At 43.9% G+C, this 56,583-nt stretch carries 53 protein-coding genes, 6 tRNA genes and 1 riboswitch; of the genes, 7 read left to right on the top strand and 52 right to left on the bottom strand.

The features are described from left to right. Nucleotides 1-60: 60 nt before the first annotated feature. The 8 genes from WMO28_RS13735 to WMO28_RS13770 form a co-directional block, all read right to left on the bottom strand. Nucleotides 61-261, bottom strand: a complete 201-nt coding sequence (locus WMO28_RS13735; RefSeq protein ID WP_349057333.1) for an excisionase — start codon at nt 259-261, stop codon at nt 61-63. Between the two features lie 321 nt (nt 262-582). Next, nucleotides 583-1,509: a DUF932 domain-containing protein gene (locus WMO28_RS13740; protein WP_349057334.1), complete on the bottom strand. Its 927-nt coding sequence runs from the start codon at nt 1,507-1,509 to the stop codon at nt 583-585. Between the two features lie 128 nt (nt 1,510-1,637). Beyond that, nucleotides 1,638-1,844 carry a hypothetical protein gene (locus WMO28_RS13745; RefSeq protein WP_349057335.1) on the bottom strand — a complete coding sequence of 69 codons (207 nt, stop codon included), beginning with the start codon at nt 1,842-1,844 and terminating at the stop codon, nt 1,638-1,640. A 245-nt stretch (nt 1,845-2,089) separates the two neighbouring features. Beyond that, nucleotides 2,090-3,127: a hypothetical protein gene (locus tag WMO28_RS13750; protein ID WP_349057336.1), complete on the bottom strand. Its 1,038-nt coding sequence runs from the start codon at nt 3,125-3,127 to the stop codon at nt 2,090-2,092. 140 nt (nt 3,128-3,267) lie between these two features. Continuing rightward, on the bottom strand, nt 3,268-4,581 hold the full coding sequence (locus WMO28_RS13755; protein ID WP_349057337.1) for a hypothetical protein: 1,314 nt from the start codon (nt 4,579-4,581) through the stop codon (nt 3,268-3,270). A 104-nt stretch (nt 4,582-4,685) separates the two neighbouring features. After that, nucleotides 4,686-5,207, bottom strand: a complete 522-nt coding sequence (locus WMO28_RS13760) for a hypothetical protein (protein ID WP_349057338.1) — start codon at nt 5,205-5,207, stop codon at nt 4,686-4,688. 63 nt (nt 5,208-5,270) lie between these two features. After that, nucleotides 5,271-5,483, bottom strand: coding sequence for a hypothetical protein (locus WMO28_RS13765; protein WP_349057339.1), 213 nt, complete (start codon nt 5,481-5,483; stop codon nt 5,271-5,273). A gap of 76 nt (nt 5,484-5,559) precedes the next feature. Beyond that, entirely contained in the window at nt 5,560-6,570 is a 1,011-nt protein-coding gene (locus WMO28_RS13770) for a hypothetical protein (RefSeq protein WP_349057340.1), read from the bottom strand. Nucleotides 6,571-6,768: 198 nt separating this feature from the next. On the opposite strand from WMO28_RS13770, the gene WMO28_RS13775 reads away from it, so the two are divergent. Beyond that, nucleotides 6,769-7,089, top strand: coding sequence for a helix-turn-helix domain-containing protein (locus WMO28_RS13775; RefSeq protein ID WP_349057342.1), 321 nt, complete (start codon nt 6,769-6,771; stop codon nt 7,087-7,089). A 211-nt stretch (nt 7,090-7,300) separates the two neighbouring features. On the opposite strand, the gene lysS is transcribed toward WMO28_RS13775, so the two are convergent. From lysS to WMO28_RS13880, 21 genes are all read right to left on the bottom strand, one after another. Next, on the bottom strand, nt 7,301-9,367 hold the full coding sequence (gene lysS, locus WMO28_RS13780) for a lysine--tRNA ligase (RefSeq protein WP_349057344.1): 2,067 nt from the start codon (nt 9,365-9,367) through the stop codon (nt 7,301-7,303). Between the two features lie 60 nt (nt 9,368-9,427). Further along, the gene (greA, locus tag WMO28_RS13785) at nt 9,428-9,913 is read right to left on the bottom strand and encodes a transcription elongation factor GreA (RefSeq protein WP_178641588.1); all 486 of its coding nucleotides are present in this window, start codon (nt 9,911-9,913) and stop codon (nt 9,428-9,430) included. Between the two features lie 275 nt (nt 9,914-10,188). Further along, nucleotides 10,189-11,157, bottom strand: a complete 969-nt coding sequence (dusB, locus tag WMO28_RS13790; RefSeq protein WP_349057379.1) for a tRNA dihydrouridine synthase DusB — start codon at nt 11,155-11,157, stop codon at nt 10,189-10,191. A gap of 9 nt (nt 11,158-11,166) precedes the next feature. After that, nucleotides 11,167-11,535, bottom strand: a complete 369-nt coding sequence (locus tag WMO28_RS13795) for a DUF6145 family protein (protein ID WP_178641582.1) — start codon at nt 11,533-11,535, stop codon at nt 11,167-11,169. Between the two features lie 22 nt (nt 11,536-11,557). Then, entirely contained in the window at nt 11,558-12,361 is an 804-nt protein-coding gene (locus WMO28_RS13800) for a biotin--[acetyl-CoA-carboxylase] ligase (RefSeq protein ID WP_349057345.1), read from the bottom strand. Continuing rightward, entirely contained in the window at nt 12,361-13,359 is a 999-nt protein-coding gene (argF, locus tag WMO28_RS13805) for an ornithine carbamoyltransferase (RefSeq protein WP_178641576.1), read from the bottom strand. Before argF ends, WMO28_RS13800 begins: the two co-directional genes overlap by 1 nt. A gap of 27 nt (nt 13,360-13,386) precedes the next feature. Then, nucleotides 13,387-14,328: an SPFH domain-containing protein gene (locus tag WMO28_RS13810; RefSeq protein WP_178641573.1), complete on the bottom strand. Its 942-nt coding sequence runs from the start codon at nt 14,326-14,328 to the stop codon at nt 13,387-13,389. 3 nt (nt 14,329-14,331) lie between these two features. Further along, nucleotides 14,332-14,772 carry an NfeD family protein gene (locus tag WMO28_RS13815; protein WP_349057346.1) on the bottom strand — a complete coding sequence of 147 codons (441 nt, stop codon included), beginning with the start codon at nt 14,770-14,772 and terminating at the stop codon, nt 14,332-14,334. Nucleotides 14,773-14,802: 30 nt separating this feature from the next. After that, nucleotides 14,803-15,579 carry an RNA methyltransferase gene (locus WMO28_RS13820; RefSeq protein ID WP_178641567.1) on the bottom strand — a complete coding sequence of 259 codons (777 nt, stop codon included), beginning with the start codon at nt 15,577-15,579 and terminating at the stop codon, nt 14,803-14,805. Between the two features lie 34 nt (nt 15,580-15,613). Beyond that, nucleotides 15,614-16,279 (bottom strand): potassium channel family protein, encoded by a 666-nt coding sequence (locus WMO28_RS13825; protein WP_349057347.1) that lies wholly within the window; start codon nt 16,277-16,279, stop codon nt 15,614-15,616. Nucleotides 16,280-16,292: 13 nt separating this feature from the next. Then, complete coding sequence (locus tag WMO28_RS13830; protein ID WP_349057348.1) at nt 16,293-17,687, bottom strand: TrkH family potassium uptake protein; 1,395 nt, start codon at nt 17,685-17,687, stop codon at nt 16,293-16,295. An 8-nt stretch (nt 17,688-17,695) separates the two neighbouring features. After that, complete coding sequence (gene pfkA / locus WMO28_RS13835) at nt 17,696-18,685, bottom strand: 6-phosphofructokinase (protein WP_059086454.1); 990 nt, start codon at nt 18,683-18,685, stop codon at nt 17,696-17,698. A 68-nt stretch (nt 18,686-18,753) separates the two neighbouring features. Beyond that, nucleotides 18,754-22,221 (bottom strand): DNA polymerase III subunit alpha, encoded by a 3,468-nt coding sequence (locus WMO28_RS13840; RefSeq protein WP_178641561.1) that lies wholly within the window; start codon nt 22,219-22,221, stop codon nt 18,754-18,756. A 103-nt stretch (nt 22,222-22,324) separates the two neighbouring features. Continuing rightward, complete coding sequence (locus tag WMO28_RS13845) at nt 22,325-23,167, bottom strand: CvfB family protein (RefSeq protein WP_349057350.1); 843 nt, start codon at nt 23,165-23,167, stop codon at nt 22,325-22,327. Between the two features lie 163 nt (nt 23,168-23,330). Then, nucleotides 23,331-24,965 (bottom strand): Na+/H+ antiporter NhaC family protein, encoded by a 1,635-nt coding sequence (locus WMO28_RS13850; protein ID WP_349057351.1) that lies wholly within the window; start codon nt 24,963-24,965, stop codon nt 23,331-23,333. Between the two features lie 83 nt (nt 24,966-25,048). Next, nucleotides 25,049-25,221, bottom strand: a riboswitch (Lysine riboswitch). Between the two features lie 121 nt (nt 25,222-25,342). After that, a complete protein-coding gene (locus tag WMO28_RS13855) occupies nt 25,343-25,585 on the bottom strand; it encodes a helix-turn-helix domain-containing protein (protein WP_178641553.1) in 243 nt (80 codons plus the stop codon). A gap of 179 nt (nt 25,586-25,764) precedes the next feature. After that, the gene (locus tag WMO28_RS13860; RefSeq protein ID WP_349057352.1) at nt 25,765-26,466 is read right to left on the bottom strand and encodes an L-ribulose-5-phosphate 4-epimerase; all 702 of its coding nucleotides are present in this window, start codon (nt 26,464-26,466) and stop codon (nt 25,765-25,767) included. 21 nt (nt 26,467-26,487) lie between these two features. Beyond that, entirely contained in the window at nt 26,488-27,195 is a 708-nt protein-coding gene (locus WMO28_RS13865; protein WP_349057353.1) for an acyl-[acyl-carrier-protein] thioesterase, read from the bottom strand. 111 nt (nt 27,196-27,306) lie between these two features. Beyond that, nucleotides 27,307-27,378: transfer RNA gene (locus WMO28_RS13870), tRNA-Gln, on the bottom strand. A gap of 180 nt (nt 27,379-27,558) precedes the next feature. Continuing rightward, a complete protein-coding gene (locus tag WMO28_RS13875; RefSeq protein WP_349057355.1) occupies nt 27,559-28,800 on the bottom strand; it encodes a sensor domain-containing diguanylate cyclase in 1,242 nt (413 codons plus the stop codon). A 57-nt stretch (nt 28,801-28,857) separates the two neighbouring features. Continuing rightward, the gene (locus WMO28_RS13880; protein ID WP_178641535.1) at nt 28,858-29,394 is read right to left on the bottom strand and encodes a V4R domain-containing protein; all 537 of its coding nucleotides are present in this window, start codon (nt 29,392-29,394) and stop codon (nt 28,858-28,860) included. A gap of 253 nt (nt 29,395-29,647) precedes the next feature. Here WMO28_RS13880 and WMO28_RS13885 point away from each other — a divergent pair, with 253 nt between their 5' ends. Next, nucleotides 29,648-31,114 (top strand): nicotinate phosphoribosyltransferase, encoded by a 1,467-nt coding sequence (locus tag WMO28_RS13885; RefSeq protein WP_178645106.1) that lies wholly within the window; start codon nt 29,648-29,650, stop codon nt 31,112-31,114. 67 nt (nt 31,115-31,181) lie between these two features. Beyond that, nucleotides 31,182-31,748 carry a D-alanyl-D-alanine carboxypeptidase family protein gene (locus tag WMO28_RS13890; RefSeq protein ID WP_178645107.1) on the top strand — a complete coding sequence of 189 codons (567 nt, stop codon included), beginning with the start codon at nt 31,182-31,184 and terminating at the stop codon, nt 31,746-31,748. 7 nt (nt 31,749-31,755) lie between these two features. Here WMO28_RS13890 and WMO28_RS13895 read toward each other — a convergent pair whose 3' ends face one another. The 4 genes from WMO28_RS13895 to WMO28_RS13910 all read right to left on the bottom strand — a co-directional run bounded on the left by WMO28_RS13895 (nt 31,756) and on the right by WMO28_RS13910 (nt 37,230). Next, nucleotides 31,756-32,304, bottom strand: a complete 549-nt coding sequence (locus WMO28_RS13895; RefSeq protein WP_178645108.1) for a stage V sporulation T C-terminal domain-containing protein — start codon at nt 32,302-32,304, stop codon at nt 31,756-31,758. Between the two features lie 101 nt (nt 32,305-32,405). After that, nucleotides 32,406-35,405, bottom strand: a complete 3,000-nt coding sequence (locus tag WMO28_RS13900) for an EAL domain-containing protein (protein ID WP_349057356.1) — start codon at nt 35,403-35,405, stop codon at nt 32,406-32,408. A gap of 37 nt (nt 35,406-35,442) precedes the next feature. Beyond that, nucleotides 35,443-36,867 carry an extracellular solute-binding protein gene (locus tag WMO28_RS13905; protein ID WP_349057358.1) on the bottom strand — a complete coding sequence of 475 codons (1,425 nt, stop codon included), beginning with the start codon at nt 36,865-36,867 and terminating at the stop codon, nt 35,443-35,445. A gap of 168 nt (nt 36,868-37,035) precedes the next feature. Further along, the gene (locus WMO28_RS13910; protein ID WP_349057359.1) at nt 37,036-37,230 is read right to left on the bottom strand and encodes a hypothetical protein; all 195 of its coding nucleotides are present in this window, start codon (nt 37,228-37,230) and stop codon (nt 37,036-37,038) included. A 327-nt stretch (nt 37,231-37,557) separates the two neighbouring features. Here WMO28_RS13910 and trhA point away from each other — a divergent pair, with 327 nt between their 5' ends. Continuing rightward, nucleotides 37,558-38,223: a PAQR family membrane homeostasis protein TrhA gene (trhA, locus tag WMO28_RS13915; protein WP_349057360.1), complete on the top strand. Its 666-nt coding sequence runs from the start codon at nt 37,558-37,560 to the stop codon at nt 38,221-38,223. A gap of 109 nt (nt 38,224-38,332) precedes the next feature. Here trhA and WMO28_RS13920 read toward each other — a convergent pair whose 3' ends face one another. Both WMO28_RS13920 and WMO28_RS13925 read right to left on the bottom strand, forming a co-directional pair. Next, on the bottom strand, nt 38,333-39,583 hold the full coding sequence (locus WMO28_RS13920; RefSeq protein ID WP_349057361.1) for a hypothetical protein: 1,251 nt from the start codon (nt 39,581-39,583) through the stop codon (nt 38,333-38,335). A gap of 81 nt (nt 39,584-39,664) precedes the next feature. Next, nucleotides 39,665-39,907 (bottom strand): GIY-YIG nuclease family protein, encoded by a 243-nt coding sequence (locus tag WMO28_RS13925; protein WP_178644483.1) that lies wholly within the window; start codon nt 39,905-39,907, stop codon nt 39,665-39,667. Nucleotides 39,908-40,251: 344 nt separating this feature from the next. On the opposite strand from WMO28_RS13925, the gene WMO28_RS13930 reads away from it, so the two are divergent. Then, the gene (locus WMO28_RS13930) at nt 40,252-40,488 is read left to right on the top strand and encodes a hypothetical protein (protein WP_349057362.1); all 237 of its coding nucleotides are present in this window, start codon (nt 40,252-40,254) and stop codon (nt 40,486-40,488) included. A 179-nt stretch (nt 40,489-40,667) separates the two neighbouring features. Then, nucleotides 40,668-40,949, top strand: coding sequence for a hypothetical protein (locus WMO28_RS17115; RefSeq protein ID WP_494337493.1), 282 nt, complete (start codon nt 40,668-40,670; stop codon nt 40,947-40,949). Here the strand turns inward: WMO28_RS17115 and WMO28_RS13940 are convergent. From WMO28_RS13940 to WMO28_RS13970, 7 genes are all read right to left on the bottom strand, one after another. Then, nucleotides 40,910-41,419 carry a fibronectin type III domain-containing protein gene (locus tag WMO28_RS13940; RefSeq protein ID WP_349057364.1) on the bottom strand — a complete coding sequence of 170 codons (510 nt, stop codon included), beginning with the start codon at nt 41,417-41,419 and terminating at the stop codon, nt 40,910-40,912. The two genes, WMO28_RS17115 and WMO28_RS13940, sit on opposite strands and share 40 nt — an antisense overlap. Before the next feature lie 206 nt (nt 41,420-41,625). Beyond that, nucleotides 41,626-42,552, bottom strand: a complete 927-nt coding sequence (locus tag WMO28_RS13945) for an RpnC/YadD family protein (protein ID WP_349057365.1) — start codon at nt 42,550-42,552, stop codon at nt 41,626-41,628. 222 nt (nt 42,553-42,774) lie between these two features. After that, nucleotides 42,775-44,199, bottom strand: a complete 1,425-nt coding sequence (locus WMO28_RS13950; RefSeq protein ID WP_349057366.1) for a glycoside hydrolase family 32 protein — start codon at nt 44,197-44,199, stop codon at nt 42,775-42,777. Further along, a complete protein-coding gene (locus WMO28_RS13955; RefSeq protein ID WP_349057368.1) occupies nt 44,199-46,052 on the bottom strand; it encodes a PTS sucrose transporter subunit IIABC in 1,854 nt (617 codons plus the stop codon). The genes WMO28_RS13950 and WMO28_RS13955 overlap by 1 nt, the downstream gene beginning before the upstream one ends. Nucleotides 46,053-46,498: 446 nt before the next feature. Next, a complete protein-coding gene (locus WMO28_RS13960) occupies nt 46,499-47,479 on the bottom strand; it encodes a LacI family DNA-binding transcriptional regulator (protein ID WP_349057369.1) in 981 nt (326 codons plus the stop codon). 80 nt (nt 47,480-47,559) lie between these two features. After that, complete coding sequence (locus tag WMO28_RS13965; protein WP_349057370.1) at nt 47,560-48,474, bottom strand: peptidoglycan DD-metalloendopeptidase family protein; 915 nt, start codon at nt 48,472-48,474, stop codon at nt 47,560-47,562. Between the two features lie 113 nt (nt 48,475-48,587). Next, complete coding sequence (locus WMO28_RS13970; RefSeq protein ID WP_349057371.1) at nt 48,588-49,406, bottom strand: SpoIID/LytB domain-containing protein; 819 nt, start codon at nt 49,404-49,406, stop codon at nt 48,588-48,590. Between the two features lie 138 nt (nt 49,407-49,544). On the opposite strand from WMO28_RS13970, the gene WMO28_RS13975 reads away from it, so the two are divergent. Further along, nucleotides 49,545-50,741: a metallophosphoesterase gene (locus WMO28_RS13975; protein ID WP_349057372.1), complete on the top strand. Its 1,197-nt coding sequence runs from the start codon at nt 49,545-49,547 to the stop codon at nt 50,739-50,741. Here WMO28_RS13975 and WMO28_RS13980 read toward each other — a convergent pair. The 10 genes from WMO28_RS13980 to WMO28_RS14025 form a co-directional block, all read right to left on the bottom strand. After that, entirely contained in the window at nt 50,725-51,228 is a 504-nt protein-coding gene (locus tag WMO28_RS13980; protein ID WP_349057373.1) for a hypothetical protein, read from the bottom strand. The two genes, WMO28_RS13975 and WMO28_RS13980, sit on opposite strands and share 17 nt — an antisense overlap. A 116-nt stretch (nt 51,229-51,344) precedes the next feature. After that, nucleotides 51,345-51,881 (bottom strand): DUF2284 domain-containing protein, encoded by a 537-nt coding sequence (locus WMO28_RS13985; RefSeq protein ID WP_349057375.1) that lies wholly within the window; start codon nt 51,879-51,881, stop codon nt 51,345-51,347. A gap of 47 nt (nt 51,882-51,928) precedes the next feature. Further along, the gene (locus tag WMO28_RS13990; RefSeq protein WP_349057376.1) at nt 51,929-53,695 is read right to left on the bottom strand and encodes an ASKHA domain-containing protein; all 1,767 of its coding nucleotides are present in this window, start codon (nt 53,693-53,695) and stop codon (nt 51,929-51,931) included. A gap of 671 nt (nt 53,696-54,366) precedes the next feature. Further along, nucleotides 54,367-54,999 carry a corrinoid protein gene (locus tag WMO28_RS13995; protein WP_349057377.1) on the bottom strand — a complete coding sequence of 211 codons (633 nt, stop codon included), beginning with the start codon at nt 54,997-54,999 and terminating at the stop codon, nt 54,367-54,369. Nucleotides 55,000-55,047: 48 nt separating this feature from the next. Continuing rightward, a complete protein-coding gene (locus WMO28_RS14000; protein ID WP_178641142.1) occupies nt 55,048-55,863 on the bottom strand; it encodes a dihydropteroate synthase in 816 nt (271 codons plus the stop codon). A gap of 246 nt (nt 55,864-56,109) precedes the next feature. Further along, a tRNA-Lys gene (locus WMO28_RS14005) sits at nt 56,110-56,182 on the bottom strand. Nucleotides 56,183-56,259: 77 nt separating this feature from the next. Then, nucleotides 56,260-56,332, bottom strand: a tRNA-Phe gene (locus WMO28_RS14010). A 5-nt stretch (nt 56,333-56,337) separates the two neighbouring features. Beyond that, nucleotides 56,338-56,411: transfer RNA gene (locus tag WMO28_RS14015), tRNA-Met, on the bottom strand. A gap of 15 nt (nt 56,412-56,426) precedes the next feature. Continuing rightward, nucleotides 56,427-56,499, bottom strand: a tRNA-Thr gene (locus WMO28_RS14020). Nucleotides 56,500-56,506: 7 nt separating this feature from the next. Beyond that, nucleotides 56,507-56,582, bottom strand: a tRNA-Tyr gene (locus tag WMO28_RS14025). Nucleotide 56,583 lies beyond the last annotated feature (1 nt).

Genomic DNA, 56,583 nt, shown 5'->3' on the forward strand with positions numbered 1-56,583 from the left:
CATGTTTCTATTGTACCATGCTTATGTGTATTTGGAATTTCTCATTTTGGCTTGTACTATTTATATTCTAGCAACAGCCGTATCCAGATAAGCCTCCAATTTTGATCTCTTAATCATTCTTCGTGTACCATTCCATAACACCCAAGTACAATGTTCATCATTACTGAGAGCTCGCAGTTTATTGATCCCGATTCCCGTATATCCCGCAGCTTCTTCTAAAGTTAATAAACATTTTTTTGAAATATCCACTTCATTCTTCACTTCCTATATTGTCAAGCCCTAAAGTATTGATTTTGTGGGCTTTTTCTTTAAATATTACCTCTCAAAACAGAGCTAAAGGTGTACGACAGTCATCGTACTCTGATTTACAAGATTCATAAGTAACATATCTGAAAATTCATCTGCTGAAGAAATAAGTGTCTCATATATATGTAAACATGTCTTTAGCTTTGAATTCACCTCGACTTCTTTGTTACCATATAACTCTTTATACTGTTGCAACTCAATGTAAATTTTCTTAATAAATTTATCTTTTATTCTCATGCACCATCACAATCCTATTCATAATCTACCTTCATATATTTATGCAGTCAAAAGCTGATAAGCCTTATCAATCATAGGATTACCCTCATATGTTCGCATAAAAAGATTTTCATTATAATTTTTTGACCTTCTTATCGGATTAGCATGAGTTGCAAAATCGGATACTGCATTAATAAATCGATATGCATTATTTCCAAGCTGTGAAAGATCTGGAGCATCATAATACCGCATTCTCATATCTTCTCGAAGCTTTTTTATATTTCTTACAGTAACAGAACTTGCTTTCCGATCTATCGGAAGCAGCATCTCTATATATTCCTCCACCTGCTGATCAGTTATCCTGTGTTCACGCATATTATCAAACTCATTACCAAGAGCTTCCATATACTCATCAGCCATAAACAAAGTGTGTTTTGCCTCATCAATTTTGCCCTTAATGTCTCCGGTATGAACCATACTGAAACATCTATTTGCTGTATTTAGTGCCAAATTCAATGTATTATTGCAGACAACTCTCACTGGCGTTATTGCAACCTTTACAGCTCCTGAACCATCATGAGTATTGCTAAATACAAGATATGGGGTTATTCTTTCTCCAGACATGATATATTCCCTTGGAAGTCTTGCCAAAATCCATACCTTCTTACCACCTTGAAGTGATCCGGCAGTCTCATACTTTACGCCTTCTCCCAACAAATTATCAGTAAACGCAAAAGCCTCTGTATTCTGAACAACTTTATACCTGTCTGTTACCACTCCAAGTACAGAATCATCAGATTCTCTTATATTTGCCTTATACCCTTCAACCAGTCCAGAATCTGTAAACAACGGTTTCTGTACTACCCTCCAATCAAGTCTTGCAAGTCTCAATGCATCCTTTGATGATGGAGCATCCTCTACTATAACCCCAAGGCCATGCCAAGGTTTTTCTCTTACACTAAACATTGTTTCTACATTTGCTGCCATATTATTTTTTTCTCCTTTCGCATTTTTCTTCATCTGTATTCTTTTCGTCTCTCTCACGCAACTCATTCCAAATTACGACTATTGTAGACAAAATTGAAATAATAATCTTCTGCATGTAATTCTTCTCCTTATGATTGTTTTTCGTCCTCATCACTATCCAGTTTTATAGCCTCCTCAACAAGTCTAAGTACCTCACTATATACGCATTCAAATACTGCCAGAGTATCTCCTGTAATCGGTGGTACTCCCGGACATTCTAAAAGCTGGCACATACTCTTCATTCCATTGAGAAGCTGATATGCCTGTTCCAGCAAATCTCTACGCTGCATTTTCACACACTCACCCCCTTCCTTGAAAATGAGCATAGAAAAAGAGAGATGAAAATACAACTTCACCTCTCTTTAAAATAAAATTATGTAATTACCTAAGATTTTCCACTGAGTACTGTTTCCTCTAGAAACACAATCACTCCCTGAAGCACAGCAAGTCCTATAGCTGCTATCGTATGCTTATTTATGTCACATCGACCTCCTTATCATATAGATGATATATAAACAGGAAGTGAGATATTACGGATGAATTACTCCTTTACAGTATCCAAATTCTGTAAAACAAAATCCACATCCCTTGTATTTTGATTTATCTCTTTTTTATTTACCGTATTTATTCCATCCTCTTTGTCAGATTTCAACACAAGTTTTATCTGACACATTTTATATAGCAAGCCAACCAGCATGATAAGATTTTCCGTCAACAGTTGCTCGGATTCATTAAATTCATTCCACTCTGTTTTCCTATCCGCGTTTACTATATCATTAAGAATTTTAAATCTTTTTTTATATTCATCATTAACCTTTTTCAAATTACTTTCAAAAACACTGGCTGATGCACACAAAAAATTAAAATAGGAAATAATTTTATTAGACTCCATTTCTGTCTTTTTTGCCTGTTGATAAGCTTCATCTGCTTTGTCAGATAATTTTGAACCTGTGACATTAAATATAACTCCTCCTACCAAAAGACCTATACCTAATGTTGCACCTCCAAGAACTGCTGTTCCAAGTGCCATACCGCCCCCTCCAGCCGCAATAGCTCCACCGCCAAGTGCTGCAAGAGTCGCATGAGTTGCAGCAACCCCACTAAGGGACGCAATGGCTGTTCCAGTTGAAGCTGTTCCAAGTGCCATTACTGCTGATGTAGTTGCTCCAGCTGCTGCAAAGCCCCCAGCTGTTCCGATCGCTGCTCCACCAAGTCCACCTATCAATATTCCTGCACCAGTAGAAATTTTTTTCAATTCCTCTCCCTGATATTTAGGAAGTTTTATTCCCTCTTTTTGATATGTTTTAAATACAGGTCTGTTTTGAATCTTTTCAATCAAATCAGTAAATTCACCGAAACTCTGTAGTATAGATAGCTCCTGTTCACCAATTCTATCCATCATAGCAGCTGTTTCTCTATTCCTTTTCTCCAAATTTACAATAGCACGCTTTTGCCTTTTTTCCGCCATCTTCATGGTATCATTTGCTTTCTTCATCTTGACTCCACCATGAATGCTCGATCCAATGCCCCCAAGTGCTGCGGCTGCCGCTAAGCCCCCAATAATAAACGGTAATGGCATAACGCTTAATCCCCCCTTCAATAGTTTACATGCACTGTAATTTAAATCATAATATTCTTTTTTTGTATATACCTTCTTAAAATATAATTCTGAACAATTAGGATTTCTGCAACAGCGATCATATATATCACATTAAGACACTATTCAAACACCAAATGATTTGAACGATTTTTCATGAATTCATCAAAATCACCCTTCCATGCCTTTTTTACTCCTAACTGCTTAAAAGACAAATCCAATACCATATTCAGAGTTTCTTCGTCTGATGTCTTATCTAGCAATCGGCAATACTCTGTATAATTTTCGACCTCTCGTCTATAAGCCTCAACATCTATTTTTTCCAGTTCCACAAGATATACAAGAATTGCTTCATTTACACGCTTAAAAGCCTCCAATTCTTTCTGTAATGCATCTTTTATCCCCAACCTGATACATATTTCTTTTAAAACCAATGATACGAACCTGAACCATGCTATTATGTTCAGCCTCGTAAACATGATAAGAAAATTTCCACCAGATCTGATTGCCGCATCCGCACCATCCATTACACACAAAGTTCCATTACCCAAAAGAATCATTACTCTAAGTTCTGCATGATCGGTTGTAGGAATACATTCCCTCAATGGTTTTTCATATTGAAAATATCTTCGTAATGCCCACATCAGCCTAATACTCAACTCTGTGATAATTATTGGAATTATCGTTGTCAAACCAAATCTAAAATCATAGCCTTCCTGAAATGCCCTTATTGCAATAATTGCTAAATCTTGTTTATCTTTTTTAACAGAAAATTTCCCAAATTTACAAAACTGGAAAATTTCGTAAAATGGCAATGCAACACCTGCTCCTCTTCCCGTATTTCCTCTGCTTCCCGAACTGCCAGCTATATCGGACATAATATGTCCAAACCAATTTGCAATTCCACTAAAAATTTTCGCAATAAAATTTTTACCTTGCAGTTCAAATGTGTCTGTAGAAATCGTTATCAACTGTCCATCGGCAATAAATGATGAGGTAGATGTAAACTGATTAAGAATAGAAAAAAATAAACCAACAATATCAGGCGAATGTGAAAGTGACATCAAATGATGGTTTTTAATATTCATATTAAAAAGATTCCCAACATCCGCTGTGTGTCTCTGATCATAATTCACTTTAAATTTTTTTTCCAAAAAACCTATTGCACTAGAAACACTATTTTTTTGTTCATCCTTAGGAGCCCATCCAACAGTCTTTGCAAATCCTTTTACTGTTTTATCAACCTGTTCATCTGACCATTTTTCTAGCGCACTATTTCCAGGAGAACCCACAAGAAATATATCTATGACACCTCCGATTACTCCGCAGCCTACAGCCATAAGATAATCATATTTATCACATTTATCCGCTGTTCTTAATAGTTCAGTCTTTCCTTGACTATCCTGTACGAATACCTTACCTGCTTCATCCTCCATAATGCTTGTCCTCACTGATAAGTTAGCTTTTCTATAAATTTTCTCTTTCTATGATCATAATACCACATTTGAAGGACACATTCTGTCCAATTTCTGATATTTTATTACTCAGACTTGTTCCCGCTATCAAATAATTTGAAAATAGAATTTGCCAAATCCATACCTTTATTAAATGTATCTGAAAGTTGCTGAACTCCATTATTCAAACTGTCGATTGAAGAATTAATATCGTTTATTTTAGTTTCAAAATTCTCACCTTCAATCTGTGAAAGACCGCTTAATAACTCCAACAATGCCTGTCTGTTATATGCACTTCCAAAAACAGCACTTGGAACGGTTCCATTATCCGAAATCTGCCTGTATGTCACACTTCCTTTTTTTTCAAGCATACCATTATCGTAATATAATTTATGTGGAGTAAAAAGCATTCCTTTTTTTCCATTTCCAGATACTGAAATATCAATCAATCCCAAAACATCCTCATACTGCACCGCACCTGCATAGTTGGAACATGCGTTTCTAACCAGCTGTTTAGGTATATTTCCATAAGAATATGCATTCCAATTTCCTGCTGCATTTTTGATATATTTTTTTATAAGTCCTATTTTTCTTTCTCTTTTGCCCATTTCTTTCTCCCACTTTATATTTATTCTGTGTACCGTAATGTAAATTCATTTTTTAGAAAACATCTAAAATATCATTTTTATTATTCCTAATAAGATCAGGAATAAAACGATTCCTACAATTACTCCAACCACTCGTGGAACTCCGATTATTATAATACCAGTTGCCACTAATCCACTTACTATAACTGCCCCGATAATGGCTACAACAATAAGTCCTATAAAAATAACTCTAATAAATTTTAAAACCCAAGCCAATTTTTCAAAAAATTCAAACATATTTAATTTCCTCTGTATTTGTCTTATATTTGTAAACACGCTGTATATTATTTTAATCTGGAAATTATTAAATTTTCTACTCGAGCAGTATGTTTAAGATTGATTGAGCATTTTCCATCTTCTTTAATAATTGTCCACATTCTTCCCTAGATCGCTTTGCAATAACATCCATATTAGTTCCGTTTCTGCTCATTTTTAAAAGATTCACGTATCTAAAATGAAAACTTTTGCAAGCTGATACCAAAGACATTTTTTTATCCCATCCATAATAATACTGTTCAGCAATATGATCTATTCCCTCTATATTATCGTAAAAAGAATAAAAATCATCTGGAAGTTTCACCTCTTCATCCTCCCTAAAAACTGATACGTCAAAAAATAGCTCCTCATCCTTTATACACCTGCTTGCTAGAGATCCAATTCCACAAACAAATGACACCTCAAACAAAAATTCAAAATCATCAGTAGAATCCTTATTGTCCACTACGGAAATATATGTCTTCAGATTCTTAATTGTCTTCCCAACAAATTCTTTATATTCTTCAGCTAAAACAAGTATTTCTTCCGGCATATCAATTTTTTGTATTAATTGATTTATTTCTTCTTCAATTCCATTAATCGAATACCATGCTTCATTACATATTGAAGCTAAATCTTCTGCATCTTCCTGAAGTTCCCTGCTAACTAGAATAATCTCATGTTCATCATTGCAGCCTTTAATTTTCAGACAACTTTTATATGCCTTCTCGGAAAAAACCTCAAATGCCTCCATCAGACTAACTTCTTCATCCCAATCCTCAGGCTGCATTTCATCTAAAAAATCACTAATCGTACTTAATGATTCATGAACACTTTCAAAATCTTCATTCGCCTTTTCCTCAAACAACTCTTCAAGTATTTTCTTATTTCCATCATATACACATGCAATTCTTACAAGGTTAAAAAAAGCATCTGTCATCAAATCAAAATTCTCATTATCATCCTCTGTCAATACATTGTCACTCAGAGCATCCCAAGCAATTTGAACAAAATCAGAAAATGACTTTATCTGTTCCTTCATCTGCAAAGCAGATTCTTTATCATTCATTCCCCGTTCCTCCAGTTTTCTATAAATATAAAATTTTCACTTTTCCCCATTAATATAAACCATATCTCTAATTCTAAATTACTCTTTTCTATTAAGGATAATAGTTATAGAGTTAAATGTCAATCTCTATAAATGTAATTCAATCTCAAAAACTTTGATAGTCTATCTCTATAAAGAATTAATAGGAGGCTTCCATATATGGCAAATACACATGACTCTTATGAGTACCCTGTTGGAGACAGACTACGCTTTTTCCGTGAACAAAAGCAGATATCTACCAACAAACTTGCCAACCTTGCAGGAATTAGCCAAAGTTATGTACGTGATATCGAAATGGGTAATAAAAATCCAACAATAGAAATTATTTTCCAATTATGCAGGACACTTGATATTTCGTTAAAGGATTTTTTTGATGATGACAACAACCTTCTAAGTGAAGATCCTTTGATAGCCAGAATATATAGACTCAATCCAGCCCAGAGAGAGGCATTACTTACTTTCTTAAATACGATAGACTAATATATTTATTTCAGAATAAAAAAATAAAAGCTGAATCTGTCAAAACCAATGACAAATTCAGCTTTTTGTATTTATACAGGAAACATTATAACAGCTCTTACATGTAACTCTGTATACATCTTCATTTTTTCAATAATTATTGGTACAAAATTGGTACAAACTCTCGAAAATTGGTACAAAACCAATGATTAAGTTTTACTGTTTTTTGACCTTAGTACAGCTTCGCACCAGCCGGGATATGGTTATCAACCATGAGCAGATGAAGCTCTTCATCCTCAGAATCCTTCAGGTTATTTACTGCACTGAGCAGCATACCACAGGATTCGATTCCCATCATTTTTCGTGGCGGCAGGTTTGTGATTGCGATCAGGGTCTTGCCTACCAGTTCTTCTGGCTCGTAGTAAGCGTGGATTCCGGAAAGGATGGTACGGTCTGTGCCTGTTCCGTCGTCCAGTGTGAACTGAAGGAGCTTCTTGCTCTTCGGAACTGCAACACACTCTTTAACCTTCACTGCACGGAAGTCAGATTTGCTGAATGTATCGAAATCAACATCTTCTTCAAACAGTGGCTCAACCTTTACATTGGAGAAATTAATCTTCTCATTTGGTGTGAAGAATCCGTTGTTGTCGTTTGCCTGAGCTTCTTCTGTGGAAGTGCTATTTTTTGACTTCTCTGAATTCTTGTCTGCATCCAGTGACTTCATTGTCGGGAAGAGCAGTACATCACGAATTGCCTGGCTGTCTGTCAGAAGCATTACCAGACGGTCGATTCCGTATCCGATACCACCTGTAGGCGGCATACCAATCTCCAGTGCGTTCAGGAAGTCTTCATCTGTGTGGTTAGCTTCCTCGTCACCGGCATCTGCAAGAGCATCCTGTGCTTTGAAACGCTCTCTCTGATCGATCGGGTCGTTCAGCTCAGAATATGCGTTACACATTTCCCATGTATTGATGAAGAGCTCGAAACGCTCTACCTTAGTCGGGTCAGAAGGTTTCTTCTTTGTCAGAGGAGAAATCTCGATCGGGTGATCCATGATGAATGTCGGCTGGATCAGCTCTTTCTCACAGTATTCCTCGAAGAAGAGGTTTACGATATCGCCCTTCTTGTGACGCTCCTCATATTCAATATGATGCTCATCAGCAAGCTTCTTGGCTGCTGCATCGTCTTCAACCTGATCAAAATCAACTCCTGCATATTTCTTGATAGCATCGTTCATTGTAAGACGCTCGAAAGGCTTGCCAAGATCGATCTCGATACCATTGTAGGAGATCTTGCTGGATCCGCAGACCTTCTCTGCAAGATAACGGAACATGGACTCTGTCAGTTCCATCATTCCTTCATAATCTGTATATGCCTGATAAAGCTCCATCAGAGTGAACTCCGGATTGTGACGGGTATCAACACCCTCATTACGGAATACACGGCCGATCTCATAAACTCTCTCAAGTCCGCCAACGATCAGTCTCTTCAGATAAAGCTCAAGAGAAATACGAAGCTTAACATCCTCGTTCAGTGCATTGTAATGTGTCTCGAACGGTCTTGCGGCTGCACCACCTGCATTGGAAACCAGCATTGGTGTCTCCACTTCCATAAAGTCGCGTCCTGCAAGGAAGTTACGGATTTCTTTCAGGATCTGGGAACGCTTGATAAATACGTTCTTGCTGTCCTGATTCATGATAAGGTCTACGTATCTCTGACGATAACGTGTATCTGTATCTGTCAGTCCGTGGAACTTCTCCGGAAGGATCTGTAAGCTCTTGGAAAGAAGAGTCATCTTTTCTGCATGGATAGAGATCTCACCTGTTCTTGTTCTGAAAGCAAAACCTTCCAGACCAAAGATATCACCGATATCGGATTTCTTGAAATCTGCATAAGCGTCTGTTCCGATCGCATCTCTTGCTACATATACCTGAATGCTGCCCTGTAAATCCTGGATATTGCAGAAAGAAGCTTTTCCCATTACACGCTTGAACATCATACGTCCTGCGATCGCTACATGGATCGGGCTTGCGTCCATGATGCTTCTTCTTTCTTCATAATCCTTCTTCTGGGCTTCTTTAGCCTGTTCTTCGTCAAGACCTGTTACATCAAGCTCCTTGCGGTCCTTGAGAAGCTCTGCCTCATGCTCTTCATAAAGCTTCTTCACTTCAAGGGAATGATGTGTCTGATCAAATTTTGTGATCTGAAACGGGTCCCTGCCATTTGCCTGAAGGTCTGCCAGTTTCTCACGGCGTACCTTAAGCAGCTGGTTTACATCCTGCTTCTTCTGCTCTGCCACCTCTTGGCCTCCTTAATCTATTCGTCAGGCGGATATTTCGGATCCGCCGGGTATGTTTTTTTATACGTTTCTCTGGATCTCAAGAACTTTGTACTGTACGATTCCTGTCGGGAGCTCAACATCAACAACATCGTTGGTGTGTGCACCGATCAGAGCCTTACCTACCGGAGACTCATTGGAGATCTTGCCCTCAAGGCTGTTTGCCTCTGTGGAACCTACGATCTTCAGCTCCATGTCCTCATCAAACTCGCAATCATGAACCTTAACCTTGCAGCCTACGCTGATTCTGTCAAGATCTACTTCATCCTCTACTACAACCTCGGCATTCTTGAGGATCTTCTCGATCTCCTCGATACGTGCCTCGATATCTCTCTGCTCGTCTTTTGCTGCATCGTACTCAGCGTTCTCAGAAAGGTCACCCTGCTCTCTGGCCTCTTTGATCTTTCCTGCAACTTCTTTTCTTTTAACTACTTTAAGATCATGCAGCTCGTCTTCCAGTTTTCTAAGTCCTGCGTATGTGAGTAAGTTCTTCTTTGCTTCTTCCATTCTGCCTTACTTCCTTTCAAAACCGTGCTGTTTATCTATGAAAAATACAGCTTCGGATATTTCTGTTACTGTTGTTCCCAGAGGGCTTTTTCCCAAAAAAGGGTAGAAAAGTCTTAGGATATTCACAATTCCTGTATTATACCGAAAAGCCCCTTTATTGTCAAGCATTCCGCGTCGAAAAACGCACTCCTCAAGTGCAGAAAAAGCCGCAGAAAATTCGCGATTTTCCCACGGCTTTTTTGTAAATATTTCCGATGTTCAGATTCCCATATTTCTCATCGTTCCAGAAGCATATCTGTAAGCTTTTTCAGTTCTTCATAGCTGGCAATATTGTTGGACTCTCTCCGGATTCCTGCACTGTGACGCATGCCTGCGGTATACCAGGCAACGTGCTTTCGCATTTCCCGGATTCCGATGTATTCACCCTTGATCTCGATCTGGTTTCGTGCATGGCGCAAGATCATCTCACAAACCTCCTCCACGGATGGCTTCGGAAGCTTTTCCCCGGTAAGGAAATAGTGGTTCAGTTCCCGGAATATCCATGGATTCCCACGGACTGCGCGGCCGATCATCACCGCATCACAGCCGGTTTCTTTCAACATCGCTTCCGCACTTTCCGGGGAAACGATATCACCGTTTCCGATCACCGGGATCGTTACCGCTTCCTTCACTCTGCGGATAGCTTCCCAGTCTGCCTGGCCGGAATAGTACTGCTGCCTTGTTCTTCCGTGAACTGCGATCGCTGCCGCTCCTGCATCCTCCACACGTTTTGCGATCTCCACCACATCCACCGGTGTATTTTCATCAAAGCCGATGCGGACCTTTACAGATACAGGCTTGGACACTGCACCGGAAACACTTCGCACGATCTGTTCGATCAGTTTCGGATCTTTCAGAAGCGCGGAACCTTCTCCGTTATTTACCACCTTCGGTACCGGGCATCCCATGTTGATATCAAGAATGTCAAAAGGACGCTCCTCGATGCTTTTTGCCACCTCTGCCATCAGCTCTGGCTCATTGCCAAAAAGCTGCATGGATACCGGATGCTCCACGGGATCGATCTCCATCAGTGCTTCGGTGTTTTTGTTATGGTAGGAAATGGCTTTTGCACTGACCATCTCCATGCAGATCAGTCCTGCTCCCTGTTCTTTGCAAAGCTTCCGGAAAGCCAGATCTGTCACCCCGGCCATCGGTGCAAGCACAAAAGGATTCTCGATCTTTACATCTCCAATGTTCCACTGCATCTTCATGGATCAGTCCTCAACTGCATCTGCTTTTTTCTGCAGTTCCTCATCCGGAATATCTCCCAGGAAAAATACCTTGTAATACATTTCCAGAGACTCCAGAAGCTCTTTTTTATCACGCTGAAGCTCTTTGATCTTCAGTGCGCTTCCGATTTCATCGAAACGGGCGTCTGCTTCCAGGGCTTCTGTCTTGAACTGCAGGTTTCCGTCTTCGTCAAATTCCAGTGTCAGGATTCCGCCTACGTCCTCTGTAAAAAGCACGCACATGATCTGCAGCTCCTGTTTTACAGCCTCCGGAAGAGATGCAAAATCCTGATTAAAATAATACTTCTGCTCATAAGAGCTTGCTCCGCAGAGCACAATGTTATCCTGATACATAAAAACTCCTTTATTCTATATCTTACACGTAACTGTACAGGCCACGCACCGAAACCTCGCCGGAATTTACTTCCGCAACAGTTCCGTCTGCCTTCTCAACAAGAAGCTCGCCACCCGGATTAATTCCTCTCGCAATCCCCTCATAAGGGTTGTTCTGATCCAGCACACGCACCGGCTGATCCAGATTTGCAAGCAGCTTCTCATAATCGGCTTTCAGCCCGCCAAGGTCTTCTGTCTGTACAAAGCTCTCATAGTTTTTCTCAAAATGTCTCATCACAAGTCCCAGTACCTGCGCTCTGTCAAAGGTATGTCCGCTCTCCAGATACAGCGAGGTTGCTTTGTCCGCCATCTCTTCCGGAAAGCTGTCCATATTTACATTAATTCCCACACCGATGACTGCACAGCCGATCTTATCCTGCTTCATCGTCATTTCTGTAAGAATGCCGCAGATTTTTTTGCGGGAAACAACTACATCATTGGGCCATTTGATTCCTACATCCAGACCAAGGTCCGCAACCGCCTGTGCAACGGAAAGTCCCATGACAAGTGTGAGCATCGGTGCTTTCACCGGGGAAAATTCCGGACAGAGAAGAATGCTCATGATCACAGAGCTGTCCGGCGGTGCGCTCCAGCGTCTTGAAAAACGTCCGCGCCCTGCGGACTGATACTCTGACACAAACAGTTCTCCATCCTGTGCGCCTTCTTTCCAAGCACGCTTCGCCCAGAGATTGGTAGAATCGATCTCTCTTGCAAAATGGACGGTTTTGCCCGCCCATTTTGTATGTGTTGCCTGTGAAATTATCTCTTCATTATATAACTCTGGCATTATTTCTCCGGCTCTCCCAATGTTGCAACGATCACAGCCTTGATAGTGTGCATACGGTTCTCGGCCTCATCAAATACTTTGGACTGCGGAGACTCGAATACCTCGTCTGTAACCTCCATGTCTGTAAGGTTGAAGCGCTCGCCCATCTCCTTACCGATCTTTGTCTTGAGATCATGGAAAGCTGGCAGACAGTGAAGGAAGATTGCCTTCTCGCCGGCGTTCTCCATTACATGTTTTGTTACTTTATATGGTGTCAGGTCATGGATACGCTCTGTCCATACTTCATCCGGCTCACCCATGGATACCCATACATCTGTGTAAACGATGTCTGCATCTTTTGTTCCGGCTTCCACATCTTCTGTGAGGGTAATTGTGGAACCTGCTTCCTTAGCCCACTGCTGGCACTGTGCTACCAGCTCATCATTCGGGAAGTATTTCTTATTGGTGCATGCCACGAAATCAAGGCCAAGCTTGGAGCATACGATCATCAGGGAGTTACCCATGTTGTAACGGGCATCGCCCATGTATACAAGCTTCAGACCTTTCAGTTTGCCGAAGTGCTCACGTACTGTCAGCATATCTGCAAGCATCTGTGTCGGATGATATTCATTAGTCAGACCATTCCATACCGGAACTCCTGCATGCTTTGCAAGCTCCTCAACGATATCCTGACCGAATCCACGGTACTCGATTCCTTCGTACATTCTTCCGAGAACTCTTGCTGTATCCGCAATGCTCTCTTTCTTTCCGATCTGGGAGCCTGTCGGATCAAGATATGTGGAACCCATTCCAAGATCATGTGCAGCCACCTCAAAAGAACAGCGTGTTCTTGTGCTTGTCTTTTCAAAAATCAGTGCAATGTTCTTGCCTCTGTAGTATTCATGAAGCTCTCCTGCTTTTTTCTTAGCTTTGAGATCTGCTGCCAGATCGATCATGTAGGTGATCTCTTCCGGTGTAAAGTCTTTCAGTGTCAGGAAATTTCTTCCTTTAAGATTCATAATAATATCCTCCTCATGGCTGCAGATTTATTTCTGCTCTGCCGGTTTATCTGTCATAATCTCCTTCAGGGATGTTGCCAGCCCTGCGATGCCCTGTATCTCGGACGGAATGATGATCTTGGTTGCTTTGCCGTCGGCAACCTTCGCAAGTGCCTCCAGGCTCTTCAGTGTAAGAACGGATTCGTCTGCGCCTGCGTCCTTGATCATGCGAAGTCCTTCCGCAGTTGCCTGCTGTACCTTAAGAACTGCCTGTGCCTGACCTTCTGCTTCTTTGATCATACGCTCTTTCTGTGCTTCTGCATGAAGGATAGCTGCCTGCTTCTCAGCCTCGGCATCCAGGATGGCGGACTGTTTTTTACCCTCTGCAACAAGAATGGTGGAACGCTTCTCACCTTCAGCTTTCAGGATGGCTTCTCGTCTCTCACGCTCTGCCTTCATCTGTTTCTCCATGGCATCCTGGATGGCTGCCGGAGGAATGATGTTCTTAAGTTCAACACGGTTGACCTTGATTCCCCATGGATCTGTGGCTACATCAAGAGAAGCTCTCATCTTGGTGTTGATCACCTCACGGGACGTCAGTGTCTCATCAAGCTCCATATCACCGATGATGTTACGTAAGGTTGTAGCAGAAAGGTTCTCGATCGCCATGATCGGATTCTCAACGCCGTATGCATAAAGCTTCGGATCTGTGATCTGGAAAAATACGACAGTATCGATCTGCATGGTTACATTATCCTTGGTGATCACCGGCTGCGGCGGAAAATCCACAACCTGCTCTTTTAAGTTTACTCTTCTTGCAACACGCTCAATAAACGGAACCTTGAAATGGATTCCTGTGCTCCAGGTAGCCTTGTAAGCTCCCAGGCGTTCCAGTACCACCGCATACGCCTGTGGCACGATACGGATGCAGGATGCCAGTACCCACAGTACAAGAACGATGACTACAAGCAAAACAACAACTCCACCCATAATTTAGCCCTCCTTGCTAATTTCTTTTACGATCAGCTTTACACCACGGATCTCCTCGATCTCGACTACCGCACCTGCAGGGATCTGCACAGAATCGTCCGCTGTACGGGCAGTCCATTCGATGTCATTGATCCGCACCTGCCCGGTCTGGGCCAGGTTGTTGACCGGCTGTATCACAACAGCCTTTTTTCCCAGAAGGCTCTCTGCATTGGTCTTCTCCACGCCCTTGTTCATGTAGCGGACCGCAAGAGGTCTGGTAAAGATCAGAAGCACCACGGAAACTCCGAAAAATAAAAGGAGCTGTATAACGATCCCCCCACCAAGCCACGATGCAATACACGCCACAAGAGCACCTCCTGCAAACCAGACAGTGGTAAGTCCTACCGTGATCGCTTCAATTACCAGTAACAGTGCCAGTATTCCAAGCCAGGCCAAAGGCGTCATAAAACCCCTCCTCTCTTTTTTGAAAAAAAGTTATCCTCTTCTCTGTCTTGCAGCCTCATACATCAGGATCCCCGATGCCATGGCAGCATTCAGAGACTCCACCTTGCCGCACATGGGAATTCGGATCAGACAGTCTGCTGCCTCTGCCGCCTGGTCTGTCAGACCTTTCCCTTCATTTCCGATAAAAAATGCTGTGCCGCCTTTATAGGATTCCTGATCGTAGGAATTCTCACCTTTCAGATGAGCTGCAAAACTGCGGATTCCTTTTTCCTTCAGCTTCTGTTCTAATGATACCACATCTTCCACATATAGAAAAGGCATTCTGTAAATAGAGCCCATGGTGGAACGGATCACCTTTGGATTTGTGATATCTACGCAGGTTTTTGTGAGGAAAACGCCGCTCACACCGGCTCCCTCTCCGGTCCGGAGGATCGTTCCGGCATTTCCCGGATCCTGCAGATCTTCAAGAACCATAACCAGAGGATTTTTTCCTGCAAGCACATCCTCCTCGCTCCAGGACGGAAGCTTCAGAACGGTCAGAATTCCCTGTGGTGTTTTTGTATCGCACATCTGGCGGAACACGGAATCCTTCACGATCTCATAAGCATATTTTTCCACCTGTGCCATCAGCTCTCCATCCTGGGAAAACGTCTCAGAAACAAACACCTGTGAAACCCATGCTTCCGGTGCTTCCAGAAACATTTTTCTGCCTTCTGCCACAAAAAGTCCCTGTTCTCTTCTTGCCTTCGCTTTCTGGTTCAGCTGCATCACGTTTTTAATTTTTGCATTTGATACACTGGTTATCATATTTTTTCCTCAATTCACATATTTCTTGCCTGTTTTATTCATTCCGCATAAACGCCGGTTCTGCATTGAGATCCCTGTTTTTTCCGATGGCGATCACAGAACAGTTTGCAGGAAGCGGCTCGGATGGATTCAGGTCCACGGTAACGTTTTCGCCCTGCTTGATGCCGATGATATTGATGTGAAAACGATCTCTCACATTCAGCTCCATGAGGCTTTTTCCAACCCAGTTATCCGGAATGGTAAATTCTGCCATACTAAATTCCGCAGAAAGCTCAAATACATCCAGATATCCGCCGGACAGAAGATTTCTGGCAACACGAAGTCCCATAGCCTGTTCCGGATAGATGATCTTATCTGCACCGATCTTGTCAAGGATTCTCCCATGAAGGGAATTCATGCTTTTTGCAACAACGAACGGTACTCCCAGATCCTTAGCCTGCATGGTTGCGGAAATGCTGGCTTCCAGATTCTCCGCTACGGCAATGATCGCCACATCCACGTTCTGGACGCCCAGAGCTTTCAGGATTCCCGGTTCCCGGACATCGGCTTTCACCGCATAGGTTACTTTTTCGGAAATCTCTTCGATATTTTCTTCTTTGTCGTCGATGGCAAGAACATCACAGTCCGACTCTGCAAGTGTTACAGCCAGAGTCATTCCGAACTGTCCAAGTCCGATCACAGCAAAAGATTTGTTTTTCATTGTATTCTCCTGTTTAACCGATCATGATATCTTCTTCGCCAAGATGCGTATTGCTTCCCGGCCTGTTTCGCACCTTTACCACAACTGCAGTTCCTAAAGTCAGAGGTCCGATCCGGCCCAGATACATGGTCAGGATCACGATCCATTTACCTGCGGTATTCAGCTGTGGTGTCAGTCCTCTGGAAAGTCCTACAGTCGCCACTGCCGAAGTGATCTCATATAAAATATCTGCCAGATCTACTCCCGGCATTACTGCCGACAGGAGAACCGACATGGCAAAAAGAATCAGCATACTGGTTCCCGCAACGACCATCGCCGAGCGGAGATAGCTCTCGCGGATCCTCCGGCCGTATACCTCGACATCTTTTTTTCCCTGAAGATATGCTGCAATGGAAAGGAGCAGCACTGCGATCGTTGTAGTTTTCACACCACCGGCTGTACCCATGGGAGAACCTCCGATGAACATCCACAGCAGTGAAATAATCACTGTCGGAGTCGCTAACAGCGACTGATCAATGGTATAAAAGCCTGCGGTACGTGTAGTCACTGACTGAAACAAGGAAGCCATTATCCCCGTCCCCAATGGCATGCCTTTCAGTGTGCGTGGATTTCCTGATTCAAAAATGAATACCAGCGCTGCTCCTGCAATAATCAGAATTCCGGTCATGGTAAGGACCAGTTTGCTCTGAAGGCGCAGCACCCGGAAAAAGCGGGAGGGGGAAAGCTCTTTTCGTATGATCTTCCGGAATTTGTCCCAAAGATCCCACCAGACAATGAACCCAAGCCCTGATACGATTATAAGTCCTATAGTAGTAAGATTCACCAGCGGATTACTTATATAAGCCGCAAGACTTGTCTCCCCAAAAAGATCAATGCCTGCGTTACAGAATGCAGATACTGCCAGAAATACCGCATGTATCAGTCCTGTTTTCCATCCAAATTCCGGTACAAAACAGATCGCATACAGGACTGCTCCTATAGCTTCCGCAAGGAATACACATTTCACTACGCTTCGGACTACCGGCACCACACCGCCCATCTCATCCAGATTATAGGATTCCTTGATGATGCGTCGGTTCTTGAGGGATATCTTCCGCCGGAGACTGATGAATATCATGTTTGCCAGTGCGATCAGTCCAATTCCGCCGACCTGTATCAGGCACAATATGACTGCCTTTCCAATAGCGCTCCACTGTGTTGCCATAACTACTGTGGAGAGCCCTGTCACGCACACACTGGTTGCCGCCGTAAAAACAGCATCCGGGAAGGTAACAGCCTGCCCGGGTGCACTGCAGAACGGCAGCCATAAAATAAATCCGCCTACAAAAATCACCCCCGCAAAGCCGAGGGCAATTATTTGTGACGTATTCAGTTTATGCAATCCGTCTGAAACTTTTTTTAAGTTCATAAATGTTTTTATTTTCTGTAATTATGAGAAAGTGAATTGCAGACTTCCCACATGTAGGAGTCTACATTCTTCTGCATTGCAAGAGCCTCATTGATGTCGAAATCAACGAACTCACCGTGACGGTATCCAACAACACGGCTGCGTTTTCCGGCAACAAGAAGATCTACTGCAAGAGCACCCATCATAGACGCATATACGCGGTCTTTACATGTTGGGCTTCCACCACGCTGCATGTGACCAAGGATCGTTGCACGTGTCTCGATACCTGTTGCAGCCTCGATACGTTTCGCCATAGCCTCTGAATGGCCGATACCCTCAGCATTTACGATGATGTGGTGTTTCTTACCTTTCTTACGGCTCTCTACGATATTGTCAATAAGCTTCTGCTCGTCATAATCATATTTCTCCGGGATCAGAATATCCTCTGCACCGTTGGCGATACCGCACCATACAGCAAGGTATCCGGCGTTACGTCCCATAACCTCAATGATACTGCATCTCTCATGAGATGTAGATGTATCACGTACTTTGTCGATAGCTTCCATAGCTGTATTTACAGCTGTATCGAAACCGATCGTATACTCAGTACATGCGATATCAAGGTCAATCGTTCCCGGCAGGCCAATGGTATTGATTCCAAGGTTCGCAAGTTTCTGAGCACCTGCGAAGGAACCATCTCCACCGATAACAACAAGGCCGTCGATTCCATGTTTTCTGCAGATTTCTGCAGCCTGCTGCTGTCCTTCCTCTGTTCTCATCTCTGCACATCTGGCAGTGTAAAGAATTGTTCCGCCTCGTTCAATCGTATCGGAAACATCTTTTGCTGTCATGTCCCTGATCTCTTCATTTAAGAGACCGCTGTATCCTTTATAGATTCCCTTTACGTTCAGTCCGCTGCTTAATCCTCTTCTGACAACAGCACGGATTGCAGCATTCATTCCAGGTGCGTCACCGCCACTGGTCAAAACGCCGATCGTTTTGATTTTGTTCTCTGCCATATTGTTATCCTCCATCTTATGAAACAACCTATTGTAATACACATATTCGGATATAGTTTATAGCATTTTTATAAGTTTTTCAATACTCTCTCCACAATTTTAACATTGGAGTTTCCATATTTTTCACACATTTTATCCAGCCAGGAATCCTCTATACGAACCTGATATGCAGGTGGAAGCTTCTTCATTGCCTTGACATCTTTCAGATAAATTACCACAGTACTATTCCCTCTGGACTCCATCAGGTCATCCACCAGTCCGGTTTCTGCTTCTGCATAGGCTTCTCTGCTGTCAAACTGGATCCAGACTTCTCTTGGCATATCATCGAAGGAGCGCACTTTTTCCAGGATCAGCTTACTGGCTTTATCGTCCTCTGCGGAAACTCTTCCCTGGATAAAAAGACGGGCATCTTCGTTGAGGAACATCTGGCATTTTTCGTAATCTCTCGGAAATACAACAACCTCCACAGTGCCTACCAGATCTTCCAGGGTCAGAAATGCCATTACTTTATTATTCTTTGTATATTTTATGGTTTTATCCGTGATCATTCCACCAACGATCACTTTCTGATTATCATAAACCTCCGGAATTCCGGTCTCATCGTCCGGCTGGAAGTCTGATGTTTTCGCGGAGATCATTTTTTCCAGCATATTCCGGTAGCGTTCCAGAGGATGGCCGCTGAGATAGATTCCAAGAACTTCTTTTTCGAAGGTAAGGATGATGTCCTTCGGATATTCCGCGATCTGTGGCATACGGATCTCAAATTCTTTTTTATTTTCCTCAGATACAATGTCAAAAAGGCTCATCTGGCCTGCCATGGTATGCTTTTTGTCCTGGTTGATGCTGTCTATAATCTGCATATAAACGCTCATCTTCTGCTTGCGGTTTCCCTCCAGACAGTCCAGTGCTCCTGCTTTGATCAGATTCTCCACAACACGCTTGTTCAGCTGCCCGATGTTACGCTCCACAAAGTTTTTCAGGGAAGTGTATTCTCCGTTTTCCTCACGCTCCCGGACAATTCCCTCGATAACCGGACGTCCGATACTTTTGATCGCGGAAAGCGCATAGCGGATCGAGCCGTTATCAACGGAAAAACCATACATACCGCGGTTAATATCCGGCGGCAGGATCTGAATTCCCATCTGACGGCAGACAGAAATATATTCCGCAACCTTGGTGGGCATTTCCACAACGGAGGTCATCAGCGCAGCCATAAACTCTACAGGATAATAGTATTTCAGATATGCTGTCTGGTAGGAAACTACCGCATACGCTGCTGCATGAGATTTATTAAAAGCATATTTCGCAAAATCCGTCATCTCATCGTAGATCTTATTGGCGATCTCCTCGGAAATTCCGTTTGCGATACAGCCTGGAACTCCTTCATCTACATTTCCGTAAACGAAATTCTGGCGCTCCTTTGCCATAACGGAAGCTTTTTTCTTGGACATGGCACGGCGTACCAGGTCGCTTCGTCCCAGAGTGTATCCTGCAAGATCACGAACGATCTGCATAACCTGCTCCTGATATACGATACAGCCATAAGTAGGTTTCAGGATCGGCTCCATCTGTGGGCAGTCATAGCGGATGGTATCCGGGCGGTTCTTTCCGCGGATATACTGCGGAATGAAATCCATAGGACCCGGACGATACAGGGAAATTCCCGCGATCACATCCTCCAGACTCTGCGGCTTCAGCTCCTTCATGAAATTTTTCATCCCCGCACTCTCAAGCTGGAACACACCGTCAGAACGTCCGGTTCCAAGAGAGTCGAGCACTTTTTTGTCATTGTAATCGATCTTCTGCATGTCCAGAACAACGCCGGTATCCTTTTCCACCATTTTTACTGCGTTCTGGATAACGGTCAGGGTACGAAGACCAAGGAAATCCATTTTCAGAAGACCAAGCTCTTCCAGCGTTGTCATGGTGAACTGTGTAACGATAGAACCGTCCTGAGCCCTGGAAAGCGGCACATATTCGGATACATCCTTCTGGCTGATAACAACACCTGCCGCATGCATGGAAGTATGCCTCGGCAATCCCTCCAGGCGCTTTGCCAGATCGATCAGGCGGTGAACATCCTCCTGCTCCTGATAAGCCTTGCTCAGCTCCGGATTCATTTTCAGTGCTTTATCTATTGTGATGTTCAGCTCCTGCGGGATCATCTTGGCAATGGTGTCCACCTGGGCATACGGCATATCAAGAACACGTCCCACATCACGGATCACACCTCTCGCAGCCAGAGTACCAAAGGTAACGATCTGAACCACACAGTCATCTCCGTATTTCCGCCTTACGTAGTCAATAACCTCCTGCCTCCGTTCGAAGCAGAAGTCAACATCAATATCCGGCATGGATACTCGCTCCGGATTCAGGAAACGCTCGAACAGCAGATCATACCGGATCGGGTCCAGCTGCGTAATGCCAAGTGTATAGGCAACCAGGCTTCCTGCGGCAGAGCCTCGTCCCGGTCCGACCATAATATCATGATCCCTGGCATATTTGATAAAATCCCACACAATCAGAAAATAATCCACATATCCCATATTTTTGATCGTGGACAGCTCATAGTTCAGCCTCTTCGTAAGCTCTTCCGTTACCGGATGATACCTCTCTTCCAGCCCCTCATGGCAAAGCTTGTTCAGATATTCCCAGGAAGTAAGTCCGTCCGGAACATCATATTTCGGCAGCTTGGTCACACCGAATTCGATTTCTACATGGCAACGTTCTGCAATCTTGTGCGTATTTTCCAAGGCTTCCAGAGCATATGGGAAAAGTCTTGCCATTTCTTCCGGTGATTTCACATAATACTGACCGCCTTCATAGCGCATTCTGTTCTCATCCGTAAGCTTCTTTCCGGTCTGGAGGCAGAGGAGCACGTCGTGGGGCTCTGCGTCCTCAGCCATGGTATAATGTACATCATTGGTGGCAACCAGATCGATGCCGGTTTCTCTGTGCATGCGGAGAAGCTGCTGGTTTACTGTCTGCTGCTCCGGAATTCCGTGATCCTGCAGCTCCAGAAAGAAATTTCCTTTTCCGAAAATATCCTGATAGCGGAGCGCTGCGATCTTTGCATCCTCATACATACCACGGGCAAGGTACCTTGCAACCTCACCGGCCAGGCAGGCACTTAACGCAATGATTCCCTCGTGATATTTTTCCAGAAGCTCCAGATCTACTCGCGGCTTGTAATAGAAGCCTTCCACAAATCCCTTGGAAACGATTTTCATCAGATTGCTGTAGCCCTGATTATTTTCTGCCAGAAGAACCAGATGGTAATAACGGTCATCACCGCTTCCTACTTCTCTGTCAAAACGTGAGCCAGGTGCCACATATACCTCACAGCCCAAGATCGGATTAATCCCGGCTTCTCTTGCAGCCCTGTAAAAATCGATTACACCATACATAACGCCGTGGTCCGTGATCGCCGCACTGTCCATGCCCAGCTCTTTTACTCTGGCTACATATTCTTTGATCTTATTGGAACCATCCAGAAGACTGTATTCTGTATGGACATGTAAATGTGTAAACTCCAAATTTTTCTCTCCTTTGAATAAACAAGGCTCCGGATCCTACCCGCTCTGCACTTTTCTCGGAACGTGCCGGAGCGTGTCTGATCCGGAGCCGGTCAACACCTTGTTATTTTTTAATGTAGATCCTCTTGTCGCGGATCTCCACCTTGCCTTCTTTCATCAGATGTCCGACCGCACGCTTAAATGCGTTCTTGCTCAGACCGAACTCTCTCTTGATAACTTCCGGTGACGCATGATCATCGAACGGAAGCACTCCCGCAAATTCCTCGATCACACTGTATACACTTTCTGCATCCTCATTGATCTGAATATATGCCTTCTGACGGTCGCTGACGTTCATCTTGCCGTCTTCCTTCACCTCTGTGACACGAAGATCCAGAATCGCTCCCGGTCTGTACTTACCGGTTGCCTCTCTTGCAGGGATCAGTGCGGAATATTTGTCATCTACTGCCACAAAAACACCGAAATTTCCACTGATCTCATAGACACGGCCTTTCACCATATCTCCCGGTACATAAGGAGTTCTCGTGGAAAGATAATGGTACACCTTCATGGTGGCACAAAGTCTGCTGCTCTTGTCCACATAAAGAGCTACCAGGCACTCCTCGCCTTCGCGAACACGGTTGGTCTGCTCATGATACGGAAGAAGAAGATCCTTCTCCAGTCCCCAGTCAAGAAATGCACCGATTCTTGTGACCTGTTTCACCTTGAGGACTGCTGTCTGTCCAACCTGAAGCATTGGCTCCCTTGTGGTTGCGATCAGTCTGTCCTGGGAGTCCTTATAAATAAATACTTCGATCTCATCACCGACCCTGGTTCCCTCCGGGACCTGCTTGGAAGGAAGCAGTACACGCTCGTTCTGAGGTGCGTTTCTGTCCTCTCCCAGATATATTCCGAAATCTACGGTTTTTACAACCAGAAGTTTCTGTTTTTTACCTAATTCTATCATTACCTCTCCTGTTCCTTAATCTTATATATGATTGATTTGTTATGTTCTTATTACTTGTCTGTCCTGCATTATAACATAAGCCGATTATTATAGAAAGCACAAAAAAGGCAGCACAGGAAATTTCTTTCCGGTACTGCCTTTTATTCTCAGATTATCCAGTTGTTTACTCTGTCGGTTTCTCAACAGGCATAGGATTGTTCATCTTGATGATGAAAAGTACGATCAGCATCAGCACGATTCCAACCGGAAGCGCGATCCATGCTGTCTTAACAAAACCAGCAACAATATATGTCACGAAAGATACTGCTGCCGCTACGATCGCATACGGAAGCTGTGTGGAAACATGAGTCACATGGTCACACTGTGCTCCTGCTGAAGCCATGATCGTTGTATCGGAGATCGGTGAACAGTGGTCTCCGCATACAGCACCTGCCATACATGCAGACATGGAAATGATCATCATCTCAGGGCTGGATTTCTCGAATACAGCAACCACGATCGGAATCAGGATACCGAAAGTTCCCCAGGAGGTACCTGTCGCAAAAGCAAGTCCGCATCCAACCAGGAAAATAATCGCCGGAAGAATAACCTCGATTCCTCCTGCAACAGAGCGCATAGCCTCTTCTACGAACACTGCTGCGCCAAGTCCGTCTGTCATGGCCTTCAGAGTCCATGCAAAGGTCAGGATCATAATCGCCGGCACCATGGCCTTGAATCCGTCCGGAATACAGGACATGCAATCTCTGAAATTGATCACACGGCGGATCATATAAAAGATGATCGCAAACACAAGACCAAAAGCACTTCCCATTGCAAGACCAGTGGAAGCATCACTCTGTGAAAATGCAGTAACAAAATCTGTTCCGCTGAAAAATCCTCCTGTGTAGATCATGCTGATGATACAGCAGATAACAAGCACAAGGATCGGGATAACAAGATCGATAACTCTTCCCCGGGGATTTGGTGTTTCATCATCCGTTGCATTCTCATATGGTCTGGCAGCGGTTGTATAAAGATCTCCGTTCAGTGCATTGATCTCATGTGTTCTCATTGCACCGAATTCTGTTTTCATCAGTACCATTCCAACCATCATCACGATCGTAAGGATCGCATAAAAGTTATACGGAATCGTTCTTACAAAAATTGCCAGTCCGTCCTGTCCTTCTACGAATCCGCTGACTGCAGCAGCCCAGGATGAGATCGGTGCGATAATACATACCGGAGCAGCTGTTGCATCGATCAGATATGCAAATTTCGCTCTGGATACGTGATGTCTGTCTGTTACAGGACGCATAACGCTTCCTACTGTCAGGCAGTTGAAATAGTCATCAATAAAGATCAGGATACCAAGAATGATCGCTGCAAGTTCTGCACCTACACGTGTATGGATCTTCTGGCTGGCCCATCTTCCGAATGCGGCAGAGCCGCCGGCCTTGTTCATCATACACACCACTGATCCCAGGATTACCAGGAATATCAGGATACCTACATTGTAGCTGTCGGAAAGAACCTTGATGATTCCTCCCTCAAAAATCTGTGTTACAGTTCCTTCGAATTTAAATCCGGAATAAAGCAGTGCTCCTACTACAATTCCCACAAACAGAGAACTGTATACCTCTTTTGTGATCAACGCAAGAATGATCGCCACAAGAGGCGGAAGCAGTGCCCAGATTGTTGCATACAGAGCAGGCTGGTAAGTCTCCTCCGCATCTGCCGCCAGCACAGTCAGGGGACTTGCCAGCGCACCCATGAATGTCATTGCCATAACAGACAATGCTGTTCCTGCTTTTTTACTCATTTTTCTCCTCCCTTTTTCGGAGACAAAAAAACGGAGGCTGTCCCTTCTTAGAACACCTCCGGTTAAATAATCCCTATTCAACAGCTTACGATAGCGCTCCACATCCGTGACAGTACGACGCATATTCTGCGGCGTCCCAGTGCCCTGTCATCTGGCTTTCCAGAGCACTTCGGCGGAGTTTCCTTTCTTTATATAAACAGCCTGCCAGGGCCTCTCGTCTATAAATACTGATAAAATCCGCGCCTCTATCTTTTTATCTGTGACCGCTTCTCCTGTTACCGAAATCGCGATCTCCTTTTTTCTTTATACTGTAGCAGTTTCCTGCATAAATATCAAGTACTTTACATATATAAATAGCAGTCATACCAATTTTTATATTACTGTTCATTCAGAAGCCACTCTACCTCCACGCCCAGCACCTTCGCAAACACTCTCAGTTCATAATCTGCCACAAATCGCTCGCCGCCTTCGATCCTGCTGATACTGTCTCTCTCCAGCATCACACCCTCGACCTGCATTTTCGCAGCCAGTGCGGATTGTGACATCCGTTTCATATTTCTCATCTGACGTATTTTCTCTCCTGAAACGTTCTTTTTTCCCTGATAAGTGTAAATCTTCATACTGCCACCTGTTTTTCAAAATGTGTTAATGTTCTGCAATATTCTTGACATTAGCACATATTTCGGCAGTACCTGTGTTAAAGGTCAGCATTTCTGGCTTTTTCTACCATTTTTGACAAAAAGAGCCCTGAACCGTCTCTTTCAGGAGACACTGTTTCTGTTATCTTTTTATTGACAGATCAATCCTCCTGATTTACCTGACCGTAATATGCATTCGCACCATGCTTTCTGTAGTAATGCTTATCCTGCAGCTCCTGTGGTGCAGGCTTCACATTCGGGTTAATCAGTTCACATCGGGAAGCCATCTTGGCAACCTCCTCCAGAACCACTGCATTATGCACAGCCTCATGTGCATCTTTTCCCCAGGTAAAAGGTCCGTGGTTTTTGCAGAGAACTGCCGGAACAGCCTCGTAATCTTTATTCTTGAAATAATCAGCAATGAGGATACCTGTGTTCTCTTCATAAGCCTCTTCAATCTCGCGTTTGGTCAGGTTACGCACACACGGAACCTCCCCGTAGATATAATCTGCATGCGTAGTTCCATAGCATGGAATAGATCTTCCTGCCTGCGCCCAGCTTGTAGCCCAGGACGAATGGGTATGTACGATACCTCCGATGTTCAGAAATGCACGATAAAGAATCGCATGCGTAGGAGTATCAGACGACGGATTATATCTGCCCTCGACCTTATTTCCTTCCAGATCTACAACGACCATATCCTCCGGAGTCAGCTTCTCATACTCAACACCGCTCGGCTTGATAACAAAAAGCCCTTTTTCTCTGTCGATCCCGCTGACGTTTCCCCATGTAAAAGTAACAAGACCATATTTCGGCAAGTCCATATTTGCTCTGTAAACTTCTTCTTTTAATTTTTCCAGCATAGCGTTTCCTCCCTATATAGCTTATTTTGTAAATTCTACAATAGCGTAAAGCTCCTGATCCTCCGCATTAAGAATCACCATCACCTTATCCTCCGCCGCATATACCTCCGGAATGATCACATTTCCCAACAAAGCCTGACGCTTGTATTCAGCACGCAGCTGATGAACTACAAAATCCTCCGGCAGATAATCTGCTGCCATCCGGATATACTGGCAGTTATTTACGTGGTGATTAGTGTCCAGATGGTGCTTCTGCACGGAAAAAGCCTCCTGCTTCACGACTTCCTTCAGAAGCGCGATCTTCCTCGGTGCATAATCCATCTCCAGCTTTTCTCCCAAATTATACGGATCTGTATCCGCAGGTGTAAGCTTCTCCGGAAGCCCTGTCTCCGTGTTAATGTGTGACCAGTAGGAATTCGCCCAGGCCAAACGTTCGCCCTCTGCTGTCTCCAGGATAAAATTCCTCATTCCCATAAAACCACGGAAACTGTAAGGAATGGTTGTTACCTTTATATGTTCCCCAAGCTTCGGATATCGTTTCACAATAACCTGCCATGAAGAAAGCACCCACGCGCGCTTCCGGGCTTTTAATGCTTCCATTCCAAGTCCTGTTTCCTCAGACTCAAATGTACAGCAATCCTGAAAATAATCCAGAATCCCCGGCAATTCCAGGCATCCGTTCTCCCCGATCTCGCTGAACCTTACACGACTCTCAAAACTGTAACTCATAATGCCTCCCTGTCATACTGTCTGTGGTTCTATTGTACCACCTGGCGGGAGGAAACGCACTTGTTTTTTATAACGCACAAAAAAAGCACCTCATCTGAGGTGCTTAAGAAGCAGGGCTACAAGGATTCGAACCTTGAACTGACGGAGTCAGAGTCCGTTGCCTTACCGTTTGGCGATAGCCCTATGTTTTTGTTTTTCGCTTGCCTTATCGCTTGCGACGAATGATATTATATAACAGGTTTTTTAAAATTGCAACCCCTTTTTTGAATTTTTTTTAAAAAATTTTTATCATCCCTCGAAAAGCCTTATTTTATGCGGTTTTCGGCAGCTTTTCGAGGGTATATTTTTCTTATTTCACAGTCTTTATTTTATTTTTATACTGTTTTTATGCTCCCGCTTCTGCCCATACATATTTTCATCTGCCTCATGGATCAACTTTTCAAGCTTCACCGGGCTATGATTCTCAGGAATCTCTATGATTCCACAGCTGAAGCTTCTCTCATAAACTGTTTTATTCCTTTCGGAAAACTCCCTCTGGATATCTGCCATACGGTTCTGTGCATCCTCTCTGGCACAGCTTCTCAGCAAAATACAGAATTCATCTCCGCCGATCCTGGCAAAAATATCTTCTTCACGAATATTCTCTTTTACTACTCTGACAAAAAACTTCAGATATTCGTCACCCTCCAGATGCCCGAAATTATCATTGATATATTTCAGATGATCCAGATCACAATAACACAAAGCCAGCTGTTCTCCCGTATCCAAGATCTCATCAGCCTCTTCTCTCAGATAAAAACGATTTCCGATTCCGGTCAGCATATCCTGATATGCCTCTGCCCTCAGCTGCTCTTCCTTGGCTCTTACCTCCGTGACCTCCTGTACAATATGAACGTAAGACCATTCCCCCTGCCATTTCATTTTACCTGTTGTGATCTTATAAAAACGGTGATCGGAATCCTCAGCCTCCCATTTCCACTCATAAAGCTCTTTCCGGCGGTCATTCTTACGTCTCCCGTTCTCGATCTGACGCACCCACTTTTTATAGATTTCCCAGTTCCGTACTTCGTCCTCCGTCCGGCGGTTGCTGTACAGAAGATTCTGTCCGTCCAGACTGATCACAAGGATCTCTTCTTCACTTCGCGCGATCAGCTCCATGAGAAGCTGACTGTAGCTCTCCGCCATCTCCGCATGCTTTTTTTCTTTCTCGGCGATCAGTTTCAGGGAATTCTCTCTTTCACGCAGCTGCTCTGTCATGGTATTAAAAGCTTCTGAAAATTCACCCAGATAGGAAACCATCTGGGAATAGTCTCCTTTTGCCACCTGCTTGGCCTGCCAGGTCAGATGATTCAGATTGGCATGAATGTTCTTAAGATTCTCGCACAGAAAATTCTCTCTGGCAGGATTAAAGCTGGAAAGATCTCCTTTTGACAGGGCTGCCGAACACTGCTTCATCTCCTGAACCGCCTTGTCCAGATACTGCAGACCCATTCCAAGCTTCTGAAAAGGCTCGTCCAGACCTTCTACATCCAGAGGCTTCACCTTGGAGTCATATAGAATTGATCTCAGATATTCAAATAAAAGCTCGCAGTTTCTGTCTTCCATTCTCCAGCCCTCTATTTCCATCACTAATTATCCGCTGTTATTCTGCAGCTGCAAAAATCACTCTTCCACATTCGCGTGGAAACGGCAGACTCTGTCTCCGGTTGCCCAGCAGTCAACCTCCACTGCTGTGTATGTTTTTCCGGAATATACAGAGAGAATTCCCGCTATAAAACCTTCATCATAATTACATACAGTCTCTCCAAGCACCGGCAAGCCGGAGCAGTCAGCATCCTCTGCAACCGTCAGCACGATCCGCCCTGTTTCTTCATTAACGTCCTCAATACGCAGGACTCCTATTTTTAATTCTCTCAGCTTCTGCTGAAGCTCATTCACAAACTGATCCAGCGACACATCCAGATTCAGTATATTCCGGGCAAAATATTCTCCTGCCATCCGGCCTGCACTCCGGAAGATATCAATCTGAGTTTCTTTTCCAAAACGGTTCTTCAGTTCTTCCTTCAGGGAATATTCCAGCAGCCTGTACACCATCACCGGAAGCTCATCTCCCAGGTTTCCTCTGCTGTTTGTATCATATTTAAAGTAATCCTCGAACTGGATCTCTTTTATATCTTCCAGAAAAATATTGCTTCCCATTATATCCGCCCCTTTTTTGTCACATATATTTATAATACGCGATATGTTCTTTTCTGTCAATTTTCCACAGCTTTTTTCACAAGATTCACACATATTTTTTCGTTTTTTTATCCATTTTATCATATCTTATTATTGTAAAAAAAATTTTACAATCCTCTCCTTTGTGTTATAATAAGCATCATAAAGATTAGCGGAAACAACCGTGTTATTTTCCTCCGGTCACAATATCCGGAGGCACCTAAAGGAGAATAAAATGCGAGCAAATAACCTTACTCTGCTCACGGATCTCTATGAGCTTACCATGATGCAGGGCTATTTCAAAAATCCTACCAATCAGACTGTAATCTTCGATATGTTTTACCGCAATAACCCATGCGGCGGAGGTTTTGCCATCTGTGCAGGACTGGAGCAGATGATCGAGTATATCGAGAATCTTCGTTTTTCTGAGGACGATATCACCTATCTGAGAGGCCTGGGAATTTTTGAAGAAGATTTTCTTGAATATTTAAGTAATTTCAAATTCACCGGCGATATTTATGCAATTCCGGAAGGAACTGTTATCTTCCCGAGAGAACCTATGGTCAAGGTTATCGCACCGATCATGGAGGCTCAGCTTGTAGAGACAGCTATCCTCAACATCATGAACCATCAGAGTCTGATCGCAACCAAGGCTGCACGTGTATGCCACGCTGCCAAGGGTGATCCGATCATGGAGTTCGGTCTTCGTCGTGCCCAGGGTCCGGATGCCGGTATCTTCGGTGCCAGAGCCGCAGTAATCGGCGGATGTGCCGGTACTTCCAACGTACTGACCGGACAGATGTTTGATGTCCCTGTGCTTGGAACCCATGCTCATTCCTGGATCATGAGCTTCCCGGATGAGTATACAGCATTCAAGACCTACGCGAAACTTTATCCGAATTCCTGCACACTTCTGGTAGACACCTACGACGTGCTGAAATCCGGTGTTCCAAATGCAATCCGCGTATTCGAGGAAATGCGCGAGGAAGGTATCGAGCTGAAGCATTACGGAATCCGTATTGACAGCGGAGACCTTGCATACCTTTCCAAGGAAGCCTACAAGATGCTTGCAGCCGCAGGCTTTGACGATGCTACGATCTCCGCATCCAGTGACCTTGATGAGTATCTTATCGAGAGCCTGAAAGCTCAGGATGCCAAGATCAATTCCTGGGGTGTCGGAACCAAACTGATTACAGCCAATGACAACCCGGCTTTCGGCGGTGTATACAAACTTGCCGCTGTTAAAGATGCAGGAAGTGATACTTTTATCCCGAAAATCAAACTTTCCGAGAACACAGAGAAAGTTACCAACCCGGGCAACAAGACCGTATACCGTATCTACAGCAAGAATACAGGCAAGATCAAAGCTGATCTTATCTGTCTTGCAGACGAAAAATTCGATCCGGAGCAGACCATGGTCATCTTTGATCCGGTAGACACCTGGAAAAAGACCAAGGTTCTTGGCGGAACCTACGAACTTCGTGAGCTCCTTGTACCAGTGATCCGAAACGGAAAGAGCGTTTACAAGTCTCCGTCTGTTATGGAGCTTCGCGACTTCTGCAAGAAAGAGCAGGATACTCTGTGGGATGAATCCAGACGTTTTGTAAATCCGCAGAAGGTATATGTAGATCTCTCCCAGTCTCTCTTCGACATGAAAAAAGCTCTTCTTGAAGAGATGAGTGAAAAAGACCTAGAGCTTTAATTTCATCTGAAAATCATAAATCCCCTTTTCTTATCATAGGCTTATAGATAAGGAAAGGGGGTTTTTCATGCACAGAGAATTCTATACACGGCTGATCAGCAAAGAACATCCTCTGCCGGAAGCTTTTGTGCCGGAGCATCTCATTGATATCGGTCTTCCCTCTGAAGCCGCTCCCGGGAATCCGAAACGTCTGCTGGAATGTCAGGCAGCCAGGGCGGCTTCTCAGCTTTTTCACGCCTGCCACAAATCCGGACTGAATCTTTGGGCTGTATCCGGATATCGTTCCTGGAAGCGCCAGAAAGAGCTTGCCGATACGGGAAGCCCATTCGTAGCCGCACCTGGAACCAGTGAGCATCAGAGCGGTCTTGCTCTGGATGTATCCTGTCCGACCATACGCATGGAATTATGCGAAAATTTTTCCAGGACTGAGGAATATCGGTGGTTGAAACGAAATGCTTCCCTCTACGGTTTCATTCTCCGTTATCCCAGGACTAAAGAAGCAATTACCGGTATGCCTTTCGAACCCTGGCACATCCGTTATGTGACAAAACCTCTTGCCTCCTGGCTCACTATCACGAATCTCACTCTGGAAGAATACCACAGCTTTCCCCACCGCAGTTCACCGCCGCCGTAATTTTCCATCACTGTTCCATCTGGCGTCCCAGAAAATTCGCCGCAGTCCGCACAAGCGCACGCTCCTTGTCACCCAGCACAGTTTTTTCGTTTTTTGCGAGCAGGATCACCGAACCGATCGCATCACTGGCACACAGGATCGGCTGGATCATTTTTCCGGAGGCTTTCTCATTCGACCCGGAAGTCACAGGCACATTTTCCCTGCCTGCTGCGCGGATAGTTTTTTCTTCTCTTCCGGCAATCACCTCATCCAGTTGGGGACTGATCTCTTTTCCTGTAAGCTCTCTGCTACCGCTTCCCGCAGCTGCCACAACCACATCCCGGTCTGTGATACAGGCCGTCAGGCCGGTTGTCTGCGCCAGTGCTTCTACATATTCCTCCGCAAAAATATTCAGCTCCCCTATGGGCGAATATTTTTTCAGAATAATCTGTCCTTCGCGGTCTGTAAAAATCTCCAGCGGTGTTCCCTCTTTGATCCGCAATGTCTTTCGTATCTCTTTCGGAATCACCACCCGGCCCAGATCATCGATCCTGCGAACAATTCCAGTTGCTTTCATCTTATACTTTTCCTCCTGCATATTTTTTATCTGACTGCTGTATATGGATATTATGTGAAAAAATGGGAGAAATATGTACAGAAAAAAAGCCGGAAAGCTTATCACGCTTTCCGACTTATATTTTTGATGATCTCCAATGCTTCCGCATTGATTTCGCCTGGCACTGCTTCCGGCCGTGCCAGATAATAGCCCTGAAGCAAGTCTGCTCCAAGCTCAAGAACTGCTTTAAGCTCTTCCGGCGTTTCCACGCCCTCAGCTACAATATACATACCACGCTGATGAGCATAATCAACAATATTCGCCACGATCTGCCGCTTATCCGGATCTGTATCAATATCCCGGATAATGTCTTTATCAACCTTGATATACTGCGGTGAAATAGCAAGCAGACTTTTCTCACTGTTGTAACCGCTTCCGTAATCATCCAGTGCGATCGCACCCAGGAAACCTGACATATTTTTCTTCTCAAGAGCATCCATATTCAGGGATTCCTGCTCCGTGATCTCCAGAACCATCTGCGGTTTCAGTTCACCATACTGCTGATTGAACTCCCGGCATTCTTCATCTGTCATGCTCTCACTGGCAATGGAATTGACGAAAAGAAGCTCATCTCCTCTCACATCACCATTCTCCCGCAGCCTGCAATAGCCTTCAGCTGACTGGAAAAATGTAAGTCGCTCCAGCTCATGAAGACATTTCTCTTCTTTTGCCAGGCGGAGTACATCCTCCGGTGATTTCAGCATTGGCATATCAATATGCATCAGAGCTTCCAGCGCCCGTACCTTACCGTTAACTGCCGATACAATAGGCTGATAATAATATTTCACTTCTTCTCTTCGGATCAGCAGGCGGAACTGTTTCCTCTGCTGTTCTTCACTGGCAGTTCTGTTATAAAGATCCGGATCAAACTCCTGGATGTCTCCCTTGCTGGACTTCTTAACCTGATACATTGCAAAATCTGCGTATTTTTTCATCAGTTTCAGATCTCTGGTTGTTTCCGGATACCAGGAAACACCACCGGAAATACTCAGTTTCAGCTTCCGTCCACTTGGAAGTGTGATACTCTTCCTGTCAATCGCTGCCTTGATCTCTGCAATCACCTTACGGATCTCATCCTGACTGTCATAGCCATAGAAAAGAAGATTGAATTCATCTCCGGAGATTCGGGAACATATAGTTCCTTCCGGAGCATATTCCGCAAAGCCCCTTCCTGCTTCATGAATGTATCTGTCACCAAAATCATGACCGAAATTATCGTTCGTATATTTCAGGTTATCCATATCCACCATCAGAAATGCCGCATGTTTCAGCTTCTCCGGATGCTCACGGAACACCCTCTCACTTTCTCTCTGGAATGCCCGTCTGTTATAAAGTCCGGTAAGCGTATCGTAATCTCGCTCATGCTCAATGTTCATACGCTCCCTGGTGACCTTCGTCACATCTTCCACAAGACCGATCCGGCGGTTCATTTCCTTATTGATCTCCATTCGGACATATCGAATCTCACCATCTGCATGTTCGATACAGTATATCTTTGTACCGTCACCGCCGACCGTACTCGGACAGGTTCTGTCAAAATCCTGCATAAGCTTCACAAACTCATCTGCCCCGGAAATCTCCTGCGGATCACGCTTCATACCCAGCATGGAAAAGAAATTCTTCGTCATATAAACACTCTTTTTATCGGTCCGGACCTCGAAGCCTCCCAGCTCCACACTGGCCATTTCCATGATCCTTAAAAACTTCGTGGAAACGGTAAGCATATCCTGATTCAGCTGCGTGATCGCTTCCGCAAAACGGTCCAGTTCCCGAATTCCGGTATTGGAAAATGTCAGGGAAGTACTGTGATTCTTCTGTGCTTCCTCTACCTCTGCCGAAAGCTTCCGGACTGGTCGTGCCAGGCGCAGGCTGACAACCAGACTGCTGAGGATTCCTACCAGCACTGTCATCAGTACTGCTATGATCATCACACGTAATACATATCTTGAGAATGAAAACAGCTGTTTATGCTCCACTGCGCCAATCAGTATCCACTGTTCCCCCGAAAAAGGAGCATTCCTATTGTACAGCTGAAGAGGCTTCATGGATATATAATATTCTTTTCCGGCCAGTTTCAGCTGGTAATCACCATATTCATTTTTTTCCAGTTTCAGTTTGCCATGCCTGAAACTTTTTACTGTAGAAATATCCTTTCCGCTGATTCCGGTCACTCCCTGAAGAATGATTTTTTCATCCTTCAGAGAAGATCCTGTATAAGCCAAGATATATGTACCGACACCATTATTCTGTAATTCTTCATAAGGCATCTGCATTTCCAGATATTCCGAAAGCATCTCCACACCTAGCACACCATATACAGTTCCATCCGAAAGGATCAGCGGAATCGAATATGCTATCGCAGGTCTGTCATCCCCGTTAAGCGTATACTGTTCTGTTGTCCAGTGACCATAATCCTCAGCATTAAGCTGGCCATGATCCGTATATGCTGCCTGAAATGCCGGATATATGATATCCTTTGTACTTTCTTCCGAAAGAGTCATATCGGTTTTCCAGCCTTTATCTGTGGATATGCCCATTGTTTTTACAAGCTCTACCGGCGATCTCTCCATCAGAAGATCTGCATTTCTGGAAGAAGGCTGAGAATCCGGATCCAGATCTCTTATGTACAATGCCGGTATGGCATCCTCCGGATTTTTCTCATCCAGATCTTCTGTATTAAATGCCAGAAAGATTCCTGTGACAGATCTTCTTCTCATTGCATTGAGCATATTGTCACTGACAACTTTCATCAGTTCAACATAATCGGTTCTGCTGCTTCCGATATTCTGTATGTCAAGATCTCCTGTATCGATCAGCTCCTGCGCCCTTTCATTGATCTTCCCTGAAAGATTTGCCAGATCCTGATTCGCTGTCAGAAGCATCTGCAGATAACTTTCTCTGTTATCCACCTGCTTTTCAAGAATGTCAACCGCATTCTGGTTAAGATGCTCACTCACACCGCTGATTCCCAGCGCAACCACCAGAAGCAGGATTTCTATCCCAAGCACCAGCAGCATAGCTACCAGAATAGTCCGAAAAATGGATTTCTCCTTTTTTTTCATGGTCAACAGTTCCTCCTTCCCGAAACTTCAGTCTGCGTTAACCCTCGTACGCCTGAAGCTCCGAAAGGATATTCTCATACCAGCTGTCAAAATATTCATCAGAAAGGAATTCTGCCTCTGCATCTTCTGCACTCTGTCCATCCGCAATGCGCTCTTCTACAGTAGCACGATCCTGCTGTGCAAGATCTCCAAATGAATTCTGCAATGTTGTTCTTGCATCATTTCCATTCTCAAACGCGTGCATGTAATACAGATCATTATTATTGATCTCATCAACAGATTTGGAAAGAATCTCTTCCATGGAGCTGTTGATATCTTTATCAACTGATTTGATCTTATCAATGCTGTTCGCTTCGTTTGTTACCGGCAGATATCCGGAGCCAACGGAAAACTCAATATTATTCTCCGGCTGGGTAAACCATTTCAGGAACTCCACACTTGCCTTGATCTCTTCCTCGGAGCCCTTTGTCACAACCATTCCGGCACCCTGCTGTACCGCATAGTTCTCTCCGTTCTTAAACTTCGGGCATGGCAGAACCTTCAGTGAAATATCATAAGAATTTCCGCTGTCATCACTTACCTGTATCGGGAAAAATGTAGCACTGGATGTAGAACCTACATAACCAAGCACGTTTCCTGTCTTCACGTCATCGCTGCGGAAACGTCCGGATGCTGAAAAGTAACCCTTTACATATGGAACATAATAATTATCCCAGAGCTTACGGATTACATCCTTGTCAAAATTCAGAGTCATTTTTCCATCTTTGACTTCAAAAATATCACAGCCAAGCTCTTTCGCTCCGACAAGAAAATAATTCGCCATTGCATCACGGCCGAATAATGCTTTTCCATCGTCTGGCTCCGGAGTCTGCTCATCTGTCCAGTTATAATATTTCTCAGCCGTATCAACAAGACCCTCTATCGTCTCAAGATCCTCATACTGCGCGCCGGTATCTCCTGCAAACTTTTGCCAGTCTGTATCATTAAGGAAAAGAAGCTCTGTTGACTTCGCAGTCGGGAAGATACGGATACTTCCATCATCCGTGAAATCTCCCTCTTTCAGATATTCTTCTACATATTCCTCTTTTTCTTTATCTGTCAGATAGCCAGAGAGATCCACCAGCATATCCTTCTGATTCATGGCATAGGCAGTATCTGAATAGGCAGAAAAAATATTCGGCACTTCCTCAGCTCCTACTTCTCCATTAGCAGCTGAAAGAACACTTGTCTCCAGATCTTCCGCTGTTCCGAGACTCTTGCCCTCTACGGTAATTCCCTCTTTTTTACCAACTGTTTCATTAAATTTCTCTGTCAGCCCGTTAAATGCATCAAGCTGATCTCCATTATAATATGTCCACACGGTAATTGTAATAGGATCTGACTTCTTTCCGGCGCATCCACTGAACAAGGATGCTGCCAGAGCTGTTCCTAACAGACAGAGCACTACTCTCTTGCGTGCCATAAAATACTCCCTTCCGGTCTGCATATTTCTCTGCAGTTATACTGTTTCTATATTATCACATGATAGACACATTATCAAAGAAAACCTTTACTTTCGAATTACTTCATTTTTCTTCCGGAACTGTAGATACATTATCGTATGCCTGCTGCAAAAATACCTCCTGGGAATTCAGCGGTGCATTATCAGACGGCTCGATCTTATAGTTGAAGGAGAAATAACCGGTGCTACCTCTGCCTCAAAATACCGTTCCAGATAATTGCGGTCTTCCTTTTCGATCTTATGGAAATTGAGCATATGAACACCGTATTCTCTGAGGCTGTCCATGATCTCTTCGTAAATCACATCTCTTTTTTGTTCTGGCAAGAATCGCATCCAGCTGCTCTGATAAATGGACGCAAAGGTTAATCGCTCACACAATGGATTCTCCGGATTTTCCGCCTCCTGTTTCTCCGTATCTTATCGCAATTTTACATATTAAGTATACTTTTCCAATGTTTATTTCAAAGCAAACTTCTGTTAAATCCGCATAAAATTTTCGCGAAAAAAGTTCTTGCATTTTCGCATAATAGTGGTATAGTATTCGTATACTTGATATGTAGTTTTGAATACTACTTCTCGTTTTATTAATTTCTATTTCGGTAATCAAAGTATTTTTCAGAGTTTCAGATTCGATACAGGAGGTGTTTTTCTATGAAATTTAAATTAAAAGATCCCGGAAGCGCGATCACTCATGGAATCGCCATGCTGCTTGCTGCAGCCGGCGCTGCTCCGCTGATCGTAAAGGCTGCAAGAAATGCCGATGTGCTTCATGTTTTTGCTGTGAGCGTTTTTATCCTGACTATGATCCTGCTTTATCTGGCCAGCACACTTTATCACTCGGTAGATTCCACCGCCAAGGTGAACCGCCGCCTGAAAAAAATGGATCACATGATGATCTTTGTCATGATCGCCGGCAGCTATACCCCTGTATGCCTCATCGTTCTTCATGGCCGCACCGGATATATTCTCTGCGCGCTTGTCTGGACCGTTGCCATTATCGGTATGATCCTCAAGGGCTGCTGGATCACCTGCCCGAAATGGATTTCTTCTGTAATCTATATCGGAATGGGCTGGCTGTGCGTACTCGCTTTCGTGCCGATCTTTCACAACCTGCCGCGTGCAGGTTTCGGCTGGCTCCTGGCCGGCGGCATCATCTATACCATCGGAGGTGTCATCTACGCACTGAAGCTGCCTATCTTCAATGCAAAACATAAAAATTTTGGATCTCATGAAGTATTTCATATTTTCGTAATGCTGGGAAGTATGTGCCATTTCGTTGTGATGTATTTCTTTGTTGCCGGAATGGGAATTCACTGAAATGAAAAATGCTGCAAGGTTATCTCTCCGATAGCCTTACAGCATTTTTTTATAGTGATCACCTCATTGTCTGACACAACTGTTATTTTAACAGAAAAAGATGTATACATTATTTTTGAACTTTAACCGTAACACTCTTTACTGCTCCTCCGGCAAGACGAATCGTAATCTTTGCAGTTCCTGTTTTTCTCTGTGCAGCCAGCTGGATTTTTCCGTCTTTTGTAAACTTTACGACTTTAACGATTCCTGTATTTCCGGATTGTACCTTTGTAACATAATCCCCTTTTGCCATTCCGGATACTTTCAGTTTACCTGTGGACTTTTTCGTCTTCAAAGTGATTGTATTATAGTTTACTTTCATCACAGATTTTAACTTGTTTCCAGAATCCTTAGTCTGTACACTTTTGCACAATGTACAGTATCTCTGCTGCTTTGCAGGTTTTAATACTGTTGCACCGGAAATTTTTTTCCATTTGCTCCATTTATGTGAAAGTTTTTCAATGACTTTGCCTTTTGTAAGTAATTTGCCACAATTTTTGCAGTACACATCTCCAGTATAACCCTTTTCTTTGCAGGTTGCTTTTTTGGCAAGCTTTGTAATTTTTTCATGCTTTGTTTCCAGAATACTGAGATAAAAAGAATTGTCATCTACAGTTGTAATAACATATTTTTTTCCTTTTTCCAGTTTTGATTTTACAACTTTGTACGAGCCATAATCATTTTTTTCTCTGTCTACAAATCCCAGAGAATATCTTCCTGGTTCCCATTCATTCACTTCCCAGAACCACATATTACTATCTCCGGTATAAGTAATCGTATATTCTGCTGTTCTTGAAGGTATAACTGTATAACGTATATTTTTCTTAATCTGATATTTTTTATTTATTTCTGCCCTGGGCATTTCAGCGAGCCCGTTCACTTGTATTTTGTCTGTAAAAGTTTTTTTATTGCCTTCTGCATCAGTTACATAATAGCTGAATACATATGTCCATCCCTTAACATTAACAGTTCTTTTTCTGCTAAAAGAATAATAGTAAGTGTTTCCATATTTATCATTATACTTTGTGTTTTCATTATGTAAATCTATAGTTTCAGTTCTTGTTGTTCCATCTTTATATGTGATTTTCACACTGATGTCTTCATCCAAAAAAGTGAACACATCATAGTACTTCTTCTTAATTAAAGCAATTTTTACAATACCGTTCTTACTTTTTGGAGTCTCCTTCGCCATCTGGATTTCATTCACTTCAGAAACTTCTTCTGATGTGAAATCAGCTCCGTGAACAAGTAAACCGGTACCTTCAACATTCGTTACCACAAGAGCTATCGCCAGCAGTAATGTTAAACATTTCTTTTTCATATGCAAAAAACCTCCTTGTTTTTTCTGATTTTATCATTTTGTTTTGCAGCCCGTCAATATTTCTATAGCAATCCAACAAATTCAAAGCTTCATCAATTCCAATTTCTTCTCTCTGGACAGCTGCTTGATCCGATATTCCCGGCTCATAGCTTCTTCCCTTGTTGAAAAGCCTTCATAATATACCAGTTTTACAGGACGTTTCGCGCGGGTGTATTTTGCACCCGCTTTTCCCTCGTTATGCGCCTTCATGCGCTTCTCCAGGCAGTTTGTCCACCCAGTGTAAAGTGTGCCGTCTGCACATTGTACGATGTATGTATAGTTCATAGCAGTCTCCTCTTCTGTAAAAATCGCCGCCGGTAAATTCCTGATCCGTAACACGCAGCTCCACCATTTCTATGTAAAGACAGCTGCCACACTTCCCTAACAGCTGTCCTTCTATTCTCAAGCAGCCGAAGTAATCGTAATTCACTTATCATACAGAAACATTCCGTATACCAGGTCAGCTACCATGAAAACTTTTTCCATAACCCCTCTGACCACATAATAAAGATAAAGCAGGCTGGGATTCCGGCTGCGGATTTTCCCACCTGATTTATTATACGTTTATTTCTGTTTTCTGTGAATTATGTTATACTGAATTTATACAGATTTTCAAGGGAGGCATTTTTATGTATGAAAAAGGAATTGTTTTTAATGCTCTGCCCTATTCCATATGGTGTTTCTATTTCAGCCGCCAGGTTTTGAAGGAACGGACCACTCCGGCCAGGACACTGCTCATTACAGTCATCACCTTTGCAGTCATCATTTTCGCCGGAAGACAGATTCTTCCCAGAACCATTCCAGTATTTATTTTTGTTCACTCAGCCATCAATATGAAGAAGCCGCCATTTGTCTCGAAGCATTGACCTCCCACTTTCAAAAAGAACGCTTTCATCCAATCTGCAGCGACAACCTGATCAACGCAATTCTTGACAGCAAGCGCCAGATTGCTACCCGGTACAATATCCGGACTTCATTTCAGCTTCTGCTTCCGGAAAACTCTGCTATCGAAAACAGTGATCTCAGCAGCATATTCTTCAACCTGATGGATAACGGCATCGAAGCCTGCCGTGCTTCCAATTCCCCCGACCCGTTTATCCAGATTACAGCAAAGCCGACCGCCAATTTCCTTACGATCCATATGCTCAACAGCAAGAATCCGCCCAAAAATTCAACCGCAAAACAAGCAAGGCCAATTCCTGGTCTCATGGTTTCGGCCTTGCTATCATTGAAGAAATTGCATCCAGATACGACGGCAGCTGCCAGTGGCTCGATAAGGGTGTTTTTCTACATTCTTATTTTCTTTGCACCTGAGAATGGTGTATAATATTTTTTATTTCCAATAATCTTATATGCTCTTACTTTATAGTAATAATTGCGGTTTGTTGTCAGATTCCTGTCAATACATGTGATCCCGGAAACTGTTTTTACTCTTCTATAGGTTCCTCTTAAGGATGTACTTCTGTACACCTCATATCCCCTGACTCCTCCAATTCTCTTCCAGGCCAGCTTGAGATTTCTTCTTGAAAGTTTTCTGGCACCGGTGATTCTTGTTGCGTATGTGAGAGTACCTGTGATTTTTACGGTAAACGCCTTGGTCTTTTTTTCGTTATAAAAGCAATTATAAATCTCATGCAGATTAATGTAATACCCACCCTTATGCAGATTCATTTTTTTAGTATATACGCTTTGAGCAGTATTACGGCTATAGTTCCACCCATCACCCAGAAACTGTATTCTCTGTCCATTGCTATTATAAATATTTATCCAATCAAAATGTTTTGTACCTTTTTCCATTCCATAATTTTTCCTCCCTTGTTTCATAATATTTGTTATTTACAGATAATTTTACAAAATTCATCTATCCATTTCAACATTTCTGCACCAACAGCACGTTATCTGTAATCAACAGCATATTGCATTTATAAGACAACAAAAAACTGGCCAGATTCAACTCCTGGCCAGTCATATAAAATATATTATTCATTTTTCTCAGAGAAACTCTACAACGATTCCCTGATCCATTCCTCAATCACATCCTCCTTCACCTGAAGTACCTCCGCGATCTTCTTCGCTGGAAAATTCATTTGGTTCAACATTATTGCTGTTTTCCTTGCCTTCTGTAATTCTCCTTCTTTTATCCCTTCTTCTCTCCCAGCTTCATATTCTGCTTTCCTCAGTTTTCGTTCTTCCTCTTCTTTATCGTATTCGAATATGCTCATTGCGATCACCTCCGATTTATTTTTCCGAAGAAATTCTGCAAGGATCCCATTTTGGATGCAGTCGTTGACTGCCTGTTCTACTGCTGTATCCAGGTCAGTGTTTCCTGCGTATTCTCTTACTTTCGCTACATACTGTGCATATTCCTTCAGGATTCGGCACTGCTCCATCAGTCTGCAGTTATGGCCTTCATTGATATTCAGGGTGATTACTTTCAGTTCCAGGTTTGGCGCTCCTGTCAGGTTCTCATAAGATTCCGACAGATAATTGACCCAGCTGTCCTCTTTCTTCTCGGTTCCATTATAAAATACAATAAAATTCGGTGCCGGGATTTTCTGTAAAGATGATGAATACAGGGACCTGTTGTCTACAAACTTTTGATATTCTCCCGATATGTAAAACAGATCTCGCAACGGCATGTTAGGATTATATGTCGACTGATGTTCATACAAAAACAATCCCGTATCTACAATAAATGCCAGATCATTTTTCATCCCCATGTAGACTGCATTTTCCAACGTCACAATCTCCAGTGCATCCGCATCCTCATAATGGCTTCCATTCACTGCATTATAAAGTGAAAGCAGATTTTTTCTGTCTGTAAATAACATCCGAAATACAGTATCCTTATATTTCCGATTTGCTGTCAGGTGCTTCCCTGCATTGCGATTTTTCTTTGCACTGATTTTCCGGTTTCTTCTTTTTGCCATAGACCTACCTCCTGTTTTGGCAGGAGTTCTGGAACGTGCTGTTCTTTTTTTTCTTTCACCACTTCGAACCCCTGCTTTGTTCTTAATTGGAATTTAAAAGCATGGATTTCTGAAATGATCTTAGAAAAATAATAGACGGCAAAAATGCCCTGAATTTTTAAGAAATATGCTTTGGTTTTATATTAGCATTCTTTCTTTTTTCATTCAAGGCATTTTTATTTTTTACATCTCACATTTCTTTAATTTATAAATCTCTCCACGAATCTCATCCGCTTCCACTTTCACAGCCTGCTCCTGCGTCTCCGGATAGTATCTGGTAGAAAAAACAACCTCTCCGCCATTCACATAGATCTCCACTGCAGTGGTATCTGCAAGGATTCTGAAAGCTTCAACCTTGCCGGATGGAATATGCGCCTTACGCACTTTTCGCCCTGCGCCAGCTTTTTCGGAGAGAGCTAATGAAATATTTCCGTCCTGATAATCCAGGAAAAGGTTTTCCCCAAGACTTATCTTGCCCTGCTCACCTTTGACCTTAATATCCAGATCAAATGGTCCGTTCACCGGAAGCTCCACACAGGAACCGCTGACAGAAATCCCATCCATTCTCAGCCCGTTCAGTTCTTCCGCCGGATACTGATAAAGCATTCCGTTCTTATAAAAAATTTCTCGCGGAACCGTCAGACAATGCTGCCATCCCTCTGTCTCAGCAGTCGGGTTCACATACTCCTCATCCGCATCCGGCATTCCCATCCAGCCGATGATGATCCGTCTGCCCTTTCCATCCTGGAAAGTTTGCGGAGCATAAAAGTCAAAACCGTAGTCCCACTCCTGGAAAGTTTTTTCCTCAGGCTTACCATCCTTCAGGATAAAATATCCTGACTGATAAATATTCTGGAAACGGAACTCCTCACGAATCAGGCCCTGAGGAGATACAGAAAGCACTTCCTGGCCTTCCAGAGAAAAGAAATCCGGGCACTCCCACATATAACCAAAAGTAGTTTCTGTGGTCAGCTCACGGTCAAATTTCCAGTTCTTAAGATCCTCTGATCTGTAAAAAAGCACAGCTCCTTTATCGCCTTTCTGACGTCCTCCCAGGATCATACGATATTCTTCGCCGTCTTTCCAGACCTTCGGGTCACGAATATGACAGGTATAATTCTCCGGGTAATCCTCCCAGGAAATCGCAACCTCTTTATCTCCGAAATGGATGCCGTCCTCACTCTCCACATGGAGAGTGCTGGACTGTCTTCCGTTATTGATATAATCATAATCTCCATCCAGTTTGATATTTCCTGTATAGAAAAGATGAAGCTTATCTTCCTCTGCAACAGCAGAGCCTGAGTAAACACCATGACAGTCATAAATGCTGTCCGGCAGAAGCGGTACACCCTCATATCTCCAGTTGATCATATCTTCACTGGAATAGTGTCCCCAGAATTTCAGACCGCCGTTAGCTTCAAAAGGAGAATACTGGAAAAACACGTGATATCTTCCCTTGTACCAGCATAATCCATTGGGATCATTCAGCCATCCGGCCGGTGGCATCAGATGATGTGTCAGTCTGTCCTTCTGCACCGTTCTGTCCACTGCTGCCGTTTCCTCGATTTTTCTTACTTCCTCCGCAAGCACTTTTGTCAAAGAGCTCATTATTTTACCTCCAGTACTTTGGAACTGTTATCTACAGCACCCTCTGTAAGCATTTTTACCTCTTCATAATCATCTGTATTTGTGACGATCAGCGGAGTGGTCACATCGTATCCTTCTCCTTTGATCGCATCCATATCAAATGTGATCAGTGTCTGGCCTTTTTTGACCTGGTCGCCGTCTTTTACATGAGCTGTGTAGAATTTTCCGCCAAGCTCAACGGTATCAACTCCGATGTGGATCAGAAGCTCCAGCCCACTGTCTGTTGCCAGACCGATCGCATGCTTTGTATCAAAAATTGTAGAAACTGTTGCGTCACAAGGTGCTTTTACCTCACCTTTGGACGGAATCACTGCCATGCCTTTTCCAAGGACTTCCGATGCAAAAGTCGCATCCTTTACTTCCGAAAGTGGAATCGCAGTTCCCTCAAGCGGGCTGTAGAGAGTCTGCGCGCCGCTCTCAGCTGTTTCCTGTACCTCATCCTTATATCCGAACATCCATGTGAGTACAAAAGCCACACCGAATGCGATGGCAAACATGAGTATATAAGAAACCGGATTATTCAGGCACAGCAGGATTCCGAAGATACCGGTAACACCTGTTCCTGTAGCACCAAGACTGGTGATGGAGGCAAAAAGTGCTCCGCATGCACCACCCAGGCAGCCCATGATAAACGGCTTTCCAAAACGAAGGTTTACACCGAAGATCGCCGGCTCTGTGATTCCCATACATGCACTTAATGCAGACGGAACAGCCATGGATTTGATCTTCTGGTTCTTTGATTTCAGACCTACGGCAAGAGCCGCACCACCCTGTGCAACATTGGCTGCAGATGCAAGCGGCAGCCAGTAGGTAACGCCGAATTTAGCGAGCTGTCCAAGGTCAATGATGGTGTACATATGATGAACACCTGCAACAACTGTCGGTGCATAAAAAGCACCCATGACAAAGCTTCCGATTCCGAATGGAAGAGCGATCAGCCACTGGATTCCATCCAGAAGCCCGTTCTCAACTGCTACGAAGATCGGTCCGATAATGGAAAGTGTAAGATAGCCGGTTACAAAAACGCTGACAAGCGGTGTTACAAAAAGATCAAACATAGCAGGTACGACCTTGTGCAGTCTTTTTTCGATCTGCGCCAGTACCCATACAGCAATGATAACCGGGATTACATGTCCCTGATATCCAACCATGTCAATGGAGTAAAGTCCGAACCATACCTTCTGAGTTGCCTGTACACCTTCTGTAGCAACTGTCCAGGCGTTCTGCAAGTTCGGGTGAATCATGATCATACCGATAACCGCGCCCAGATAAGGATTCGCGCCAAATACTTTTGCGCCACTGTAAGCGATCAGGATCGGCAGGAATGTATACGCCGTGTTACTGAAAAGCTGTGCAAATACATAAATGGAACCGTTGGTATTAATATTCAGGAAGCCGTTGTTTACCATGAAATTCAAAGCTTCCATGATTCCCATCAGGAATCCGCTGGCTACGATAGCCGGGATGATCGGTACAAAAATATCTCCCAGTGTCTTGATCAGTCTCTGTACTGGATTGGCCTTGGATGCTGCCACCTGTTTCAGCTCTTCCTTGCTGCTCTCGGAAACTCCGGCAATCTGGATGAACTCATCATAAACCTTATTTACAACTCCGGTTCCCAGGATGATCTGCATCTGTCCCTGTGCAAAAAATACGCCTTTTACACCGTCGATATTCTCTACGTATTCCTTATCTGCCTTATCATTATCCGCAATGACCAGACGCAGTCTTGTTGCACAGTGCGCTGCGGAAATGATGTTTTCTTTCTTTCCTACATGATCATAGATTTCCTGTGCGGTCTTTCTGTAATCCATGTCCTTCCTCCTTTTCTGCTGCTGTTCCGTTTATTTTATGAGATTGATTTCATATTTGTAATCACATTTCAATAATTTGCTTTTCTGCAATTTCTATGCTATTTTTGAATTTTCATAGCATTTATCAGTATTTTTCAATTATTATCTTCTGTGATTTTATATATTTCCATATGGTTCTTGTATGGAATCGTTCTCATGTCTTGTTTGTATTATAACCACAACCATCTCATTTGTAAATCCGAAACATCTCACAAATTTTCTCTTCTGAATTTGTACATATTCCATAAGAGCTCCTCCAAAACAGTGTCACCCTGGTCGTGCCATCTCCCAGACCAAAAAAGAAGCAGTTCTCTCCCCGGGATTTTTTCCCCGAAAAAGCTCTGCTTCTTTTATATACTGTATATGCCATTAGATCGGATATTCCTATTCACATCTGAATATCTCTGCTATCTGTGAGACTCCCGCTCCACAAGCTCACAGCCCATTTTTATTTCCTTGCTGATTCCGTTGTCGTTCTCGATCAGATCAGCCAGCATGGCTGCTGCCTCCATTCCGCTTGTCTTATAATAAAAATGCACAGTCGTAAGCTTCGGTTCCACGATCTTGCCCGGAACTCCGTCTCCGATTCCTGCAATCTGCACATCATCCGGAATTCGAAGTCCGATCTCCTTAAGGTAAGTCATTGCGCCCACAGCCATTGTGTCCGTCGCACACACAAGTGAATCAATGGACGGATCCTCCTCAAAAAGCTCCTTCGCCATCTCATAACCGGAATCCATGGTAAAGTTTCCGATTTTCATTCGCTCCGGAACAGCTTCAAGCTTATTCTTATGAAGCGCAGCCTCGAAGCCTTTTCTTCGCTGCGTTCCTACGGCCTCGTCTTTATCCGTGACACCAATATAACCGAATTTATTTCCCTTCTGTGCAAGCTTCTCCGTCACCAAAAAAGCAGCCTTGTAATCGTCCTGGTAAATACAGGGATAACCGTCCAGATACTGACCAAGCAATACGATCGGCACCTTATAATCTTTCAGCATCTGCTTATGCTTTCTTGTAAACATGGTCGCAATAAAGATAACCCCATCCACCTGGCGTTCCTTAAAAAGTGAAAGATATTTCAGCTCTTCCTCCAGATTATTATTGGTATTGGCCAGGATCATCTGATAGCCCCTGCGAGTAAGGATATCACTGATTCCTGCAACTTCACGACTTATGGTATCTGAATTTATTTTCGGAAGGATCACCCCGATCAGGCTTGTCTTTCGCGTACGCAACGTCTGTGCCTGCGTGGATGGCTGATATCCTGTCTCCTCGATTACCTTGCGGATGATCTCTTTTTTCTCACTGCTTACGTATCCGTTGTTCAGATATCTGGATACGGTGGCTCTGGAAACTCCCGCAAGTCTGGCAATTTCATTAATATTCATAGCTATGTACCTCTTCCGTTCTGTATATAAGTAATTATACACTTATCAGGAGGGATTTTCACCCCTCCTGCCAAAAGTTTTCACTCCAGATATTCAAACGGATCCACCGGCACTCCGTCTTTCTTCACTGCAAAATAAAGATTCGGGCCTTCAACGGAATAATATTTCGTAGGAGAACTGATATTTCCGATCACTTCGCCTTCTTTCACAGAATCCCCGGCTTCCACAGTAAGGTCTTTCAGCTGTCCATATACAGCCTGATATCCGTTTCCAAGCTCCATGGTCACAGTTGTTCCCGTGCACGCATCCTGCTCAACGGAAAGCACCTGTCCGTCTGCTGCCGCATATACCGGTGCATCCTCCACTGCCTGCACTGCGATTGCCGGGCTTACCCGGTACTGATCCAGGGTCGGATAATACACCGTTTCATTCATATTATAATCGATCAGAACGGTTCCCCTCACCGGCCATTCCATCAGAGAATTTTCCGTGAAATTCAGATTCTGTGCTGCGATTCCGGTTGCAGAAGTCTCCGTACTTTCTCCTGTACCAGCTACTGAAGCTTCGCTGTTTTCTCCTGCATTCACTGCACCCGTCGCAGATGTTGCTCCATTACTACCCTGATCACCTGCGTTGCGATTCAAATCAGCGTCTGCACCGGTTATCGCGCTTTCAGTACTTCCCGTCACAGCTCCGTCTCCCGACATATTCGAACTGTTTTTTCCGGCAGTCTTATTACCGCCAGCAATTTCCTCTGCATCTGACTGATTTTTTTCAATTCCGGAATCCGCTTTTCTTCCATCCCCGGATACCGCCGCTTCCTCACCGTCCGCAAGCTCCTCTTCCAGCCCGGTTTCCTCCATCTGTACGGAATTCTCCTCCTGGGGATTTTCCACAATGGGCTTCGTTCCCAGCTGATACACTGTGATTCCAAGAGCTGCCACTGCTGCCAGAACGCCACCATTGATAATGCCTCTCACGATTTTACTTTTCATATTCTTTCCACCTCTGTCTGATATGTTCATTTTTCCGGTGCCGGCCTTTATTACCTGTCAGTCACCGTTCCTGTATCTATAGGGTGTCCGGAATATGACTTTCTATTCACTTTTTATAAATTTTTCAGTTTCATGGCCGGAAAATATTTTTTCAGGATCTCCTCCGCGCTGCTTCCTTTTTTCGCCATCTCATTTCCTCCACACTGCGAAAATCCCACGCCATGGCCGCTTCCCCGTACACGGAAATAATAAACATCGTCCTTTTTCTGCAGACTGAAATTGGCAGATTCCAGTCCCAGTCCAGCCGCAAAGCCATCTCCCTCCAGAGCTGTTTTTCCCATGGAAAGCTCCGTCACATAGCCCGCACTGTCCCGGTTTTGGATCTTCAATTCGCCTCCGATCTGCTGCGCCGAAACTTCAACTGTTTTCACATAATCCTGCAGTTTTTTGTCCTCGCTGCTGTCCACAGATCGCAGATATGTATACGCCTCATCCCCAAAAGCTTCTTCTCCGCTGCGTGTTTTCCCGGCACTGCATCTGTGCCACGGCGTCAGCTTCAGCTCCCCCTGATATGTCAGAACCTGGCCTCTCGTTTCTTCTGCTGCCAGCTCATAGACTTTGTCTTTTGGGGAAAAAATATTTCTGCAGAAATTCATGCCGTCCACATTTTCCCGAAGGATCTCCGGAAGTATTTTCCCCTCCCGAAGATTTCTCTGCGTATTCGACCTGGCGATCACAGTCTGCGCTTTTATGGTTTCCCGCTCCATATCTGCCGTGATCTGCGAGGAGACTATCATCGGAAGATATTCCTCTGCCTCCGGCTTTCGCTGTACAAAAACCATCTCCGCTCCCTGAAACGTCACTCCGCTGACATAAGGAAGAACCATCACGAGAAATACCAGGAAATACCGAAAATACGCATATTTTTTCATAAAAACACCATAAGCGGTCTTTTCCCTAATATATGTTCTTTTGCAAAAAAATATTAATTGCTGTATACTGGTGTAATTGCATCACTATCATTTACTATCCCATATAACGGACAGTATCGGTCCATGGAGGTTTATTTCATGCTTGCTATAATTCTTGCACCATTTTATATTCTCATCAATATTTATATCGTGCGCTGGATGATCCTGTGGATGGGCGCCTGTACACATCTGTTTCAGACTTTTGCATTTCGGGTGTGTTTTGCGGGCGTTTATGTATTTCTGGCCTCCTCTCTGCTGACCTGTTTTCTGATACGGAAACCGGTCGGACTGCATCGCTTTCTGAAAAACACTGCCAATTATTTTCAGGGAACTTTTCTTTATATTCTGATGGTGATCGTTACCACGGATCTTGGAAGGCTGATCCTGACGCACACAATTCACCCTGCCTGGATCTATTCCCGAAAGGCATTTGTGATCACAGGGGCTGTATGCACACTTCTTATCATCAGTGTCAGTGCTTATGGAATTCTGAATCAGTGGAAACTTAAGATAAAAACTTTTGATGTGAAAGTAGATAAGCAGGTGAAAGAAAAAGATTCTCTGAAGATCGTTCTGCTTGCAGATCTTCATTTTGGCTACAGTATCGGACGCAGACATGCCGAGCTTCTTGTGAAAGAGATCAATGCCCAGTCTCCTGATCTTGTCTGCATTGCCGGAGATGTTTTTGATAATGAATACGAGGGATTAAAGAATCCGGAAAAAACAGCTTCCATACTTCGCTCTATCCATTCCAAATATGGCGTCTATGCCTGCTGGGGCAATCATGATCTCAGTGAACCGATCCTGGCCGGTTTCACCTTCCGCACCCCGAAAAAGGAATACGACGACCCGCGAATGTACGAATTTCTGAAAGCTGCCAATATCCGGCTCCTGAATGATGAATCCGTCCTTATAGATGACAGTTTCTATCTCATCGGACGCAAAGATCCTTCCCGCTGCCGCAAAACAGCCGACACGCGAAAAACGCCTTCTGCGCTTACTGAATCACTGGATCTCCGTCGTCCTGTTATTTTTATGGACCACCAGCCTGGCGAACTGGATGAGGTAGCACGCGCAGGTGCAGATCTTGATCTCTGCGGTCATACCCACGACGGCCAGCTGTTCCCTCTGAACATCTGCACCAGTCTTGTATGGGAAAATTCCTGCGGCTACCTGAAAAAAGGAAACATGCACAACATCGTCACCTCAGGCGCCGGCATCTGGGGACCCAATATGCGGACTGCCACTGACAGCGAGATCTGTGTGATCAATGTAGAGTTTAAGAAATCTTTGTAAGATTTCCAAGGTCTGTCTGTTTTGATTCCCTAATTCGGTTAAGCAGACGCCTGTCCCGATATTTATTCCCTGCCTTGTGCATTCCAATGACTTTTCGTTGCTGCGCTTTTCCCCGGTTCAGTCTAGCTCCGGTTTTAATCCCTGGACGCACTGGACTACCTGGCGGTTTTTCATTTTCCGGGACACTTTCTTCTCTTTCATCATATCCATACATTTTACAGCTGGATACAGTACCTTCCTGTTTTCTCATACAGCCAACCCGGTATCTCAGTCTTGCCCACGCATATTTTCCGCAGTATCCCATTGCATTCCTTGCGTCAGCCTGTACGTGGAACATTTTTTCCATAAAGATCCCCAGAAGCACTGCTGCCGCATGAAATATCCGCAGTATTTCCGTATATCCCCGCAGAAAGCCTGCAGATTTTTTCCCCGCTTGTGTCTCTGCGTTCTGCTTCCCCTGCACATTTACCAGATATCCATATGCCATAAAAATACCGCCTTTCTGCAAAACAGATCCAACAGGTTTCAGCTATAGCTACCAAAATCCTATGTGATCCATTCGCAGAAATAGAACTGGATATTTATTCTGTGCTTTCCGAAAAATCATTCCAGGAAAAAGCAGCTGGTGTATGTAATGGTTCCGGGTCCGTAATAATATTCGATCCCGTTGTCCTGACAGACCTGTGTAACCAGCATTCCATAAGCTTCCATCGAAGAAAATCGTTTCTCAGGGAAACGGCATGGCGCATCCGGATAGCTGCATTTGGCACATCTGGTACAGCATCCTGCCCCAAGAGAAAGAAGTTTTGGAAATTCTTTTTTCAGCCTGTCATGCATCTCCACAAAATGCTCTTTATGAAGTGCCTCTGTCTCCATCATACCTTCCCCGTCAAATTCATCCTCCAGCTCTCCTTTTGTCTGCACAATGATTCCCCGGGTGTATCCTGCGATATCAGCTCCGCATTCCTCCAGAGTACCACAGGCAGGCGGACAGCTCCAGTTTCTACCGTACATGTGACATTTATCTGTACTGCACATCTGACGCACCTCCGGAAGTAACCTGATCTTCGCTGTGTCCAACGCCTCTATCTTAAAAAAACCAATTTCTTTTCCTATTTGCTGTAGTTCTTTCAGCTCCATATCTGTTCCCTCCACTTTATCTACCTCTGAAATACTTCTATGTTTATCTACATCTCCGGAAATTCCAGCTCATCCACAAACTGATCCTGGAACTCTGACAATACTGCAAGCTCCAAAAATTCCGTATGACGTGCAAGCCTCTCCGCACGTGCAAGCTCTTCTTTATTCAAAAGTGCAAGCTTCGCCCCTTCTCCGGCTGCATTTCCCACCGGAATGATCCTGTCCTTCAGGATTCCCGGAAGCATACCGATCCTGCAGGCTCCCGCCGGATCCATATAGTTGCCAAAAGCACCTGCTATATAAACCTGCTCTATTTCTTCCAGCGTAATTCCCATCTGCTCTGCCAGAAGCGCAATTCCCGCTGCGATAGCACCTTTGGCCAGCTGCACCTCCCGGATATCCTTCTGACTCAGATAAACCGGTTTTCCGTTTCCGGATTCCGCCGGTGATGCCAGAAGATATGCCAGCTTCGTATTTTCGTCGATCTGTACCACACGAGGTCCTTCCAGAAGTCTTCCGCTCTCGTCGATCACTCCTGCATCCAGAAGTCCTGCAATAATATCGATCAGTCCGGATCCGCAGATTCCCGTTGGTTTTCCATCACCGATCACCTTGCATACAAGCTTGCCATTTTCAAGATATGCATGCTCGATCGCACCTTCTGCGCCACGCATTCCGCAGGCAATCTTAGCGCCCTCAAAAGCAGGTCCCGCTGCAGTGGAACACGCAATACGGCGTTTTGCATTTCCAAGGACGATCTCACCATTTGTTCCGATATCGATCATCAGAGTCATTTTTTTCTCATCCTCAAGATTCACTGCAAGAAGACAGGCCACAGTATCGGCTCCCACAAATCCGGCAATAACCGGCAGTGCAATCAGCTGTCCACCCGGATGAATTCCCAGGCGGAATTTTTCTGCCGGAAATGTAAGTCCCTGACTGATCGCCGGATTATACGGAGCATGAACCAGTGAATCCGGTACGATTCCCAGAAAAAGATGATGCATGCAGGTATTTCCTACAACACTGACCTGGTAAATATCTTCTGGTTCTTTCGAAGCTTCTGTGCAAAGCTTGCGGATCAGTTTTTTCAAAAGTACACGGATACATGTGGAAAGCTCATCTGCGCCATGCTCCAGTGAATAATTGGCTCTCATGATAACATCTGCACCATATTCTGTCTGTGTATTTAACGCACTGGCTGTTGCCAGCTGTTCACCTGTTTTTCCATCCAGAAGATAGCCTGCCACTGTTGTTGTTCCAATATCAAAAGCAGCCATCAAAACCGGCTTGTCATCCTGTTCTTTCAGTTCAAGGATCTGATCTTCACTGATGATCGCTCTTGCTTTTCCGCCCTTCTCTTTCATCAGGCGGCTGACCACCGGAAGTACTTCAAGCTTCGGCTGAAATACTCTGTCAGCTTTGCTTCCTTTTTCCTGGAGGTTCCGGTTTATGGCCTCGCAAAGTCTTGTCCAGTCTGAGCTGTTTTCCCCCACTGTACAGGGCCGGATCTCAATATCCAGAATTTCCAGCTCCGGCCGAAAAGCTACAGCTCTTTCGGTTCCTTTTACAAGAATCCTGTGTTCCGATTCTTTTTCAATCGTTTCTACCTCAAGATCTGAGGTTACTTTGATCTGGCAGGCTTTTTCCACAACGCCATTGATCCTGGCTGTACATTTTCCACATTTTCCGGCACCTCCGCACGGTGCATCCGGGGATAACCCTGCCATTCTCTCAGCCTCCAGTACAGTTGTACCCTCCTGCACTGTGACTTCTTTTTTTTCCTTTGTAAAAAACACCCTGTATGTATTCAAATCGTTACTCCTTCTCATATTTATTTACATCCATCTGACAAATCGTACCCACCCAATGTTCTTTTTATCAGATGATATTTTTCTTTTTGCAAAAAATTTTCTATATTATCACTATTCTCAGTTTACCTGTTTCTCTTCTTCAAGTAAAGTCTATAGTTTCATCATTATAGTCGAAAAACTCATGCTAAGTTATCACGGAATATTTTCCATACACACTAAATCTCCTCTGATTATTCAAAATCAATTTTAACTGTTATTCACAATCCGCATTCGCTACATATCTCTATACTGAATAACTTCCGTAATGTATCTGACAAATCTTATTTCTATCTTGATACAGATAAATTCTCTTGTGTTCTTAAAATTATAAGGAACAATTCATTATAATAAAAATCCGCAGAAACTATAATATTTAATAGTTTCTGCGGACAACTATGTCTATTCGTCTTTATTCTTCACAGGAACTGCCATTAAAACAAACTCTCCGCCTGCAAGAACTTTTATAATACAATTTTTCGAGTAACACGCTTCACCATATGACATATTCCAAGCAAGTTCTCTTCCACTGCCTATTATTTCTTCGCAACCTTGCAGGAAGCTTACTTGTTTCAGTTAAATCTTACGATTTTTAAATGATGGGATAATGGCTTCCTGCTCATAATCAAACCAGATTATGCTGCCAGCTCTTTGGCAACCTGAGCTGCTGTAGCTGCATCTGCTGTGTAAGCATCTGCACCGATCTCATCTGCAAACTCCTGAGTAATAGGAGCACCACCAACCATAATCTTAATATCCTTACGGAAATCTTCTTTGTTCAGAGCTTCAACAGTTTCTTTCATAGCTGGCATTGTTGTTGTCAGAAGTGCAGAAACACCTACAACCTTAACATCCGGGTTCTCACGTACTGCTTCAATAAATTTCTCCACCGGAACATCTACACCAAGGTCGATCACTTCAAATCCAGCACTCTCGATCATCATGGCAACAAGGTTTTTACCAATATCATGAAGGTCACCTGCTACGGTTCCAATGATCATTTTTCCTGCTACTCCTGCGCTTCCGCCTGCAAGATGTGGTTTCAGAACATCAACACCTTTTTTCATTGCTCTTGCTGCTACAAGCATCTCCGGTACGAAGATCTCGTTATTTTTAAATTTCTCACCTACAATACCCATTGCTTTAATCATATTGTCAAGAATATCCGATGCTGCATTTCCTTCATCAAGTGCTTCCTGCACTGCTCCACCGATCAGTTTCGCTTTTCCTCTTACTACCAGATCAAAAACATCATCCATTTTACTCATAACTTTTACCTCCCATAATTGCTTCTGCACTCATTTAGTTTTTTTTTGTTATTTTTTCACAGGACCGATCAGTCCGTCTCTGTATGCTCCGATGTATTCCATGCAATAGTCATCCTCTCCAAGAAGTGCCTCTGTTGCATAGATAAGACCAAGCATATCTCGGTTTGTCGGGTCAAGGATTCCACTGTCCAGGCCTGCATTCATAGCCAGTACCATAAATCCAAGATTGATCAGCTTACGTACCGGCAGATTGAAAGAAATATTACTGATCGCTGCTGTAATATGAATAGACGGATATTTTTCACGAACAGTTGAAATAACTTCAATATTTGTTTCAATTCCATTCTCAGATGTACAGAGCATCTCTACCAACGGATCAATGTGAATTCTGGATGGAGAAATTCCGTATTCTTTCGCCTTCGCCATGATCTTATCGAATACACGAAGTCTGTCAGCTGCATTCTTCGGAATTCCACTGTCATCGCTTAACAATGCGATAACCTGCCAGTCTTTGTTCTCCTCCTGTGCCATGATCGGGAAAATCTTATCGATCTTATCTCCCTCACCGGATACTGAGTTAAAAAGTCCCGGACGTTTACAGAATTTGTAAGCCTGTGCCAAAACATCTGCACTTGGACTGTCTACAGAAATTGGAAGGTCTGTTACCTCCTGGATACAATCGATCATCCATTTCAATGTTTCAACTTCCTGTTCCTCCGGAACAGATGCACAACAATCAATAAATGTTGCATTCGCCTCTGCCTGTTTTCTTGCTCTGTCTTTAATAAATTCCGCATCCCTTTTTGCAATAGCTTCTGCCACAGAAGGAATGGATCCGTTAATCTTCTCACCAATAATAATCATTTCTGCTACACCTCCTGAAGTATTCTTCCGACAAAATATACAATCATGAATCCCCCAAAACATTTTGTATATTTCCTAACTGTCTTTATTGTAGCAGATATATTTTATAATCTACATCCTCTATACCGTGGAGTTTTTGTACTCATTTTCATACATTATGTAGGATAGCCTTTTTCTGACATGGATCTCCGCATATGTATTTTCCGAACGAAAAAAAAGCACTGTCAAACGACAATGCTTTTTCAGTGAGGCATCGGGGATTCGAACCCCGGACAACTTGATTAAAAGTCAAGTGCTCTACCGACTGAGCTAATACCCCATATTTAGTTTTTAATAAAGTATACTTTACATTAAAACATGCCCAGGCTTTTTCTAAACAGCCCTTGCATTAAAACATGCCCAGAGCCGGAATCGAACCAGCGACACGAGGATTTTCAGTCCTCTGCTCTACCAACTGAGCTATCTGGGCATAAGTAGCGGGGACAGGATTTGAACCTATGACCTTCGGGTTATGAGCCCGACGAGCTTCCAGACTGCTCCACCCCGCGTTATTAATTGTTAAAAGCCGATGATCGGACTCGAACCGATAACCTGCTGATTACAAATCAGCTGCTCTGCCAATTGAGCCACATCGGCATTTAAGTGGATGGAGAAGGATTCGAACCTTCGAAGGCGGTGCCAACAGATTTACAGTCTGCCCCCTTTGGCCACTCGGGAATC

This window comes from Blautia aquisgranensis (assembly GCF_040096615.1).
In the GTDB taxonomy this organism is placed as follows: domain Bacteria; phylum Bacillota; class Clostridia; order Lachnospirales; family Lachnospiraceae; genus Blautia_A; species Blautia_A aquisgranensis.

Bases quoted from the DNA above. Each gene is read 5' to 3' on its own strand.
- WMO28_RS13740 (WP_349057334.1), bottom strand. From the start codon at position 1,509: ATGGCAGCAAATGTAGAAACAATGTTTAGTGTAAGAGAAAAACCTTGG.
- WMO28_RS13750 (WP_349057336.1), bottom strand. From the start codon at position 3,127: ATGCCATTACCGTTTATTATTGGGGGCTTAGCGGCAGCCGCAGCACTT.
- WMO28_RS13755 (WP_349057337.1), bottom strand. From the start codon at position 4,581: ATGGAGGATGAAGCAGGTAAGGTATTCGTACAGGATAGTCAAGGAAAG.
- WMO28_RS13760 (WP_349057338.1), bottom strand. From the start codon at position 5,207: ATGGGCAAAAGAGAAAGAAAAATAGGACTTATAAAAAAATATATCAAA.
- WMO28_RS13765 (WP_349057339.1), bottom strand. From the start codon at position 5,483: ATGTTTGAATTTTTTGAAAAATTGGCTTGGGTTTTAAAATTTATTAGA.
- WMO28_RS13770 (WP_349057340.1), bottom strand. From the start codon at position 6,570: ATGAATGATAAAGAATCTGCTTTGCAGATGAAGGAACAGATAAAGTCA.
- WMO28_RS13775 (WP_349057342.1), top strand. From the start codon at position 6,769: ATGGCAAATACACATGACTCTTATGAGTACCCTGTTGGAGACAGACTA.
- greA (WP_178641588.1), bottom strand. From the start codon at position 9,913: ATGGAAGAAGCAAAGAAGAACTTACTCACATACGCAGGACTTAGAAAA.
- dusB (WP_349057379.1), bottom strand. From the start codon at position 11,157: ATGCAGTGGAACATTGGAGATGTAAAGATCGAGAATCCTTTTGTGCTT.
- WMO28_RS13795 (WP_178641582.1), bottom strand. From the start codon at position 11,535: ATGTATCAGGATAACATTGTGCTCTGCGGAGCAAGCTCTTATGAGCAG.
- WMO28_RS13800 (WP_349057345.1), bottom strand. From the start codon at position 12,361: ATGCCAGAGTTATATAATGAAGAGATAATTTCACAGGCAACACATACA.
- argF (WP_178641576.1), bottom strand. From the start codon at position 13,359: ATGAATCTTAAAGGAAGAAATTTCCTGACACTGAAAGACTTTACACCG.
- WMO28_RS13810 (WP_178641573.1), bottom strand. From the start codon at position 14,328: ATGGGTGGAGTTGTTGTTTTGCTTGTAGTCATCGTTCTTGTACTGTGG.
- WMO28_RS13815 (WP_349057346.1), bottom strand. From the start codon at position 14,772: ATGACGCCTTTGGCCTGGCTTGGAATACTGGCACTGTTACTGGTAATT.
- WMO28_RS13820 (WP_178641567.1), bottom strand. From the start codon at position 15,579: ATGATAACCAGTGTATCAAATGCAAAAATTAAAAACGTGATGCAGCTG.
- WMO28_RS13825 (WP_349057347.1), bottom strand. From the start codon at position 16,279: ATGAAAAACAAATCTTTTGCTGTGATCGGACTTGGACAGTTCGGAATG.
- WMO28_RS13830 (WP_349057348.1), bottom strand. From the start codon at position 17,687: ATGAACTTAAAAAAAGTTTCAGACGGATTGCATAAACTGAATACGTCA.
- pfkA (WP_059086454.1), bottom strand. From the start codon at position 18,685: ATGGCAGAGAACAAAATCAAAACGATCGGCGTTTTGACCAGTGGCGGT.
- WMO28_RS13845 (WP_349057350.1), bottom strand. From the start codon at position 23,167: ATGATAGAATTAGGTAAAAAACAGAAACTTCTGGTTGTAAAAACCGTA.
- WMO28_RS13850 (WP_349057351.1), bottom strand. From the start codon at position 24,965: ATGAGTAAAAAAGCAGGAACAGCATTGTCTGTTATGGCAATGACATTC.
- WMO28_RS13855 (WP_178641553.1), bottom strand. From the start codon at position 25,585: ATGAAGATTTACACTTATCAGGGAAAAAAGAACGTTTCAGGAGAGAAA.
- WMO28_RS13860 (WP_349057352.1), bottom strand. From the start codon at position 26,466: ATGCTGGAAAAATTAAAAGAAGAAGTTTACAGAGCAAATATGGACTTG.
- WMO28_RS13865 (WP_349057353.1), bottom strand. From the start codon at position 27,195: ATGAGTTACAGTTTTGAGAGTCGTGTAAGGTTCAGCGAGATCGGGGAG.
- WMO28_RS13875 (WP_349057355.1), bottom strand. From the start codon at position 28,800: ATGGAAGACAGAAACTGCGAGCTTTTATTTGAATATCTGAGATCAATT.
- WMO28_RS13880 (WP_178641535.1), bottom strand. From the start codon at position 29,394: ATGGGAAGCAATATTTTTCTGGAAGATATAAAAGAGATCCAGTTCGAG.
- WMO28_RS13885 (WP_178645106.1), top strand. From the start codon at position 29,648: ATGCGAGCAAATAACCTTACTCTGCTCACGGATCTCTATGAGCTTACC.
- WMO28_RS13890 (WP_178645107.1), top strand. From the start codon at position 31,182: ATGCACAGAGAATTCTATACACGGCTGATCAGCAAAGAACATCCTCTG.
- WMO28_RS13895 (WP_178645108.1), bottom strand. From the start codon at position 32,304: ATGAAAGCAACTGGAATTGTTCGCAGGATCGATGATCTGGGCCGGGTG.
- WMO28_RS13900 (WP_349057356.1), bottom strand. From the start codon at position 35,405: ATGAAAAAAAAGGAGAAATCCATTTTTCGGACTATTCTGGTAGCTATG.
- WMO28_RS13905 (WP_349057358.1), bottom strand. From the start codon at position 36,867: ATGGCACGCAAGAGAGTAGTGCTCTGTCTGTTAGGAACAGCTCTGGCA.
- trhA (WP_349057360.1), top strand. From the start codon at position 37,558: ATGAAATTTAAATTAAAAGATCCCGGAAGCGCGATCACTCATGGAATC.
- WMO28_RS13920 (WP_349057361.1), bottom strand. From the start codon at position 39,583: ATGAAAAAGAAATGTTTAACATTACTGCTGGCGATAGCTCTTGTGGTA.
- WMO28_RS13925 (WP_178644483.1), bottom strand. From the start codon at position 39,907: ATGAACTATACATACATCGTACAATGTGCAGACGGCACACTTTACACT.
- WMO28_RS13930 (WP_349057362.1), top strand. From the start codon at position 40,252: ATGTATGAAAAAGGAATTGTTTTTAATGCTCTGCCCTATTCCATATGG.
- WMO28_RS17115 (WP_494337493.1), top strand. From the start codon at position 40,668: ATGGATAACGGCATCGAAGCCTGCCGTGCTTCCAATTCCCCCGACCCG.
- WMO28_RS13940 (WP_349057364.1), bottom strand. From the start codon at position 41,419: ATGGAAAAAGGTACAAAACATTTTGATTGGATAAATATTTATAATAGC.
- WMO28_RS13945 (WP_349057365.1), bottom strand. From the start codon at position 42,552: ATGGCAAAAAGAAGAAACCGGAAAATCAGTGCAAAGAAAAATCGCAAT.
- WMO28_RS13950 (WP_349057366.1), bottom strand. From the start codon at position 44,199: ATGAGCTCTTTGACAAAAGTGCTTGCGGAGGAAGTAAGAAAAATCGAG.
- WMO28_RS13955 (WP_349057368.1), bottom strand. From the start codon at position 46,052: ATGGATTACAGAAAGACCGCACAGGAAATCTATGATCATGTAGGAAAG.
- WMO28_RS13960 (WP_349057369.1), bottom strand. From the start codon at position 47,479: ATGAATATTAATGAAATTGCCAGACTTGCGGGAGTTTCCAGAGCCACC.
- WMO28_RS13965 (WP_349057370.1), bottom strand. From the start codon at position 48,474: ATGAAAAGTAAAATCGTGAGAGGCATTATCAATGGTGGCGTTCTGGCA.
- WMO28_RS13970 (WP_349057371.1), bottom strand. From the start codon at position 49,406: ATGAAAAAATATGCGTATTTTCGGTATTTCCTGGTATTTCTCGTGATG.
- WMO28_RS13975 (WP_349057372.1), top strand. From the start codon at position 49,545: ATGCTTGCTATAATTCTTGCACCATTTTATATTCTCATCAATATTTAT.
- WMO28_RS13980 (WP_349057373.1), bottom strand. From the start codon at position 51,228: ATGGCATATGGATATCTGGTAAATGTGCAGGGGAAGCAGAACGCAGAG.
- WMO28_RS13985 (WP_349057375.1), bottom strand. From the start codon at position 51,881: ATGGAGCTGAAAGAACTACAGCAAATAGGAAAAGAAATTGGTTTTTTT.
- WMO28_RS13995 (WP_349057377.1), bottom strand. From the start codon at position 54,999: ATGAGTAAAATGGATGATGTTTTTGATCTGGTAGTAAGAGGAAAAGCG.
- WMO28_RS14000 (WP_178641142.1), bottom strand. From the start codon at position 55,863: ATGATTATTATTGGTGAGAAGATTAACGGATCCATTCCTTCTGTGGCA.